Raw genomic sequence first — 57,671 nt, forward strand, 5'->3', positions numbered from 1 at the left:
CCTCGTCAAGGGCGTTGACGAGGAAATTAAGGAGCTGGTCTTCGTGGAGTCTACCGTCTGCTTGCCGGGTATTAGACACACCTTCTGCAAGCAGACCTCTCAACTAACCGGCTTCGTGAAGTACTGATAGTTGGCGCCGGTACGACCGGACGTCGCAGGCATCGCGGAAGGGACAGTTTGAACACCCGGCGTCGTCGGGGTCGTTGATTGTCGGATGGAACGTTCCGGCTTCGATGCCGGAGACGATATCGCTGAGTCGTTGCGGAACGACGTCATCGAGGAACTCCCGGAAGCCTGCTCGAGTCTCGATGCTAGGTTTGTCCGAACTCTGGTAGACCATCGGTGTTCCGCCGTATCCGTCACGATATGAGTTACCGAGCCAGCTCGCGTTCTTCGGGTCATCACCGACGAACCCGATTTGACCAGCGGTGCTGCTCACCTTCCCGGGTTCCTTGAGCCGGTAGTATCCACCTCCGACGGCCTCGGTAACCTCGTCGACGTTCGCCTCCAGCATCTTCGCGTAAATCGGGAGTTGGAAGCTGAGTCCATCCAGCGTGTCGCGTTCGGAAGAAGTGTACCCGGTCTTGTAGTCACGGACAATAGCTCTCCCATCGGACGTCATTTCGCCGCGGTCGAGAACACCGCGGATCGTGGTTCCGTCCACCTCGAAGGAGAGCTTGGTCTCGAACCAGGCCGGCGCTGCCGTCAGTGGACCGTTCTGAAGCCGATTGTCCGGGTCGACGTACAATGCGAGCTCTTCTTCGAGGAACCGCACGAGGATACCCGCAGGTCGCCCATCGACGGCGGTCCGGTTGTAGTACTCGTTTTGATCAGCATCACCGAGACCGGCCAGTAGTTCGAAGAGCCAGCGGTCGTCGAACTCGTCGTCGACGGCTTGGAGTTCGTCGACCGCGACACGGAGAAGTCGCGTCTCCAGATCATCTTGATCGAACCCTGCGAGCGAAACCGGAGACCCAACCTCGTCTCGGAGTTCCGTGTAGAACCGCTCCAGAATCTCGTGAACGTAGTGCCCACGATTGATTGGTTCCTCGTCTCGGTCCTCTTCCTCTAGCCCGAGGACTTCCTTTGCGTAGAAGCGGAACGGGCAACTGGCGTATCGCTCTACCTGCGTCGGCGAGAGTCGGTCAAGGTGGAACGAGAGGTCCTGCGCCGTCCCCGAAGTGAGCCAGCCCGTATTCTCTGATGGACGCGCCAACCCACGGTCGGCGGCCGTACGAATGCCATCAATCGCTGTCTCTCCTGGTGTTGCCTCTGTATCGAGTCGATCACTGCTGCCCGCCGTGTCTACGAACAGTCCCGTCGCCGACGCGGTAGTCGCGTACTCGCCGAGTGTGTCTAGACTGACTCGAGCGCCAGCAGTTGCGAACGCTCGCTGTGCGTCAGCTCGCGCACCGATTTTATCCCGCCGACCGGTCGGGGTCTGCCCGACGAGGTGGCCGAACTCATCCCGTCGCTGTGGCACCGTTTCGGTGATTCGACGGAACTCGGCCAGGATTCCAGCATCGATGTACGCTGTCCCGTCGAGTTGTTGTTTCGGCCGCGAGAGCGTGACGGTCTCAGCGGCGGCGACGAGACTTGCGATGCGGTACTCGGCCCGTCGAGCTTGGTCGGCTTCGGCAAAGTCGGGATGTGCATCTGTTACGGCGTTCACAAGTGCGAGTCGATTCGCTGAACTCGGGAAGTGAGACGCTGTCAGACCGAGGACGAACACGTGGTCGAACGTTCGCATCCCGAGTTCCGCCGCTCCGAGGACTTCGACTCTCCCATCGCGAATTGTTGGATCATCGGTGATGGAGACGGCACCGAGTGCATGCCGAGCGCGTTCGAGGTCGTCTCCGTCTCCCGTCCGTTTGACTGCGTCAAGGACTCGCTCGGCACTGCGGTAGACGACCCGTTGCGACCCAGTCGTCGTTCGATCTTCTACCGTGTCCTCGATTCCGAGGCACTCAACGAAGTGGCGATAGGCTTCGATGCTCCCGTCATCTGCCACGGTTTTTGCTTCGACGAGAAGCTCGTCGATAGCCGCTCGGTACGGCTCTTCGACGTCGCTGAATTCTTCCACGTCCGCGATCGCATCGTGTGCCTGTTCGCTATCGACGTTCTCCCAACTCGGCAGCACCGGCTCTACGAGTGGGTTATCGAGGAGGCTGCGAAGGTCATCAGTGATCTCTGTCTCATCAAGTAGCTCCAGCGCGGTCAGGAGAGCAGCTCCGACCGACGTTCCATCCAGATCGTAGTCCCGGGCGACAGCATATGGAACGGATCGCGCAGAGAACTCACTGGCGAGACGATGGGCGTACGCCGATGGCGCGGTCACGATAACGCCGATGTCGTTCGGGTCAACGCCGTCACCCAGGAGTTCCTGTACCTGCCGTCCCGTATACCGTACTTCTCCTGGACGCGATGACGGGACGACAGTCTCGACGGTCGTCTCGTCAAGCGAGAGTGTGGTGGCATCAGGACGGAAGGGTGCCGACGCTAACCGTCGATTCGCGGGTGGGCGAGACTCACGGGCTGTGATTGCATCTGTTTCGAATTCGAGGTCGTTGATGAAGAACTCCCATGCAGGGGCCGTTGCGACGTCGACACCGCCCGGAGAGTCCGTTCCGGTCAATCGGGAGAAGGTCGCGACTGTCGGCCAAGTTTCCGTGATCGTCTCGACTACACGCGATGCGAGGACAGAGAACGTGTCGAACCCACCGATGATGACGGCGTCAGTGTGTGGGAAGCACTGAGCAGGATTGGAATTCGCCACCCGTCGGTACCGCTCGGCCCAGAGGGTCGTAGCTGAACCATCGGGGAGTCCCTCGCGTCCATCGTAGAACCGCTTGGTGATGGCCTCGAGCTCGGCGCTCAGATTGACCAGCCCTTCGTCACTCAGGCGGTCGCGGACGGCTTCTGGTGAGAGCAGTCCGGCGAATTCGACGAGGCTCAGGAGGTCCTCCATCTGCTCGATGAGACCGGTTGGAGGCAGTCCGTCCCCCTCCATGAGCGACCACTTGGCGGGTGAGTCTGAGAGAGACTGTTCGACGAGTCGGAGGCGGGTTGGCTGGTCCATCCGCGAAGCAATACCGCCGATCGCTTCGCGGTCGTAACACCGGTCGACGAACTCGTCGAGTGTGAGCGCAGTGAGTTCGAGCGGGCGGCCGATGTCTTCCCACTGCGTTTCGATTTCTGGGAGGCGATGAGGTTGATTCGCGATGTAGAGGACGCTTTCGGGATTTTCTCCCGATTGAGTCGTGGCCCAGTTGAGCGCTGCCCGATCGACCGCAACAGCATCCGGGCCACAGAGAAGCCGAGACATTCCTTCTGAGGAGTGTGTCGGCTTTACCACATAATGCTACCTGAAGATATCATGATGGAAGCGGCCCTCTCATCAAATCATAACCGGATCGTGTTCATTCCACACGCGAGAGCGACGCAGGCACGTTGATGAAGAGTAGTCAATCATTCAATTTCTCCTGATTGTAAGATATAACGGCAAGACGGCGGCGTTACACATCGATGACGGGGGGTGTGGTCGAGCACGATTTACACTTCGATGACGGGACGTCAGACGCATGGCTTACACATCGATGACGGGGGGTGTACCAGACAGGTTAGTGAAATCAGAAGCAAATCCGAACTCAGAGTAGCGAAAACCGGTTACACATCGACGACGGGGGGATCTCCGACGATGGGCTGCTGAATAGTACTTCGTCGTCGGTTCGGAGTGGGTAAGACCGAAGACGTTGAATGTGAGGAATAGACTCGTCGTATCGCCAGGATAGACATCGACGGTGGTGAATCTTTTTATGCCTCCAGAATGCAGCAAGCGTATGGCCGGTAGCGATCAGGGTGGGACGGATCAATCTACCCTTGGAGAAGAAGAAACACGTTCTCAGGCGGCAGAAACTGAAACCGACGCCGCCGAAGCGGATGCCGCCGGTAACTCCGCTTCAGCACGCGATGAAGTAGATTCCGCGGAGAACTCGCAACGCTCCATCCGCGATATGCTCGATGAGGAGGGTGGTGCGTCGGTTTTCGACAACAGAGATCTCGTCGAGCCCGATACGATCATCGACGAGGAACGGATCGTTGGTCGCGATGACCAGCTCGAGTCCGTTGTCTCGTTCCTGAAACCCACCCTGCAAGGGAATCGGCCGCCGAACATGCTGTTGTATGGTCCAGCAGGCACGGGAAAATCACTCATCGTTGGAGCTGTTACGGAGCAAATCATCGAACTCTGTAAGTCGAAGGGAGAGCGCTTCGGCGTCGTCTCGATCAATTGCCAACCGATCAATACGCTCGACCAAGCGGTCTACGAACTCGTTCAAACCGTCGCGAAGAACGTGGGCGCAGAGGTCGGTGTTCCTGAGACAGGAGTGTCGACCAAACGCAAGTACCGTCGACTGTACGAACTCATCAACGAGAACTATGACTCGGTCATTTTCATCCTCGACGAGATTGACCTCCTGGTCGGCCGACGCGCAAATGACGAGCCGGCTTATTCGAAACTTCTCTACCAGCTCTCCCGTGCGAGCAATACGAACGAAATCGAGGGACGGGTCTCAGTTGCGGCGTTGACGAACGATCCGAAGTTCATGGAGAACATCGACGGGCGTGCAGAGAGCTCATTCAATCCACGAGACGTCTACTTCCCCGATTACGACGCCAATCAGTTGCGCCAGATTCTCAAAAATCGGCGAGACGCCTTCCGGCCTGATGCACTGGAAGATGACGTGATTCCACTGGTTGCGGCGTTCGCAGCGCAAAGCCACGGTGACGCTCGGAAGGCCATCGATCTGTTCCGCGGTGCTGGTGATCTCGCTGACGAACGCGGGGAAGAGGAAGTTCGCGAGGAACACGTCCGTGAATCGCAGGAGGAGATCGACAAGGACCGATCACTGAAACTCGTTGAGGGGTTGACGACCCAGAAGAAGATATCCCTGTATGCGACAGCAGCGGTCGCCCGATACTCCAGGCGGTCGGGAAGTTCAGTTCCGAGTCCAGTCGGGTTCAAAGTCTATCAGTGGGTCACGGACGAACTCGATGCCGATCAAATGACTCGAGAAACCTACGTCAAGTACGTGAAAGAGCTCTCCACGTATGGATTGATCTCGACGTCGAGGAAAAGCCGAGGACGTGGTGGTGGGATGTACATGGAGTTCACGTTCACGGGAGATCCAACAGCGATTATGGATCGAATCGTCGAGGACACGAGGCTAGAAACCATCGGTGGCCAAGATGAGCTCCTTCAGTCGGTCGTCAATGCTCAGTTGAACGAATTCCACGAGAAGTAAGAGCACCTCCGATGTCGTGACGCCGTTTCTATGGAGACGTCACCCCCCGTCATCGAAGTGTAACCGATTCTTTTCCCGGAGTTGCACGTTGATAGCGTTCGAATCCCCACAGAGCCAATCAAACTGGACGAGATTGTTCTCGGGTGGTCGATCCACGGAGGAACTTCGATTACGGGTAGGACGTGAACCCCCTCCCCCCGTCATCGAAGTGTAAATCCTCACCAGAGGGAGGGTACAGAGGACGAGGAGCAAGACGCGGATCGGCCAGAGAGGCCACGAGAGCCGCAGTCTCACGGGAAAGAGACACTAGAACAAACACGATGAGGAAGTTGTTCCCCGCTCGGTACGTCGGAGTTCCACTCCTCCGAACCTTCGCGGTAAGCGCTATTGCGGTTACGGTACTGATGGGTGGTATATAAAACTTCGTCAGACTAGTGATAATCGTGGAATATGTGATAATTCTCCTGTCTCGGCGTCTCTTCGTCCTATTCGTCGCGCTTCCGGCCTCTTTCGGCTGTTCTCGTCTCTGCCCCCCTCCCGCCCTCGAGAGTTTACACATCGATGACGGGGGGGGAGGGTTCCGAGTAATCGGCAAGGGATCGTGTCCGCCCCCTTCGTGATCGCTCGCTACTCTCGTGGACTCACGGGGGCGATATACTCGTTCTTCCAAGAATCACCCTCTCGCCACTGCCAGTAGAAGTAGTGATAACCGGGCTTCGTCTCCTTCACTGTGATGTACGCGCCACTCGTCGGGACGTCTTCATAATCGTCTGGATCCGTCGAGATATCGCGCTCGTCCAGTTCCTCGAGGTCCTCCTTATCGACCTCTTCCTCGGCTCGTCGACGCTCGAGTTCTTCTTGTCGCTGTCGACGTTTCCATTCCGCCAGATCAGCCGCGTACGTCGCGACCGCTTCTAGCCGTTCCGGGGATTGGTTCTCGAGTGGTTCGCGAAGATACTTCGGCAACTCTGGTGCGGGCGGTTTCTCCGCGATGTCCTCGGTCATAGTTACCCCACGAACGGCGTGTCACATCAATCTGTGGGGTAACTTTGAGGTTTAACGATGCTCACCCCCCGTCATCGAAGTGTAAGACTGCTCGATACGCCTTGTTAGGGCTGAATACTCGACATTCGATCTTCGACGACGACAGACAGAATACTGATAGTTCCAGAAAGCACTTCATTCCGCCTCGTCGAACGGGACTGTTGGATCGACTGACGGGTAACACCCGTCTGGAACGGGGAGTATGGACATCTCACGAACGACATTCAAGTGCGCTGGACAACTGGTCGGCTACTTCGTGCTGGGTCTCGTCGGCACGGGGGCTATCGTCCTCGGATTACTATACGTATTTCAGCCGATTCAGCGCTCGTAACTGAACGTACATCTGTTCTGAACCGCCTCGTTCTCGCGAGAAATTCGGCGCGGACGAATCAGCGGCCTATTCGATGATATCGCTCGGCGTGAACAACGAGAGATCGTCTCGTTCGGCAGCAGTACTGCGGAGCCCGTCGGAGAACCCGGAGCGACAGAAACAGCAGTAGTGATACGTCAGCTCTTCACCGCCGTCCCGCGACCACTGGACCTCTTGGGCGGTCCGTTCGAGATCAGCGAGATCGCCTTCGGTCATTTCCCGTGTCGTGTATTTGCACTCGCCGGCGACGAGCGTTCCGTCACTCCCGAGGCCGACGACGTCGAGTTCGTGGTTGCGATGCCACCAGTAGCCGATCCCTTGGTAGGTGTTCGGAAGTAGCGATGGGAGGGCGTTCTGACAGACGATCTCGAACATCGGTCCCATGTAGTCCGTGAACGTCGGCTCGACGAGTTCCTCGTAGGCCGCGTCACCGAGCTGGACGAGCTTCCCGGTCTGTCCATAGACGTAGCGGAACCAGAATCGGAAGAGCGGCTCCTTCAATCGATACCGGCTCTTGCGCGTCGCGTTCGGATTCGCCGTGACTGGGATGTCCCGCTCGACGAGCCGTAGCCGACGGAGCTTCGAGAGGTACGATCCGAGGCTGTTCGAGTCGACACCGGCGAAGTTGGCGATCTCGCTGGTTTCGTGGTTCCCGGTGGCGATGGCCCGGAGGATCGTGTAGTAGGTCTGTGGCTCGCGGATGCCGAACTCGGTCCGCAACAGGAACTCCGGCTCGTTGTGCAGGACGCCGTGTTCCGAGAGGATGCGCGCCTGGATGTTCTCAGCGAGCGTCGCGGACGGATCGAGCGCACGGAGGTAGTACGGCGTCCCCCCGAAGACGCCCCACGACTGGACCGTCGTGTCCGGGTCGTCTCCCGGATAGAACTGCCTCGCGTCGTCGATCGACAGTGGCGGGAGATCGATCGCGCCCGTTCGTCGCCCGTACAGCGGACTGCCGCCACCGAGGACCTTCTCCTCCATGACGCTGATCGACGATCCGACAAGGACGAGCGTCATGTTGGTGTCTTCGAGCTGGGTGTCCCAGACGCGCTGGATCTTCGAGGGCAGTGCCTCGTCGGATTGGACGAGGTACGGGAACTCGTCGAGGACGACGACCGCGTCCTGTCGGCCCAGCGCTCGCAGGAGTGCCTCCCAGTCGCGCTGGATGTCCTCGAGGAGGGGAAACGTCTCGCTGGCGGTCGTGACGAAATCGGCGAGTTGTACCTCGGGGGTTTCCTCGGTCGCCTGCCAGTAGACGGCATCGTCGATGTCGGTCGTCGCCTCACGAACGAGGGCGCTCTTCCCGAGCCGGCGGCGACCGTAGATGACGAGCAGCTCGGCTTGCTCGCTGTGGAATGCTGTCCGAAGTGTCTCGAGTTCGTCCGCTCGATTGACGAACCGGCGCTGTGTCATACCTCCGATTCTGGGCGCGGAAGAATAATACTGGCGATTATCTAAATCACGATTTTGTTAATCGTGATTTTGCTCTTGTCTGTTCCGATAGTGACCTTCAGCAGCATCGAGAGCCGATACAGAGGTGCTCAGTCGGTTCAAGTAATTCGGTTTTCGGCGAAACGCTTACCACCGAATTGGATAGTTCGTCTATCATGGGTGGAACGGATTCGCGGAATGGTGCTCTCGACACTGTTCGCGAGCGACTCAACGTCGTCACTCAGGAGACGCGATTTTCGCTCATCCAGGACATTCTCGGGCATCCGTCGGGGCTGCCGACGCTGAAGGAGTTGGACTACGTCAATCCGAGCCGGAGTCAAACGACGATTCGCCAGCATCTACAGCGCCTCGTCGAGACGGGCATCGTCGAGAAAGTCGAACTCCCTGAGGACCGTCGGCAGAACGATCTCCCGTACACGTTCTACGGAACCAGCGAGGAGGGGCGTCGATTCCTCGAGGAGCACAAGCTTTTGCGCGCAGAGGAGACCCTACGGAAGATCTACGACCGGGTCGAGAAGACCGCCGAGATCGAGCGCTACGAGTCAGCCCCGCGTCCCGAGCGGTGAATGATTCAGCGATTCGATGTTGACGCCATGGCGAGTTACCCCACACTGTTCGGCCAGTTCTACTCCGTGGGGTAACTTCGGGCAAACTCCACTTCAGAGCCTGGCTACCGACACTTACTGGAATCCGACAGTAGAGTCATCGTCGAACGCGTTCTCTGAGGCGGAACCATCGATGTCGGATAGATCGACGTCGGCAGTCGATTCGGGATGGGTGTCTTTCGTCATCGTATCGAGTTCCTCGGGAGTGGGGAAATCCTCGACGGAGACTGTCTGTGCATCCCGTAGTGCAGCTCGGCGCTTGGCATCTGTAACGAGTTCCTCAATGTCAGCTCCGCTGAGACCGGCAGTGTGGCTCGCGAGCTGTGCCAGTTGTGCCCCAGTGAGGTCGTGTGGAACCCCCCGCAATTTCGACTGGAAAATCGCGTGACGGCTCTCCTCTCCCGGAAGACCGATCTCGACGTGCGTTGCGAGTCGTCCAGGGCGAAGAATCGCGGGGTCGATGTCCTCGGGCCGATTCGTTGCTCCGACGACGATGGCCGTTCGATCCTCGGCGGTGAGATGAACGAGTAACTCGCTGGTGATCTTTCTGTCCTCGGCGTGCGCTCCACCAGCGCCGACGTCGCGACCGCCGAAGAGGTGCTCGGCCTCGTCGAGGAAGATGACGCAGGGGCCGACTGCCTCGGCTTCCTCGAAGAGCTGTCGGATCCGCTGAGGTCCTTCGTTAATCCACTTGCTAGTCACGTCCGCCGGGCCCAGCTCAAGGAACGAAATATTGAGTTCGCCAGCGAGCGCTCTCGCGAACAGGGTCTTACCGGTGCCTGGTGGGCCGTAGAAGAGAATTCCACGTGACGGTTCGATCCCGAATCGATCGTATCGGTCGTCACCGCGTGCCGCTGCTTGGACAGGCTGGAGGACCTCTTCAGCGAGTCGTTCTTTCACATCATAGTAGCCAGCGACGTCGTCGAAGCTGATGTCCGACCGAGTCCAGTTGTATTCGAATTCTTGATCACCCGGTGTCATTGCCGGTGCTCGTGAGGTTCCTGGATGGTGGCCATCAGGAGTCTCGATTTTCGACGTAGACGTATCTACTCCTTGCCCAGACGATCTATTCGTTCTATGTTGATTCTCTTGAACCATCTCCTTGATTCCTTCAGAATCTATGGACGGACTGGGTAGGTGACGTCCAGTGGCGTAGTAGTAACCGTTCTCACCCTGTGGATCGTAGTAAAGTATGGCGATGAGGGAGGCAGCAATCCCTAATCCGAGTGCTGCTTGTATCTGCGGATCACTCGGGCCAATCCCTGAGAGGAAGTTCAGTTGGGAGATCGTGATGAGGGTGGCGACAAATGTGATTCCCTCAGCGACCAACAACAGTATAACAAAGAATTGGTAGACCAACGCGAATGGATATAGACCGATCACACCGACGGTTTTCAGAATAGGGATTCGCAAATCCCCTCCGATGTGTATCGCTAGGATTCCAAGGCCCAGTCCAACGACTACAGTCGGCGGTAAATTCAGTAGGGGTGCGACTACCCACATGTGGAGGAGGGCCAATGTCGTCCAACCGAGCATGAAGAACAGTCGGTAGATACCACGCTTCTCGTGCTTGCACTCCATGACTCGGTAGGTCACGTACTCGACGCTCGCGAAGAGACCGAGAAAAACGATGACGCTAATAGCAGTTTCGAGAATGCTCATCGGATCACGTGATCGGTATCAGGAGACCTGTGATGGGCGGGCGCTGCGATCTGCGCGATTATCTCGCGCCAGGGTTCGGGGCTCATATGGGCCGCGGTGTGTCCGTACGGCCACTGGGAACGGCATCAACAGATGCGTTCACAATGGTCTATATTCCTTTCAAGCCGGTCCTACGCTATAACTTCTCGCTTCAGAAGGGTTCATCAAGGGGGCATTCACATCGTCTCGGATGGCTCACCACTGGTATCATCGTCCCAGGGTGGAGCAGAAGCCTGTCCTGGTCCCTCTTCCTGCCGGGCTGTCCAGTCGATATCGGACTCGTCGGCCGTGTCGGCGAGTTCGTCGTTGGCTCCAGGACCGATGAGGTGTTTTCCACCGCGTGTTCCCATATTGTACGCCGCGTAAGGACTACGCGTCATCGCACCAGCAAAGACGATCCCACTCGCCTTCCCAGCTTGGACACCGGTCTTTCTTGCTTGCTTGCCAGCTCGGCCGGCCGAAGCCGCAGCTCGTCCGGGAACCTTCGCAGCAGATTGTGCAGCTTTGATTCGCTTCACGCTACGGGCCGACCTCGATGCATCCATCCTGAGTGCTGCTGCTCTTTGCCCTAAGCTCTGAGCTCTGTCGTTGAGATCGACTGTTGTCTCTCCGCCCGCGGCAGTCGGGAAGGTCGCCTTCCCTTCGGCATCGGGTGTTATCGTCGTTACACCCTCTGCGGGTTCCTCTGCCCCCGTGAGGATCCCGCGGTCAGCCGCTTCTGTGACGTCGAATTCACCATCCTGATACGCTTCAGTTAGGAAATTGCGATTCGAATCGGCTTCGTCGGCGGCTTTTGTATTCTGAGCGATTGTTTCTCGATGAGCGTCTATACTCTGGGACCCGACTGCCATTCGTGCCCCGGCCGTTCCGGTGCTCTTGGTTTTAGCACCCAATCTCCTCGTCGTGGCTTTTGCTCTACTAGCCTGTGATCGCGCCGTCTGTACTGCGGGCGCTCCAGCGAGTTTATCTCGAGCGTAGCTAACCTTCTTGGAGAGCAGTCCTGAGGCAGGATCGATCTTATCTTCTACTGGCGGTTCCCGCGTTCCGATCGCCTCTGAAACGCTGCTGCGCATCGTCCCGCCAATCGTCGAGTTCCCGGTGGCCGCAGATGGATCTGCAGCAGTGCCGCCGGATGTTCCACCAGAGGATCCGCCTGACGATCCCCCACTCCCGCCTCCACTTGTCCCGCCAGAACTCGACTTCGAAGCACTACTCACGGCTCCCGAACCTGCACCAGCGCCGACGGCGACTGCTCCGACCCCCGTGGCGGCGATTGCGGCGGCGACGGTCATCGTGAACGCCGCGTCGACGCCGAGCGGTTGCCCAGCCCACCCAATCGTCTTCCAGATGACGACGAACAGGATGATCGGGAAGATCAGTGCCAGCGCTGCTGAGACGTAGAAGCTAGCGACGTCACCGCTCGCAGAGATCCCACCGGTCGCGATCACGTTGAATACGCGCATCACGAGGGCGATTATCGGGCCGACGAGCAGCGCATATACACCCATCCGGAGCCACGTCGCGGCGAAATTACTGATCGATTTCATCGGTCCCCAGTTCGCGTACCACAGGACCGCGAAGAAGGGAGCTCCGACGGCAACCGTGACGACGATGAACTGCCGGAGGACCAGCAGTACCGACGCAATGATCGTCGCGATGAACATCAGTGGCACCGCGACGAGGAGCGCGATGACTTCGACGCCCAGCCCGAGTGTCGAGCCCCAGCTCCCGCCGAGGTCGGCATTGAACGTGAGGACGAACGTCGGCGGGGCGAGTGCGTTGGTCACCGCGTTCGACGCCTCGATGAGGAACCCGAACAGCGGCTGGGAGATCGCGATGAAGAAGATTACTGCGACCACGCGGGCAACCATGTTCCACAGCGAGGTCTCGCGGTCCTGACTGAACGGCATCGCGATCAGTCCGCCGGCGATTAGGATGGGCAACAGCGCGATCGAGAGCCGGAAGACGTCGTCCCATGCGCCCGTGACCTGCGCGCTCGTCATAATCGAGGGCTCGATGGTCAGCAGCGGCTTCAGCCCGACATTGAACATGAAGTTGATCGCACTGACCAGAATCGAGCGGAGGAACTCGAAGATAGCCCGGACGATCGCGTCGGGCAGCCAGCCGAGGTCCAGGAGGTCAGCCATCGGTCTGTCCCTCGAGTGTGGTCACGAGCGTTCCGCTACCCGGGCGGGAGTGAGCCGTCGAGACGCCCGGCCGTTGCTTCACGGTTCCTCCGTCGTGTGGCCGTTCGTGACTGCGTCCGATCCCCCGTCAGGATCGATCTCCGGGTCGGCGTCGACGACGTCGTTGAGGTCGGCCGCGTGGACATCCTCGTGATCGGCCTCCATCGCCATCTGGAGGTCCATATCGCGGTTCATCACGTGCGGGAGGTCGGTCATCTCGAGGTCCTCGTGGAATGCCGCGTCTCTGGATGTTCCGTCACCCTCGGCGAGATCGATCCCCTCGACGCCGGCGAGCCAGTCCCACGGATCGAGCGCGTCGTCCAAGACGGTGTGCTCGAACGGCCCGCTCCGGATTTCGAGGCGGCGCCGCCCGTGGACGCTAGTCGCCAGTAAACACTCCGAGTAGTCCGAATCCTGTCCGCGGGCTGCCGTCTGGATGAATCGAATCTCGTCGGTCGAGAAGCCGTAGTACTCTGCCGTCTGCTCCGAGACCGATTCGGCGTAGAACAGGCACTTCACGTCACAGTTCTCGTAGACCTCGCGGCGCTCGTTCGTCCGGACGAACTCGTGGGCGGTTTGGCTCATCAGCGTCAGTCCAGCCTCGTAGTGACGCGCGTGGCGGATGTACAGGTTGATCAGGTCCCGGGCAGCGGGTCGGCCCAGTAGGTAGTGGGCTTCGTCGAACGTGACATCCACCTTGTAGGGCGACTGCTTGGCCTCCAGGTAGGCCCACGAGAGCATCGCATGGAGGATGAGCGGCATCTCGCCGGTGTCGGCGAACGAACTCATGTCCATCACGACGAGTCGTGAGGAGAGATCGAGGTTCGTCTGGCCGTTCAGGTTGTGGTTGATACCTCCCGGTTTGAACGACTCGAACTTCGGCTGGAGGCTCCGAGCGAGTTCCTGATGATGGTCGGTCGGCGTGACAATCGTATCCGAGATCGAGATTACCCCTCCGTGGAGAGGTCCCACCTCGTCGCCGAGCTCCGCCTCTTCGGCGTTCGGAACGCCGTAGGACTGGAACTGTCCGAGTTCGACTCCGTCGATGACACCCGCCTCGTGGGCGGCTTCGAGGCCGCCGGCAGCGATCACGTTGACACCGCGGATGAGGTCGTCGAGCGTGGGTGACTCCCGCCCGTAGGTGTCGAACTCGCCGAGGATGATTCCCTTCGAGATGTAGGCGTAATGGGCGGCCTGAATGAGAATGCCCTCCTCGCCGGCGGACATGCCGTCACGCTGGTCGAAGTGAGTGTGGAGCATCTCGATGACCGACCGAATCGTCAGCGCGTAGGTGTCGTCGCCGTTCTCCTGTTCGGCATCCGCCGGCGGCGAGATGTCCATCGGATTGACGGTGTAGTTCCCGCCGAAGCGGATCACTTCGCCGCCGAGGGACTGTGCGAACCGCGGGTAGTCGTCACCCGCCGGGTCAAACAGGATGCACTGGACGTTCGGGTCTGCGAGCAGTCGCCGGTAGATCTCCAGCTTCCGGAAGTAGCTCTTTCCCGACCCCGTCTTCCCCGAGATCGCCATCGAGTGGCCCGACAGCGCGTAGCGGTCGAGGATCACAGGCCGCTTCGTATCGTCGAACCCGAACAGGACGCCCTCGGGGTCGTAGATGGAGGGTTCGACGAGGTTGAAGAACGTCCCCAGCGCCTCGAGCTGAATCGGGTGCGTGTTGTCGATGGTGTCGCTCGCTAGTGGGGCGACCGATCCAATGGCCTCGAGTTGCTGGTGTTTCACCGGGCTGAGGTCGACGTCCTGTTCGGCGAGGATGGCCTCCACCCGGTCGAGCATCTCGTCGAGGCCCTCCTGCGTGTCGGCGACCAGTTCGAGGTAAATCGCGACATCGTAGAGCTTGGTCGTCCCGCGGATGGTGTTCCGCAGGAGCCGTTCGAGGTCCTGCCGTTCGAGTTCGTCCTGGTAGGTGTCGGTACGGCCGCGTTTCTGTTTGACCGACAGCGAGGTGACGGCCTGCGTGTAGCGCTTCTGGAGCTGGCGACGGACGTCTTTCGCGGCCCGCGGCTGGACGTGGAGCGACAGCCGCAGATCGACATCCGATAGGGTCAGCGGCACCAGCCAACCGAGGCCCACCTTCCGGGGGAACGAGGTCACCGTGAGAACCTGCGAGATGCGGTCGTCACGGACCTGGAACTTCGGGTAGTCCTGGACGACTCGGGGAGCGATGAGCCGCTTGTCGAGCTCGCCGCGCTCTTTCAGGGTTTCCATCGGGGTGGCGAGGTCGACGTCGTCAGCTTGGAGCTGGTACGCCGCCCACTCGATGTTCTCGGTGGTGGTCTCGCGGTCGAGCAGCGCGAGGTAGTCCAGCGCGTGGCGCGTCTCATCGCCCGAGAGTTCGTCGATCGGACGCCGCTCGACCGACTCCTCTGTTGTCTCGTTACTGAACGCCTGGGTGAATCGTTTGATCATCTCTTGGTCTCTGCGTGTACGGTCGGGGTGATCGGTCGGCGGTACAACTCCTGAAATCGCTCAAACATCGGTTCCCTCCGGTGGATCTGCCCCACCGTGATCCTCGTCGACCGCGTCGGCAAGCTGCTCGACATCACCCTCGATTACGTCGAGAGCGCTGCGACGGGCCCGGAGCGCAAGTGCGACGCCGACGACCAGCAGAAACAGCCCCGCGGCGTACACCTCGACGACGAGGGCCGTGGTCCCGGTCGGCGTGCTGGTCCACTGCGTCGGATACGCCTGCTCGAACAGCCCCACAGCGACGGCCGTCACACCGACGCCGGCGAGGCCGATGGCTGTCGATCGCCGTCCCGACGGGAGCAGGATGACCAGACTCAGCAGGAACGTCGGAAGGCTTCCGGCTGCGAGCCCGAACGACGCCTCTCGCACGAGCAAGTACGGCACATCTCCAACCTGACCGCTTCCGAGGAACGCACTGAGGGCCGTGGCCGCGAACAGGAGCGCTGTCGCGAACAGCGTCACGCCGGCATATACCGACAGTGGCGAGTGGTAGTGCTTTCCGCGTCCGATTGGGCCGACCGTTCGAGCGTACCACGCGAGGATACGGGAGTTGTCGACCTGGTCGATGTATTCCTCTTGGACGCGCCCGCCGTACGGCAGATCACCTGTCGACTCGGGACGAGGCTCGGGATCGGATTCCGGGTTGGCGAGTTCAGCTTCCCGGTCGGCCTGCTCGAAGGCCGTCGCGAGGTCGAGCGATTCGCCGGTCGTGGAGTCCGTCAGCGTGTCTTCATCCGGCTGTGTGAAGACGCCGTGTTCGAATCTAATCGGGGCTTCTTGGCCTCGGTATACCTGATAGAGAATGTCGAGGACGTCGGCGCGGTCATCGAGGATAGTCGTCTCGACCTGCGTGCGCGGCAACTGCGAGGCGACCCGCTGAACGCGGGCCCAGACCTCGTCGAGATATGGATCTTCGTCGTCGACAGTCGCCGCGCGACCCCCGAAGGGGAGTGCATTGGTGATGGCGTCGAAGCGGCCACCCTCTTCGTCCTCTCCTTTCTTGACTGCGACGGCGACGAAGAAACGCCGGTCGCGAACGTTCGCAAGCGCAATCGTCCGGTCCAGCCACTCGGCGTGGGCGATCCGGCCGTACTCGAGGAGTGGCGAGTCGGTCACTCGGTCGCTGTCCGTCCCGACCACCGCACCGCCGTCCGTAGCTGGTTCATCTGCAATCTCTTGATCGTCGACGGTCGCGGTCGGCTGGCCGGTCGGTGTGCCGGGAGCGTCAACCCCGACGAACTTCTCGATGTACTGGTCGCCGTTGAACCGAGTCGTGAGCGTTAAGAACTGCGTTGGGAATTGCAGGCCCCGCAGGAACGTCATGTACGAGACGTACAGGCTATTCCGGCGTTCTTCTGAAAGCGTGAGCCACTCGCGAGGCTCGATCTCGATCAACATCGTGTACGCCGTCGGTGTCTCGATGACCCCACCGTCGCGAACGTTTTCGAAGCCGAGGAGGTCGAGTGTCGACCCTCCAGCGCCCGCCCCGTTCTCGGGGGTCACGGTCTGTCCTCCGGCGTCGACCCGTCGATATTCGGCCGGGTGCGTTCGAGGCCACTGGGGTAGGCGAGGTCGACGCCTTCGGAATCTGGTGACTGACCAGCAGTTGTCACCGGGGGTTTCGTAATCCACTCGTCTTGGGTGACGCCGGCAGCGAGATCTCCATCCTCGGGGTCAGGATGTCGCCAGATGTAGACGTTCGACCCGGTCTTGTACTGGAAGACGGCATGCGCATACCGCAGGGGACGCTGGCCGGGCGGCGTCTTCAGGAAGATCAGCCCGCCGACACCGATTCCGAGGGCGAAAAGCGGGAAGGTGAACAGCAGTGGAAAGCCGATGGTGTAGAGGACGGCACACGGCGCGAGTGGAATGGCGAGCGACTCGGCGAGACGCTTCACGGAGAAGCCAAGGAACTTCGACTCTAGCAGGTTACTCGCAACCGGGACGGGGTCGGGCATCTACTCGCCCTCCTCGTGGCACTCGTCCCCGGACGGGAGAATACCGCCGGCTTCCAGCTGCTCGGCTCCCTTGATCAGCATCCCCCGCCAGTTGACACCGTGGCGTTCGCGGACGGCCTCGAGCCGCTCGAATTGCTGGTCGTCCTTGATGACGATACGGGTCGAGGTCATCGCTCGGCCCTCTCTGCAGTGAATTCGACAGCGCCGCCGTCCCCGTGGTTTGTCTCGGACTCGACTGTTCGGAGCGTGCCGTTCGCGTCGAACAGGCGCGAATCGAGTCGATGATCGGTGGTGGACGTATCCGTGTTGGCTGGTGTTTCGTGCGTCTCGGTATCGATGGCTGACTCGGCGGGTTGCTCACTGGGGTCGGTACTGTCCTGTTCCGACTGGCGACGTTCACGTTCGGGGTCGTCCGGTGTAAGCGCGAACCTTAGCTCTCGGCCCTCGAGACGCTTGGCGCCTTGGATAAGCATCCCCCGCCACTGGACGCCGTACTTGTCCCGGATCGCCCGGAGTCGGCGGTACTCCGCCTCGCTTCTGAATTGAATCTCGATTTCAGGCATTCTGGCTCACCGGTTTCAGCTGGCACTCTCGTCGAGAACTACGGCGGGACGCGGCAGATTGAAATCTGGAGTCACCGAGAGCAGGGTTCCGAACGGCGCCACCAGTACGACGTCCGTCCGGAGGATGGACTGTGATTGCATCACACCCCAGTGGTCCGTGGGACGAGCATTTGTTTATTTCAAGAATGCGTAACGCGTAACACTGCGTCGGGCGCACGGTTGCGTCAGCCGCAAACCTGCGATTTCCGCATTCTGAGCGAACTTTTGAGCCGGTTCTGCGTCGCTCCAGACCACAGTATCATGTCACCGCTCCCCCTGCTCCTCACCATCCCGGCGTTCGCCACTCGGTTCGTCGCGACTACCCAGGATCTCCTTCTCCCGGTCGCGGGGCCGCTCACTCTCCCGATAGGGCGTTGGATTCCCCTCAATGAGCACCCCTTCTCTGCGTTCGTCCTCGCTGCGGTTGATTTCGGCTCAATGCTGGACTTTCCGGCGTGGACGAATACCGTGTTCTCCATGGCTGGCCTCGTCCTGCTGGTTCTCGGAGTGATGGCGTGGCTGGGAAGCCATAGCGGATATCGTCGGGCGTGGGGGCGACGGATGGCTTTCTCCGGAGGTGGCTTGTTCGTCGTCGGAACCGCGTTCGGGACCTTCGTCGACCTCCTGCAGTATGTCCTCGGATAGGCGTCGCGGTCGAGTGCGTGATGCGTCTCCATCGACGATAGCTTCGCTGTGGCCGTGTCTTCGCGACCGAATTCAGGCTGTCGTCGATCCGATTCGAGGCCACCTGATTACTCTTCCCGTAGCAGTTCTCGGGATGGTACTCATCATCGTCTCGAGCGCGGTCATCGGTGCTGCTGCGGGTGCGCTCGTCATTCCCAATCCCGAGCCAGGTGTCGAGAAACACTACGACGACACGTTCCGGGTCCTCGCGAGCAACGATCGCGATCCCGGACGCAGTTCTCAGACCGTCGGCGTCTACGAGTACGCAGACAACGGAAGCATCACGGCCGTCAACAGGACGGTCGTCACCCAGCCAGTCCAGCTGTGGGACTCGAATATTCAGTCGCGAGATGCTTTGGTCATCGCGAACGAGTCCGATATGTACCAGAGCGGACTGCACGGTTTCGTTCAGATCCCCTATCGTGACCGCTGGACGCCGCTAACGGACTGGTGGAACACCGAGTTCCGAATCCTCCCGCTCTACTCGGCTGACCCCTCCCGAGCGACGAGTACCGACGGTCACTATACAGTCGAGGTCCGCCACCCGAACGGCTGGTGGAATCCGGTGTACAACGCCGAGGTTGAACGCGTCGACGGCAACCTCACCGTCACCAACCCGGACGAGGCGCTCGTCCTCTCGTCGTACTACAGCACGGTGATCGACCGGAAAATCCAGATCGTCGAAGGTCTCCTCCAGCACTCTGCGATGGCACCCAGTCCGGCAGCCGCTCGAAGTACATCCTCGGTCCCGACCCGCAATGGGAGCGAAGTATTCCCCACGACCGACGGTGCAAGTGTCGGCCTCCAGTGGCGCCCCGGCTCCCACGAACTGGTCCGGGATGCCTACGTGGGGAACATTGACGTCGCCCCCGGGGTGTGGTATCGCGGTCGATACATCACCCCGAGCTGGCAGCTGTCCACCTACGTTCCGTGGGACTACCGGGTCGACGTGCCGTCGGACTACAGCGAAAGCGGGTCCTGTACCATCGGGAACAACACCTACTCGCTTACTCGATGGGCCGACTACCGGCTGCTCGATTCGGATGCAGAGGTTGTGAACGTCACCGCCGGGAACATCAGTCTCGACTATGCTCGCCCGGGAATGTGGACGACGGTCAACCTCACCAGCTCGGCCCCACGTCGGCTCCCGCCGGGACGGTACGACCTCACGGCGACGCTCCGCATCGAAACCGAACTGGAGACACACTACGGCGTGTCGAGCGCCCGCTGCTCAGAGTGGGACTCGATCCGGACGACCAACCGGACGGTCGAACTCCAGTACACCGTGCCCATCGAGACGGTCAACAGCGACGACCTCTCGGTGGACGTCCAGGTGTACGACCGGCCCGGTCGAGACGTGGTCTCGGTCAACTGGACCGGCGAGCAAGGCCTCGCTGCCGGCGCCGCGGCGTGGGAGGATGTCGAGGTACAGATCGGCGAGAAGACGATGTACGTGACCGCTCCGTGGCGGTTCTACTCGGTTTCGCGGAACACCCACGTCGAAGAGCGGACGAGCGGCGGCACGACCGCTGTCGAGGCGTCGCACTCCTATCGGGGCACGTATCCGGCGATGCTCCACTACCGAATGAGTCCGGCGAACGTGAGCGTCCTCGCCGACCAGCCTGCCGATCAGCACATCTGGTGGAACCGAACGTACGTCGCCCGGAATCGGTCCGTTCCGGCAACGCCGCTCCCAAGTTCGATCATCGCGACGCAGAACACGAAACCGACGTACCTCTACGACCAGTTCGCCGGGGTCCTGAAGAGCACCGACCAGGTGACCGGCGAGTCCGTCACGGCAGAGGCGAGTGACGTGTGGGGGCTTCCTGTGGATACGTCGGTGAGTGTGACCCGCTATCGGGAATCCGAGCTCACCGTCACTGTCAACCAGTCTGCGGGGACAGCCGTGGTGTTCCTCACGAGTGCGACCGGCCTCCCGCTTCCCGGGCGTACCATCACTTTCGACGGGGCAGCCGTAGACAGCGTCACAACTGGCGCGGATGGTCGGGCGACCGTCGACGTGACAGGGACGATCGTCCGAGCGCATTTCGCTGGTGACTACTGGCGCGATTCGCGTCCGACCTACTATCTCGACGCCCACGGATATGGCGTGTCACAGACGGCGTTCGTTGGTGGGGCGACCGGGGTACTCGGCTACCTGAGCGCGGCTATCTCGAACGCAGCCATATTCGCGGAGTGGCTGGTCTTCGGGATCTTCGCGTTGCTGTGGATGCGATTCATGCGGGAGCGACCGGCGAGCAGGCGGTAGTGCGAACCTCAGAGTATCGCCGGGAAGTAAAACCAGCACAATGCGAGTACTTGACCGACGATTCCCCCGACTAAGAACCCTGCATTCCATACCCTCGAGTCGGCCCTAAACAGTCCGAACCGAAGCGGAAGCGGGGACACTGGTCGGAAGGGACGAACTGTGTGATCACCGCGACCGACGGTCAGCGCATCCGCCAGCAAATGTGAGATGACCCCGAGGAACACCGTCGTCCCGGCGAGTACCGCAATCGGCCAAGCAGGGAGGACGACCGGCGCTGCCAGCAGGCCGACGTAGAGCCCTGCGCAGGCGACCGCGCCGACACCCAGCGCGAACCAGACGGTGTGCGTCGGCCCGCGGTGGGGGAGCCAATCGTAGTCGTGGTCGAGATCTGGAAGGCGACAGACCGCTACTGCGACCACCGTCATGGCGAAGCCGACGATCCCAAACAGCCCTGTCAGTGGGAGCATCAACAGGAGCGCGATTCCTCGGTGTCCATCCCTGTGCATAGTCCGGTCGGTGCCACTCCTAATCGGGGCACCCTCATTCCCAGATTGGGTGACTCCGATATAGTCGTTCTCGGTGTCTGAGGGGCTGTCCCCACGAAAATCCCACATCGGCCGTAGCTCTGTGGTGATTGGGCCTATTGGGATTAGTGCGAGTCTTCGGACTTTCGGATGTAACTAGTAGCAGACATGTCGAAATCGGCGTGACCGATACAGAGTATGAGCCTTGTTTAGACGCTCCTGAAGACGTCGGTCAGCGATTCTATTGGCTGAACAGAATCCATCCATGAGTGCTTCTCTTCCCGATTTCGTTCTTTGAGCAACGACCGTAGCGGACGATCTACACCGCGTCTAAACAAGGCCCAGAGTATGTATTCAGTGTCTCGTCCGTGTTGGTCTCACACCACAATCGGTCGACTCACTCCTCACGAAGGTATGCGGACGCCTCACGGCGTCCCGCGCCTAACAGGAGGACGCCGAGAGCGACGAACCAGACGATCTGGGTAAGCCCGAAGATGCCCCCGCCGATCTCACCGAGTGCTGGAATCGCCGAGATGATACCTGCAGTCCCGACCACGAGCCCGAAGTAGTTCACCAGTCGGTGGAGCGCCCGCGTCCGTAGCGCCACCACGCTCACGAGTAGCGTCCAGAGGCCGCCGATAATCTCGTTACCGCCGCCCAACCCGTCGATGACCGGACTAACTGCCAGCCAGACCGTCGTCGCCTGCGTCGGGTCGGTACTGTAGAGGTCAACGACGACGCCCGTCGCGAGGCTGGCAATCATCCCGCTGGCGATGACGAGGCCGGCCCAGATGAGCCCGAAAGCGGTCGTCGCGCGCATCAGCATCGGTGCGTCGGCTTTGAGATGCTCGTGAAGCGCCAGAACGAGCGCCACCAGTACGATACCGAAGACCACGTAGATGAGCAGGTACATCGCGTACAGACTCGTCTCGTTCGCGACGAACAGTTCGACCTGTTGGAGCGCCCCGGTGACGCTCGCAAAATCGAGGATGACGAGGAAGTACGCGATACCGGCCACGTAGATGGCCGCCTCGGTGAGCGCGGCCAGACCTCCTACACGAAGATAGTTCCACCGACTCACACCGGTCGGCCGCTCAATACTTTCGACTGCTTGGTTAGTAGACGACGCCATTTTTATCGCTGATGTTACAGTAGTCGTCTGAGAAGATAGTCGTGTCGAGGGTTTTTCATCCGACAGTCAGACTGCTCTTCGTTCGCACGACTGCCGCAGGATACGCTCGTCGTCGTACTCAACGGTCGGCAAAAAAGCGTCACGACAAACTGAGCGCAACTGGGCAGCGGACTACCTGAGCGGATTTCGACCGAGCAATGTCCCAATCCTGGCGAGCGCACTCAGGAGGGGGAGCTGAAGCCACCACGGAATCCCTGCAAGACGCACGTCCTCCCGGTAGTGAGAGAGCACCGCCGCCACCGCGAATAGATCCGGTCGGCCCCCTGCCCCGGCCTCGTAGAGCGCTCGAATCGCGGATTCGAACTCGCCGGGCGGGCGGAGCGTCGTCCGAACGACGAGGATGTCGTCGTCGCGGTTTCGGATACTGTGGGCCTCTCCGGGTGCGATGGTCAGCGATTCGCCGGGAAGCAGGACGTGAGAGTCACCGCGAACCGTCACGTTGGCCCGACCCGCCATCACCTTCGAGCGTACCTCCGACTGTGGGTGCAGACGGGCGGGTCCGCTATCGGTTCCCGGCGGAAGAACGCCGTCCATCATCAAGTACGCCCCCTGTTCATCGACACCGCGTTCGAGGAACGTGATACGTGCTCCCGTCGACAGATCCTCGGCTGTGCTTGGATATCCGACTGAATCGTTCTCTGAGGGATCACCTGGTACCATCGACTGATGTTCGTTCGAAAATCGGCTCATCCGGTTCAATAGTGCTCCAGCGGTCGTAACCATTCCGTACGTGCTGTTCGCTGGCTGGATGTGGCCTTCCTCCTACGGACCCTCGTCCCGTTGAGTCTATTCCCGGTAGCGACTCTTCGAGCGTTCCCCCAGTAGCGGCCTAGGAGATACAGAGGCCGAAGTGGGAAATGGGATTCATTGTGGACCTCCGATCCGTGAAGATCAGAATAGTAGCCCCACGGAGAGCGTCAGTGACAGGGTGTTCGCCCACGAGAGGCTGCAGCTAGTATTTGACTGTTGTCGACGTTACTACATGCATGGCCCACATCCTTACTGTGTTCGGAACCGGCGAGGGACAGACCGAAAAGATAGCCGACAGCATCACGGAGGAATTCAGAGCCCGTGGCCACGAGGCAACGACGGTAAACGTCGCGGAGATCGATTCCGAACTCGATATCGACGAGTTCGACGCTGTCTTGATCGGTGCGTCGGTCCACTATGGAAGACAACAGAAGTCGGTGAGGCAGTGGGTTAAAACGAACCGCGACGTGCTGGTGCGAACGCCGAACGGGTTCTTTCAAGTCTCCGGTGCGTCCGGGGCGAAAAACGACGAGGGGCTCGCAGAGGCGACGGGATACCTCGACAAGTTTATCGACGCCACGAACTGGCAGCCCGACAGAATCGCCCTCTTCGGCGGCGCGCTACGCTTCTCAGAGTACGGGTTCCTCAAGCGAGCGCTGCTGAAGTTCATCGTGAGAAACCAGGAATTCGAGACGGACGAGTCGGGAGACGCCGAGCTCACCGACTGGGAATCGGTCGTATCGTTTGCCGGCGAGTTCGCCGTGTTCGTCGAGGAACGACTGGGCGAAGCGGTCGAAGCAGACTGAGGACCGACAGTAAGCGACCGGTTGTCGTTCACGAACTGACACCAGGCGGCCACTGCTTCGGCTGAGACCAACTGAATAGGGAGAGGGCAGAAGTGCGACACATCTTGGGCCGACGAACCCAGTATCGGCTCAGTGGATGAACCATAGAGAGTGAGCGACTTGCCCTCCCTATGCAACAGTGCTTGTCTGAAACATCGAGGTTATAATCGGTATGCGAGATACAGACGCTATAGACAGCACGACACAGCCCTGTTTCCAGCTCCCCGGCGTCTCTCCGAATTTCCCTGATTAACCGATTACCCTGGTGGTCGCGACTGCATGCTTGGTGCCCCCCTCGAGAAACTGCAGGAAAGGTTATCTCCTCTGACACCCTTCCTATTTAGCAGTCCTTTCAGACGGTCCCTTGTGACCCGAGTACCATTCGACGGCGCTCCACCGCTCGGAGTCGTTCGGACAGGATATCCGGAGGCGTATCAATGGCAACCACGACAACCGAATCCGTCGAGACGCATCGACCACGTCGCATACGGCCCGTCTCGACTAAGACAACTGCACGAATCGCGGGACTGCTCTACATCCTGATTTTCGTTACTGCAGGCTTCAGCGAGGGGTTCGTCCGCGCCACGCTGATCGTCCCAGGCGATGCGGCCGCAACAGCCGCGAACATCCTCGCCTCGGAGGGGCTGTTCCGGCTCGGGGTGGTCAGCGACCTGATCGCCTTCTCGGCCGACGCCATCGTGGCCGTCCTGCTGTACGTCCTCCTCCGCCCGGTGAACAGGACCCTCGCGCTGGTGGCCGCGGCACTTCGGCTGGTCGCCCACCCCGCAATTGCGAGCATCAATATGCTCAACCAGTTCATGGCACTGCAACTCCTCACTGGTCCGGAGTACACGACTGTCTTCAGCCCCGAGCAACTGAACGCGCTCGCGCTGCTGTTGCTGACCGCTCACGGGTACGGCTATCTCATCGGTGGGATCTTCTTCGGATTCCACCTGATCGTGTTAGGGTACCTGCTCTATCAGTCCGAACTGTTCCCCGCGATCCTCGGCATTCTCGTCGTCCTCGCGGCGTTCGGCTACCTGACCGAGAGCTTCACGTTCCTGCTCGTGCCCGCCTACGAATCGTTCGCGTCGACGGTCGTCCTCGTGACGGCCGTCGTCGGGGAGATCGCCCTCGCACTGTATCTGGTCGTGCGGGGCGTCAGGCCACAACAACCGACGACGCCGGAGGCAGCCTGATGACCGCAGTGACACCCCAGGAGAGTTCAGCGGCGATCACGACCGACGTGGAAGCCACCACCATGCATGCAATCGTTCAGTCGGAATACGGTGGCCCCGAGGTACTGGAATTCGCCGACGTTGAGCGGCCCACGCCGAATCCGGACGAAGTCTTGGTACGCGTGGTTGCTGCCTCCGTTGGTGCAGGCGACTGGCACCTCATGCGTGGTGAACCGTTCCTCATCCGTCTCATCTACGGTGGCTACCGCCGACCGAAGTTCCCGACCCCCGGTGTCGACATCGCAGGGCAGGTCGAAGCAATCGGCCGAGACGTCACCGACTTCGAGCCGGGCGACGAGGTCCTCGCTGACCTCTCCGAACACGGATTCGGTGGCTTCGCAGAGTACGTGTGCGTCCCAGCGAACGCGGTCGTCTCGAAACCCGAGACTGTCTCCTTCAGGACCGCAGCGGCGATTCCGACGTCGGCCGTCGCCGCCCTTCAGGCGCTTCGTGATGCCGGCGAACTCCAGTCCGGCGAGCACGCCCTCATCAACGGCGCGTCCGGTGGCGTGGGGACATTCGCGGTGCAGATCGCCAAGTACCTCGGCGCCGAGGTAACGGCGGTGTGCAGCACCGCGAAGATGGAACTGGTCCGCTCGATTGGTGCGGACCACGTCGTCGACTACACCGCGGAAGACGTCACCACCACCGGGAACCAGTACGACCTCATCCTCGACACGGCGGGATCGCATTCGATGCGGTCCTACGGACGTATCCTCACGCCGATGGGACGGTACGTCATGGTTGGCGGTCCCACGAGACGATTTGTCGCGGCGATGGCGCTCGGGCCAGTGCTGTCGGCACTCGGGCGGCGACGGTACTGTGGGTTCTCTCTGAAGCCCAACCCCGACGACCTGCGATTCCTCAGTGGACTCCTCGAATCAGGCGATCTCACGCCCGTCATCGATCAACGGTATCCGCTGAAACAGGTCCCCGACGCGATCCGCGATCTCGAAGCAGGCCGTGCGACAGGGAAACTCGTAATCACCGTCGAATGACACTCGCATCCCATGGGTCTGCTCAACCGGTGGTCTGTATTGGGTGATTCTACTGAGTTGTTTTAATCGCAACTACGTGCGAGATGTGCGTGCTGTATCTCGCACAGTGTTTCTGACAGCGAGCATAGAATACACAGAGAAATACGGATTATATCGCTAATCCCTATAGCTCGCTCTTATCGGCCTGTCTCACGCCGCAACTGTGCGCATCGCGCACTCTGTGAGAGTACTTGCGTTCAGTCCGCCTTCTTCGCTTAGATGCCGTCGGTTGCCGACCTCATCGACCCCGCGTTCAGGCTGTTCACGGTTGCCGAGCTGACGGCCCGGTACCTCTCACTGACCTTGCTGGTCATCGGGCTCATCGGCTATTTCACCGCGAGGACGAACTCCCGCAGGGCGGTTCGATATCGTGGGATGATCACTGGCTCGGCTGCGGCGCTGGTCGCGATTATCGGCCTCTCTGCGTTCTACGATCTCGTCGCGTTCGTGATGGGTGGCTCCGGATTTCTCCCGCCTGGCTGGCCCTACGGGTCGGCCGGTAGCGCTGGGTTGCTCCCGATCGCTCAGGCCGCTTCGGGGATGTTGTCGTACATTGGCCTCGCGTGCTTCTCGCTCGGGGCCGCGCTATGGGCGGCGGGGACACCTCGAGGACGGACGTGGACCCGCGGCTATCACGGGATCACGTGGGGGCTCGCGATGATCGGCGTTTCGATGGGGGGGCTCCTGTTCACAGTCATCGCTGGTGTCTTTGGGATTTGACCACCCCCGCTCGTCATTAAACGTCAGAACTGGATTTGAACTCGATCTGATCACCAGCAGAAGGAATCTCGTGGTCGGATATCGGTTAGATCCGACCCCGCTCGACTGGTCTGTACTCAGCGTTGAGTTCCTCTGCGGTTGCGAACTCGACTTGGTCGAGAAGCTCGTTCACCGCCTCGTCGTAGGACTGCCGATCAAGCAGATTTCGATTACTGAACGCACGGAGTCGGTCGCGCGTGTTCTCTTTCACGGGGATTGAGTACCGGCTCATCGCGAGCACTCCCCGGGGTTGTTCGTCGTCCCAGATGTGTCTGGTCGTGTCATGGCGGTCACTATCGGTCGGCTACAAGTCGGGACCGCAACTACTTGCTCGTCTCTATGCGAGAGGGTAACAAGCATAACTGTTTCCCTCAACCCCACATAGAACCCACCAAACACTGATATACGCGCACCTGTGCGTCCGACGCAACCGTGCGCGAGGCGTAAGATTGCGACTTACGCATTCTTGAAACAAACATTACAGCACCAGTCGAACGGCCGGTGTGCAATGACGAGCACTATGACCGACTCCGACCTCGACATGTACCGCCGCCGGCTTCGTCGGCTTCGCCGCGCCCTCGACTTCGAGACCGTCTTCATCACGGCATTCCTGTCGCTACTGGTGTTCGTCGGTCCTGCCGCCGCTCAGGCTAGTGGCCCTACGGGTGGGGGTGGCGGCTCGGTCGCCGGCTGGGAAACCATCCTCACCAACCTGTACGACGTCGTCTACACGACGCTCCAGTACGCCGGTCTGACCGTGCTAGTGCTCGGACTCATCGTTTGGCTCACCGCACGTCGGAATTCCCAGCGATCCGAGACTGGGATGAAACTCACGATGGGCGGTGGCGCGATGGTGATCGCCTACTTCGGGCTCGGAGCGCTCGTCTCCCTGCTCGAGTTCATCGCCGGGTGATCGTTCCGCGGCGTAGTCCCCGCATTTGGTACCCAAGGACAACAGTCCGATTACCATCCAACCCCCCATCATCGAAGTGTAAACGGCGTTCGACCCACCCCCCGTCGTCGGAGTGTAAACCCCGTCCGATCACACCCCCCGTCATCGATGTGTAACTCGTGTCCGAGGGCCACTTGGTCGCCCGCTATCCTCGCCGATGGTGAGCGCAAGGCAACCGGACGCGACCCACGCCTCGACGGGCTTCATTCGTCTCGAGCCATGTACCCCATTCACGCCAACCAGTCGTATTGTCCGTCGAGCCATCGATCTGCCCTTCTTGGGTGCTGGTCGTCTCGCCGCTCACCGACAGGAGACCGGACTCGATGACCGGTCGCTCAACCAGTGACCGGCCGGGTGCGAGTGAATCATCTCGCGACCCGCGGTTCCCGAGCATCGACGAGGCTGATATTCAGCGAGCGCTTTCGACACGGCTCGGTGGCGAACCCTCCGACGATACAGAGCCGCGGGCGGGACAGCCCGAGGAAGATTCACACCAGGGGCCCGAGACGGACAACGCCGATGAACCGGCCTATCCAGAGGGGCCGTCAGAGTCGGAGGAACACCCAGGAGACAACTCGGACGGTGAGGGTCCACGTCCGTACATCAAGATCACCCCTGCTCGTGAACAGGTCACTCCAGACCACGTCATCAAAGGACTCTATGGACTCTACCGCGCGGGAAGTGGCCGCACACTCCCGTTCCATGTCGAGCGACGCCTCTCGTTCGTGAGTACGCACCACTCCTTCGAATTCCTGATCCACAAGCCGGAGGCCACACAGCGGTTCGACTTCTATCTCGGCGTTCATCCCTACGAGGTCGAGGCAGTCGAACATCTCGCTGCGAACGTCCGGGCGATGTATCCCGAACGCTTCCGCTTCGAGATCGTCCCCTTCGCGACCAGTGCTGTGTTCGTCGACGACGCCGAGCCCGATCGAGCTACCCTCGCCGATCTCGAGTCGTTCGAGGGACTAGATGAGCTCGCGAATCTGGAGGGATTTGACCCGGGACTCTTGGATGGTGCGAACGATCCAGACGCGCGAGTTTCCGGTCCCGATGACGGCGATGATCCGACACCTCCGGCGATGGTTCGCTGGGGCGGCGTCGAGACGAAGAACAACGACTGGATGACGTTGCTCTCGCAGTTCAGCGAAGTATCCGTCGACATCGAGGAGGCGTTCCGCTCGCCGCTGAGTGTCCTGCTCGAACAGGCCACCGAGACGAACGAGCCGTTCCTGTTCCAGGCGGTGTTCACTCCCCGGCGCGACTGGACGAAAGAGGCGGAGGCCCACAAGCGAAACCTGAAGATGGGCACGACGGGGATGTGGAGTGCGTTCAGGCAGGAAGCGGGCGCGATGCTGTTCGGCACCTCCGAAGAGGAACGTCGACAGCGTCACCGTCCCGACACGCCCGAGCAAATCGGTGGAACCCTCTCGGGCGGCGGTGACGGCCCTTCGACCCGGCATAGCCGGATGGGGCAGATCGATCTGAAACAGCCGACCGTCACGTTCGACCTCTCGTTGCGGGCTGGTGGCGAGCCCAGCGTCATCAACGGTGTGACGGGCGCATTCACTGCCCTTAGCGGACCATACTATGGCGTCGAGGGGGAGGCCGTCGATGCGGTGGATCGCGAGTTCGAGGACCTCTGTGGCGCACGTCTCGGCCGGACAGGGATCCGCGAGCGTTTCGGAAACACCAATCCGATTATCGTCACCAGCCCCGACGAACTCGCCAACTTCGTGACTGTCCCGAATACGGGGGCCCTTCCGAAGGCCAGTCGTGGCGCGTCCGGCGGGTCTCCCGACGCCCGGTCACCGCTCACCGCGACGGACGAGGAACTGCTCGCGAAGTTCGACACCGGAATGTGTATCGGGGAGGCCGAGACCGCCACGCCGGACCGGCCGAACATTCCAATCAGTCTGACTGCCGAGCAGCTCACCCACCACGTTCTCCGGGCATCGACGACGGGGAGCGGGAAGACGACCGCGATGGTCAACGACGGGTTGAGTGCCTACGAGGAGCTCAATGGACCGATCTTCATTTTCGACAAGAAGGGCGGTAGTATGGCGACGGAGTACAAGCGAGCGCACTTCCGCCGATTCGGCGATCTCGACGAGGTGATCCATCTCCCGGTACCGGGCCCGAACGGTGAGCTTCCAGCCTTCCCGTTCTTCGACATCCGACCGCAGGTGGCGGCCGGGATGAGCCGCGAGGCGGCGGTCCAGGAGAAGGTCGACCGCTACAACGAACTTCTCGAGTACGTCCTCGGCGAGGAACAGCACAACCAGGCGTTCGTCGCTCAGGAAATCCTCTCGAATCTCATCGTCGCTCTCTTCGACCCGGTGTACGGGGACGAGGCCTTCGCGATCAGCGACCTGCTCGGGGCGGCCACGCGGATGCAGACCGAACAGGTCATTCCGGACGTGAGCGACCCCGAGCTTCACGCCACACTCAGGCGGCACTTCAGCGGGGACGAACGTCGTTTTGCCACCTCTATCGATGCGGTACTGAACCGGATTACCAAGCTCAAAGAGCGGGACTTCATCTGGCGGATGCTCAATTTCGCCCCCGAGTGGGACGACGACACTCGCCAGTATGCCGACGAGCAGATGTTACTCGACCTGGATCGGCTACTGGACTCGTCGAAGGTCATCCTCGTCGATACGGGCGAGTTCCGTCCGGCCTCGAGCAACGTCTTCACCGTGTTGATGCTGGATTACCTCTGGTCGTGGGTCCGGCTTCGCGAGCGCTGGAACAGGGGGGTTCCCGACCCCGACGAGGGGTACTGCGTGAACCTGATCATCGATGAGGCGGCGCCGATCATGCAGGCGAGCCTGGTTCGCGATGAGATGATTCCCGATGCTCGCGAGTTCGCCCTCGCGTTCGAACTGATCGTTCACTTCCCCGAACAGGTGAAACGCGACGCACTGGATACGCGAGCCTACAAGGAGATTCTCCGGAACATCAACACCAAGCTGATCGGGAAACTCGCCATCGACGACGAGCTCGCGACGACGCTGTTCCACGAGGAACTCGACGCGATCGAACTGTCGAACCGGATCGCCTCCCTCCCCCGGGGTGAGTGGCTGGCCCAACTCCCGGACACCGGATTCATGACCGACACGCCAGAGCTGGTGACGCTCAAGCCGCTCCCGATTCCGTCGGGACACAGCGACGGCGAGGAACCGATCGACGCCGGGACATACAGCCCTGACGCGGGGACGACCTACCAAGAGGCGGATGAACTCCAGTGGTCGCGAACCCGGTTCAGCTACTGTCTCGTGCCGGGCGTGAACAGCCCGCCGGACGCCGCACAGCGAGCCGCGCGATACGGAACTGGACCGTTGAACAGTGAGGCTATCCGTTCGGAATCTCCGTCGGATTCGTCGACGATCCCGCCGACGGCCAACTCCTCTCATTCAGATCGTGAGAGGTCCTCGAATACGACCGAGCGGGATTCAGAACCCGATTCGACGATATCCGGAGACGACTCTGCGGACCGCCGTGATGACTCCTCCAACGAGGGTCGAGCGGATGGTCAGGTCGGTGGTGCCTCGAACGAGTTTGGCACCGTTCTTGGAACCGGGAGCGCCCCACGCGGTCCATCTCCGGCTGCATCCGATTCGACTGCCGGGATTTCCGATGACTCCGCTGCAGGTCCCCCGACAGACGATGGCCGTGCCGCTGCGGATGCGTCCTCGGGGAGTCCCCCGGCCAATGGAGAATCATATTCGCTGACTCCAGCAGAGCAACAGTTTCTCCGAGACGTCATCGCAGGAATCAACGGGGAACTGGAGGGGTACGACCTCACCCAGTCGATGACGACGATCCGGAACGGTGTCGACGGCGAGATCGACGAGGACCGGCTCGTCGAGATGGGCCACCTCGAACTCCAGTCGGTCAACACGCGGAAGTACTACTATGTCACTCCGGCAGGGCAGGACGCGGTCGATCGGACGATCTATTCGGGCCGCAACGACGGTGACCCGTTCGAGAAGACCGTCCACAAGGTGTACGTCGAGTACACCGCTCGCCACCTCCGAAATCAGGGCTTGCTGGTGGAGACGTACTACGAGCCGATGGCCGGCGGGATGATCTTCGATGTCGCTGCGTTCCTCCCGGGCGACGGTGACGGGCGGACGCTGGCGGTTATCGCCGAGGTGGTGACGAACATCCGTCCCGACCTGATGATCAAACACTACGACGACCTCGCGAGCTTCGACGGCGTCCGGAAGATGTGGGTGGTGCCTCACACCGACGTTGCGCACGAAATTATCAGAGTTCTGGCCGATGATGGACGGCTTCAGACGGTGCCACATCGAGACATCGAGAACTATACACGTCTCTCCGAGCAGGCATTCGAGAATCCCCGAGAGTGGCGGTTCGTCGGGGGGCGGAATCTCGTCCGAATGGTTGACCGGACGGACGGGGAGGTCGACCGGTGACGATCTGGGTTAGTTGTTGGGCGCACGGTGCGCTCGATAGCTGCTCTCGGCCGCGCTCCATCCGTGCTGGGCCAGTTGACTCGACACCTATACTAGTAGTTTGGGAGGGGAGAACTCGCTCAACTGTACCGGAGGCGCACGGGCTTGCGATTTCGAGCGCACGGACACGCACCCACCGCCCGCTCCGGCGCACAGCGATGCACGGCGATTTATCGACGCCTCGAATCGGGCGTGATCGGCACAGGTTCACCAACCAGAGACGAACATCATGAGTAGCGATATCGACGTCAGTCTGATTCCCGAGAGGTTAGCCGATCTTGAGCAGTGGATCTGCTGGCAAGAGACAGAACGTGACGGGAAAGCGACGAAAGTTCCGATCAAGCCCTACCATACCAACGGCACGCCGAACGCCAGCGCGACAGAGGCCGGCCACTGGCGAGACCTAGAGAGCGCACTCGCGTTTCACGAGAGTGACCGCGTCCGGACCGACGGGATCGGCTTCGTGTTCGCGCCCGCGACGCCCATCGTCGGTGTGGATTTGGATGACTGCCGGGATTCCACAACGGGCGAACTCGCATCGTGGGCCCTGGACATCGTCGACCGGCTGGATTCCTACAGCGAGGTGTCGCCCTCGGGGCGGGGCGTTCACGTCATCGTTGAGGGCGAACTCCCGCCCGGCCGGAATCGGCGCGGTGACGTCGAGATGTATGACGAGGCTCGCTTTTTCACCGTCACGACCGACCACATCGAGGGGACACCCACGTCCCTCGAGCGACGGCAGGATGCGCTGCTCGGTGTCCACTACGAGTACGTCCAGTCACCCTCCGATGGGGAGACGGCGCCGGTCGATCTCGAGGCGGCCGCCGAGGATACCCGTCGTTCCGACTCGTCAGCGGACGAGCGCGGACTGCAGGCTGGCGAGCCGGCAGCTGGAAAGGAAGCCGACGAGACGGAGACCTCGGAGACAGCCACGGCACTCGGATCGGACTCGGGACTGTACGCCCGCTACGGACTGGACTACCCGGATATCGAAGACCCCGGTCTCGAGGCCGCCCTGCACGGACTGAGTCCGTCGGCGCTTCCCTCACCGCTGCCGACCTCGATGGACGACATCGCGGGCCCGGGTGTGGATCTCGACGACGAAACGGTACTGGAGCGTGCGATGGACTCGAAGAGTGGTGATGTCATCGAGGCGCTCTACGACGGCCGCTCGGAACTCTGGAGCGGGCGGGATAGCCGGTATCCCTCGCAGTCGGAGGCCGATATGGGCCTGTGCTTCTATCTGGCGTTCTGGACTGGCGGCGATCCCGACCGGATAGATCGTCTGTTCCGCGATTCAGGGCTCATGCGAGGGAAGTGGGAAAAGGTTCACTTCGCCAACGGGGCGACCTATGGCACGGTTTGTATCGCCCGGACGCTCCTGACCGTCGACGACTACTACACGCCACCGTCAAAGTCCCCATCGTCCTCATCGAACGACAGCCGCCGGCCATCAGGCGAAGCCGGCACCTCTCCTGAGTCGGCCCACAACCCTGAGCCGGCACCAATCGACGCCGGGGCGGTCGAGGACGCCCGGCGGCTGGCCGCGAAGGTCCAGCGCCAGCAGCGCGAACTGGACGCGAAGCGCGAGCGAATCGCGGAACTCGAAGCTCGGCTTCGACAGTACCGGGCCGTACTCGGAATCGACCAGCCCGACGATAGCGCTCGTTCGAGGGAAGACGGGGTCGTCGACGCTGTTGCAGGAAACGGGGATCAGGGTGATTCCCGATCCTGGAACGAGAGGTCTATCGGACACGTTGTCAAGGGGTCCTCCGGGGCAGTCTCGAACGGACAGGGGAACAGCGAATGCGAGCCGACATCCACCGACGGAAACGAGGACACTCGTGATGCCGATGCGGAGTCATCCGGACCAGACACGAGATCTTCTACCGGGTTGTCTCGTCGGCTTCGTCGATGGTTTTCCTGACGCACCCGGTTGTACCGAGACCGCAGCCGTGGCTGTTCCAGCCCTTCCGTCTGTATTTATCCTCCTGAAGGGGGTGAGGAGATCGCGAGAGCGGGCGACGTGTCCGTTGTCCTGACGACGACTGGCTGCAACAGCGAGCCGCACTCGTGAATCCTCGGAGTTTCGAAATGTCCAGTGCAACCACTCTCGACCTGCAAGACCGTGTACAGACCATCACCGACGCGTTCGTCGCCTTCGACGAGGACCGAACCGAACCCGCGTTCGCCCTCGACACCGAGGACGTGACCGCCCAGCTGGAGCGCCTGTGTGCCTACCGAGTCCCGATGGACGAGGCCGTCCGGACGCTTGTTCGCAAGGCATGTGGCGACGCCGACCTCGAGCGAGCCGATCTCTCGGATGACATCGCCCGGCTAGCTGGCTACAGTGGGCGCTCCCGCGGATTCTCGCGAACGATGTTCGCCGACGTCGACGAGGCCGACCAGTGGATCGACGTCGTCGCCGAGGTCGTCGAACTCTGGGAGCCCCGGAGCGAGAAGATCGCCCAGGTCGGGCTGCTCGGCGACGAGTCCGGCCGCCTCAAGTTCGTCAAGTGGGCGAGTGCCGACCTCCCCGAACTGGAGGAGGGCGAGGCCTACCGCTTCGAGAGCGTCGTGACCGACGAGTACCAGGGCCGGTTCTCGGTGAGCTGTAACTCCGCGACGGCGATCAGTCCTTCCGACGATGTCGTCGCGGCAAGCGACGGGAGCGTCGCGGTCGTCGGAAGCATCATCGACATCCAGGAAGGTTCGGGCCTGATCAAGCGATGCGGGGCCGACGACTGCACGCGCGTCCTCCGGAACGGCCGGTGTGCGGAGCACGGACAGCGCGACGGCGAGTTCGACCTCCGCATCAAGGCGATCCTCGACGACGGCAAGCGATCGCTGAGTGCCCTGTTCGACGCCGCTGCCACCGAAACGGTGACCGGCATCTCGCTGAGTGATGCGACTGACATGGCGATGGACGCACTCTCGACGGACGTGGTCGCCGAGGAGATCAGCGCGCAGCTGCTCGGTCGGCGGTATCGGCTGACCGGGAGCGTCGTTGGGACGTACTTCCTGGTGAACGATTCCGAGGATACGACCGACGCCCCGGATGGGTTCGACACCGACGCGATTGAGCCGGCGCTCACGGCCCGCCAGCCGGCTCGGCGGCTGTTCGCCGAGGAACTCAACGGGACCACGGAGACGTTCCAGGAGTCCGACGAGGAGCGGGCGCCTGTTTACGGCCTGACCCCGACCGGCGTGGACGTCAACCGCGTGTTCGTCGTCGGGACCCTTGCAGAAACCGCCGACATCGGCTCCGACGCCGAGTACTGGCAGGGCAAGGTGTTCGCTGCTGACTCGCCCGTGTACGTGTACGCCGGGCAATACCAGCCCGAGGCGATGGGGGTGCTGCGAGCAGCGGTGCCGCCGGCGTACGTCGCGGTCGTCGGGAAGCTGCGGACCTACGAGCGGGGTGACCGGACGAACGTGGCCATCGAACCGGAGTCAATCACCGAGGTCGACGAGGCGACCCGAGACGCGTGGGTCGCCGAGACGGCCAGCCAGACCCGTGAGCGGCTCGAGGCATTCGAAACCGGCGACACCCCGTTCAGCGAGGAGGCGACGGAGGCCTACGGCGAGGACGTGAGTGGGGTCGAAGCGGCGGTTGCGGCTGTCGCTCTGGAAGACGTCGCCTGAGCGATTCTAGTCCTCCCCCCGGATTGTGACGGGTTTGCTGATTCTCTAATCACCTGACAGAATCGACCTGCCGAATAGAGAGCGCGTATCGGTCACGCCACCTACGGAATGAGGACTGATGCAATCTTCAACTACTTCAGATCCCTCCTCAAGAGTTTCTTTAATCTCGGTGGCTGCCGCTCAGCTCCGGCATATGTCCAAGAAATCGACTCAGAAGTATGATCACAGCTCTCCCGCTCGACAGCGGGACGCAGTGAATAGTGTAGACTGAAAGGCCTCTTTCTACTTTTCGGCTTTGAAAGAGGTCTGGTTGATTGGTGTCGGTGGCAACTCTGGGTAAAAGTAGTCCATCTACTTGACAGCAAGCCGAAACAACTTTATAAGAATCTTGGAAAGTACGCTGTATGGATGGACTTGGCCGTGAGACAGTTGATTCGCTCGGAACCACGGTTGACGACTTGGTGGCTATTGGCCGGCTTCTTGACTCTCCTCGGTTAGCGCATATTTGGTTCACTCTCCATGTAGAGGGGAACGTCGTGGTTGAAGAATCGGATAGCAACCCGTTCTTGTGGGATGGGATCACCGTCTCTGAGTTACTGGAGTATCTTGACGGAGATATCCCTCAGTCGACGCTGTATAACGACATGGATGAACTGGAGGAAGTCGGTGCGGTAGAGATTGCATCGGAGGGCCAGCCTATGGGGTACAAGGCGAATTTCTTCCAGGCCGAGGCAGAGAACGTGGACAAGGTGGGTGATGGCAGCTTGATTGGGCTGCAGATTATCGCTCTAGTCGGAGAGGCGTACACTGATGAAGCGGTTCAAGAGTTCCTTGATGAATACGGTCACAGTCTTCTGAACGATGTACTCCAGATCTACGTCGCTTCTGTGCAGGGAAGGCTTGAGAGGAGTTTTGTCGAGATGTTTCCCGAGGCTGACGAGGAGGATGTGGAGGCGGTTGTTCCTGCTATTGAGCGGGTTCTGTTTGAGATGAGCCGTGATCCGCTCTGGGGGTATGATTACCGGGATGAACTGTCGACACTGAGCGGAGAGTAGCCCTCAGCATTTGATCTACCATCGATCGGCGGGGGAGACTTCCATCAGCATCCAGGCGAACAAGATCAGTAGTAGGCCGCTGGGCGGAGAGTACAACAGTATCAATCCTCCCAGCAGTGCCAGGCCGAATGATGCGACGGCGGGGAGGCCTCCGCTTTCTCCCATCACAGTGAATCCGTACAGTAGTCCGAACACGGTTTCCATGGTGAGAAGGGCCTTGATCCACTCCGGGTATTGTGTCGGAACTACTTCGAAGAGTTGGGCCAGTTCTTCGGCAAAGGTGCCCAGCGGTGATACGCCGATGGAGATCATTAGGCCGCTTGCGATGGCGATCCCGGTTACGGTGCGTTGCTGATTGTTTGTCTGGAATGTCTCGATAAGTCGTACTATGACTGCGAACAGGAGGAAGGCCGCTATTCCGCCGCCTATCCAGTGGAGGGCGATTTCGGGTTCGACGGTGGGATCTGAGTGAACGCTGGCCATTTCTTAGTATGGGTTGTTGACTCCGCAGTCGGGGCATTGTTCGTACCAGAACCCGTGTTCGTGGCTTCGGTTCTGGCATTGACGGGGATCTGCTTCGAGCTCCATCAGGTTCCAGTCGGGATCCGGTTTTTCGGTGAAGAGGATGTCTGTGCGTTCGTCCGGGTATCCGCGTTGATCTGTGAATAGGTGGACCGGGCAGTGTTGGCAGGAACGGAGTTCTACGTCGGCGGCTCCGCCCCAGAATGATTCCGGGTTTCCTTGCCATTCGTGGAATCCTTTCGGGCCAGGACATTCCCCGATTTCTGGCCTGTCTGCCAGTGCTTTTTCGAGGACGGCGTCGTGGTATCTTTGCTTCAGTGATTCTTCGAAACTGGTGATGGTGGATACACCGACTAACGTGTTTTTCAGGACTTTTAGCGGGAGGTCAGGTTGTGCGACGTCAGGATGGTAGGCGTATTCCTCCCGATCTTCGTCGTATTGGCGGCGTAGTATGCAGGGGCGGCTGGTGCAGATCTGGTAGTCTTCTTCGCAGGTAAGGACGTATCCTGGTACGGTCCCCCAGTTGTGTTCTCCACCGTAGTAGTAGCTCTCACAGTCGATGAACCGTATAGCTGAGTAGTCGCGTACGCTGTATCCGGCCCCGTCTTCCTTGGCGAAGGCTTGGTCGACAACTGAGTAATCCAGTTCTTCTTCTCCGAAGTCACTGGAAGAGAGCCAGGCAACGGAGTAACCAGTGTAGAGGTAATCGTGGGTCGTGGATTTGGTATCTTTCTCATGGTGCCGGTGCTGTACTTCGATGATGAGACCTTTGCCGAAGAACGGGTTCTCTTCGGTGAACTCGAGTAGTGCGTCGGCCTGTCGTGTCTTGTTTCCGCTGCCGCTGTCGGAGGCGTCTAACGTGATTTCTGCTCCGTACCGCTTGGCCTGGGGTTTGAATTTGTTTTTGAGTGCTGCGACGGCGAGTGCTACACACCGTGCGTGGGTAGCTGATTCTCCGGTCGACTCGGTGGTGGGGCAATTGTTTCCGGAGGAGTTGTTGACGTGGTAGAAGTGGCGTGCCTTTTGATCACCGCCTCGGGCGTACATGGTGTCGCCGCACTCGGGACAGGTTACAGGTTCCTGATTGAGGACGTTGGCGGGTACAACGATTTCTCCGTCCCGCAGACCTCGGAACGGCATCTTTCACTTGACACGACTCTCCGGGATTTCATGTAGTTGCCGGTCAATGAGGACGGCCTCAGCTATTGCCTGAGAATTTGTCGACTACTGATATTGCCCGGGCCGAGATTCTTTTACGGATAATTGTGCTTGCAGTACTGCTTGAGACAGCGGGGATAGATGAGGAGAAGGGCCGTGAAATCTTGGACGATGAGTACAGCGGTGTCGACCGGATTATCGAGCTCTCATAGACTCAGTATGCCACCTATAGTTCCAGCTGTTCTTCGAAGAATCTGATTGCGTAGATGAGTGCTGCGTCAGGGAATCCGACCTCGTTGAAAATTCGGCGGGCCAGGTTCTGGCCTTTCGGTGCCTGGCAGCTGGGACGTCTTTTGTCGTACTGGAGATGGGTCATGGTGGTACAGCCGGGTATGTCAGGAGAGATTTTTGGTGCTTGGTAGGCAGGAGTCTTTTCTACCTCTACGGTTTCCATGGATTCTGTTTCCAGAGGCATCGTGATTTCTTCTCTCCGGCGTACTTCGTCGATCTTGCTGTGTAGGCCTTGAATGTAGTCCTCGCTGCTGGAGCTGGATATTACGGCGTTCTCTGCGTTGTGGAACTGGGTTAGATTGATCTGGTCGACGACGTCAGGATCTTTGATCAGGACCTGTCTCCGGGAGTTGCTTTTGAACCTGTAGATCTGTGGGTCGTAGAGGAGTAGTATCCTGTTCTGGTCGATGGGGCAGTAGATTTGAAGCCCTCTGTTGCCGATCCCTGCCGGTACTGCTCCGTACCGTGGTTTGTAGCGAGGATTGTCAAGGACCATCGGTGTGTCGGAGATGATGAACTCTCTTTCGGTGACGTTGCACAGCATTTCAGCTTCGAGATCCTGGATCCCTGTGTAGCCGAAGATTCCCTGGGTGATGATGTAGTGGTGTGTTCCGAGAAGGGAGGCGTCAACCATCGTGTCCTCCATTTCTTCCTCGGTAAGGTCAGAGTCCCAGATGACACTGCCTTCGTACCGGTCGTGTTCCATATCGTCTTTGACCGCGTCACGCATGAACTCTTCCGCACTCCGGATATCTTCTCGCTCGGCTTCGGTCCTCGAGCGCTGAGTCGTGATGAAAGAGAGAAGCAGCTTGACCTCCTGGCCGGAGAGATCTCCAATGTCGGCCCCGTTACGCAGCTTTTTGATAGGGCTGTGCTGATGTCCTTCTAATTTGCCGAGTTCGGTTTCGACCCTTGGAGGATTCCCGTAGAAGTAGTCGCGTGAACAGACCTTCCTGATGCTGTTGGGGAAGATTTCGCCCTCAGAGAGAGGTAGGACGTTAACCACGTTGTCCGTGGCCCACCCCTTCAGGAAGTGCTGGGGTACGTAGTGCTGGTTCTTCCGCTCAGGCATTTCGTCTTCTTACGCAGGACTGGAATTCCAGTGTCTAAAGGCCTTGCTACGCTGTAGTCGATAGAATTGGTTCAGAACATTTCTAAGACTTCTTCTTGGCATTGTTCATGGACATCATCGGATATCCGGGGTTCTCCTCCAGGTTCAATCTCTTCATCGCAGAGTCTACAGGTGTTACTGTGTATTTCCTTGACTCTGTCCTTGGATCCGCACCAGACCACATCCTTCGTCAGCACCGTTGTATCGCAGGCCGCAATCACCGCATTTCAACAGGTGGTCAACATTCATCTCAACGTCCTGTGCTGGAATTACTGTAGTGACTACTCTCTCGCCTCTATCTTTCTTGGTCAGGAAAATGGTTCCCGTTGGCAACTTCATGAGGTCCAATAAATCTTGACACCGAATAGTGATCTGGGAGTGTTTCTGCTGAACTCACCCTCTGTGTCTTGCACGCCACCAGTGTCAACTGATGAGGGTTTCCACTCGACGGATTTTCTTCGGAAAGAGGGGTTCTAGGGTTCTGAGTCTCGGATGGAGACTCGCTGTGCTACAGGTCGCTACTGTTCGGGGGTCACCTTCCTACCAGTCGTCATTGACACTTCAGACCGATCCTGTTCGACAGTCTCGACGTTCTCCTGCGCCAGCCACCAGTCGGGGGTCCAGTCCGTGATCGGGAACACCCATCGTTCGCTCCCTCGCCAGTAGGCGATCGGGTTCTTCGGGACGGGTGCGCCGGTCGTCTTCGGACCAGTCCACCGACGTTGTCTGGGTCGTCGTTCGTGGGTCGTCGCAGTCTCGGACGTGGCCGTGTCGTCCTTCGAGTCGTCGGCAGCTCGCTCCAGGATCGTGAGCTCGCTGTCTCGGCGGGTCTCGAAGGTCGCCTCGTCCCCGTACCAACCTTTCACGACATTTTCAGCGCGCACGAGATCTCCGATCGCCAGTTCGGGGAACCGGTAGGATCGGATGAGCGTGCGGCCGCCAACGTCGGTCGGGTCGGGCGTGGGGCGGGTCTCGTCCCATTCGGACTTACGCCAAATCGCAAAGCGGATCGACCCGGTGTCGTCCTGGAGCACGCCGGCCTGCTTGATTCCGGGATGCGTGTTCTCGAAGAGGATCGCCACGCGACCCTGTGTCGAGAATCGGCCCTTCGTCTGGCGGGTCGACATGTATCGGACGTTACCAATCGTCTGGATGTTCCGGGGATCGTTCGCCTCGGCTTCGGCCTGTCTGAGGACTGCACTCGCTGGCTCGACACCTCGGGAGACACGCTTTGCAAGCGCGATCGCGAGGGTGAGCGGTTGTTTGCGCACCTCGTGGACCTTCTCGAAGTCCTCACTCAGGAGCCGATTCGCCATCTTACAGACCTCGTCGTGCGTGTCCGAGTCCAACTCGAGGAGTGGACGCAGACGCTCTTCGCGGGCCTGTGTGGCAGCTTCAGCGCGAGCTGCGGCGATCTCTGTCGTCGTCGGGCGCTGCGCGGCGAGTTCGTCGAACCGGTTGTTCAGCCACTTCGCGTGTCCGACCAGTTCGATCTCGTCGCTGAGTTCGCCCGGGCGGCAGATACCGTCCGTGACGCGCTGCTTCTCGGCTTCCAGTGCGAGCGAGCGCTCGATGGATTCCAGTGACGTGCCGGCGAACTGCTCGGGTTCGGCGAGCAGGTCACCGAGACGGACGTACTCACCACCGGGCGTCAGGACCTCCAGATCGGCGGTCTCGATGCCGGTTGTGGTGTCGTCGTCCTCGGTTTCCTCCGGTCGGTCGTACGCCTGCAGATCGTCGACAGCCGCGGAAACGGTCGTCTCCGGTGCAGCCGTTCGGGTCGCGGATTCATCGAGGCCACTGGCGACGCCAACGATCTGTTCGCCGGTCGGATCGACGAAGTTCGAGCTGGCGTTGCCGGGTGTCCAGGTCGCGAGGTCACCGGCCGCATCGGGCTCTAAGAGCGCGTCAGCGGGCTGGCCGTTCGCGTTGGTCCGGGCTCTCATGAGCTGTCCTCGCTCGGGAACGACGGGGTCACCGTCGGGAGTGTAGCCGTACAGTCCGTCGACGGGTTCCGCTCGCGTTCCGAAGTCGGTCTTCGAAGCCGTCCGCTCCGTGAAGCGCGCTGGATCTGCATCCGGCTCCGTTGCGACGTCAGTGTCACGAACAGAGCTGTCTGCGGTCGCTTGATCGACGATGGCCCAGAGCAACCCTGCCAGTCTGGTGACCAGCGTGGTCGTCCCGGCCGTGTCGGTCGAGCGGTGACGCTCCTGTTCCTCCCGGTAGGTCCGGAAGTAGGGGGAGCGGCGGTCGTCGGTCCGCGAGTCTGCGGTCCCATTGGGGTCTTTGTGTGTCGTCGCCTCTACCGTCGCCGGTAGGTTCTTATCTGCGGTGTTGCTACTGTTCATTGCAATTCCCTAGATTGCAGGTGAGGCTTCTGGCCTCACTTCCAACACCGCGTAGCGACGCATAGGTGTATCGCCGCTAGGGGCCTCTATTCGCCCGAATTCGAGCTTTTCCCCACATTAATCCCACACCGACTACCGTCGACAAGCACGGCTCGTTGGTTCTCTCTCACTTACAGAAATATCATGGTCACCTGCCTGCTTCGTCGGATTCTACCAACTGGATCGCGTGTTCCACGAGAGGGCTGGACAAATACAGATTCGTATCTTGCTTGAGCGCTCGAAGCACTCGTTTTGCGGTTGCGTCAGAGAGTTCGCTGTGGCTGTATGCGTACAGGATGATACCTACTGACCCGTGAACTTCGATGCCCTCATCCTGTGCAGTCTTCCGAGCGTCCAAGTCGTCGGTCAACAGCACGGTATTTCGATCCGCACACAGCACCAGCGCGGCTGTCTCACCGGGATCGAGATACGGATACGTCGCGTCGTCATACTCGACTTGCTCGACGGTGAACTCCAATTCCGAGGTGTCTGTCGAGCCGCGTTCGAGTTCTGTGAGGACCGTCTCTGGGATACAAATTTCTCCGACCAACTCAAGCAAATGCAATACATCGGCTTGGACCAGATGAATCCGCGGCCCTGTATCGGTGATAACGAGTCTGTTCAAGCGTGGAGGCCCCACTCCACGTCTTCTTCGATCGCGTCGCGAGCGGAGTCGACTTGGTCGACAACATCTGCGCCGAGTTCGTCGACCGCCTCCTCGCGTGTGAGGTCGCCATCGAGGTATTGACTGATAATCATATCGCGGTAGAGCGTCTCGACGCCCGTCTCGACGGCCTGTTGAATCACCTCGGATTCATCGATGCCGAGGTGCTGGGCGAGTTCCCTCACCCGGTCGGAGACGCTATCGGTTGCCATACGCCCGTGTTAGGTCCCAACCGGTATAACTGTCATAGCGATAGTAACGGCCTATGTGGGGTAACACTCCCGTGATTAGAACCGAGTCCCCAGGAAAAGTCCATTAATGTGGCACCAGCCACCACGAGATGCCACGAGGTAGCTTCGATGACTGGCGACGAAGATACTCATACGAGTTCGCTCGAAGCGTTCTTGAGCGAGTCTGGTCTCTGCACAGAAACGCTCGGTGAGCCGCCGCTTCGGGATGGGGAACCCCGTTGCTTTCACGAGACTGTGTCGAATTCAAGCCTGGCGACGAGTAGACGGTACGGATACAGACTGGATGTTTTCAACTTGCCCTGAGGTCTGAAACGGTGACGCCGAGCGGTGGATTCACTGCTCACCTGGACGGGGCCGAGGCCGAGTTCATGGACAAGCCCGCTTCATGAATCATTACATGCAAACATCTTATGTTCCATGAGACGCTACATCCACACAACATCAGGAGGTCAGGATGAGTAGCAACGACACCAAACACGTTCAAACTGAATTGAACGAGGAGGAGTACGAGCGATTTCGAGAGTTCGCTGAGGAACACGGACTGTCGCTCAAAGAAGCCAGTCACGAGGCGTTGATTGAGTGGGTCGAACGCCAGCAACAGGCCAATCCGAATGATGCAGCCTTTACGGTTCTCGATGAACTCGATGATTCGTCGCTCCCACGGACGGCACAGACAGACGCCAGAGAAGAAGACGATCTCGTTGACGAGTGGCACGGCAATGATGAATCATTCGTTCTCGCTGAGGACCCCTCCTCGAACTCCTAACTCTGATGGCAGACCCAGTTGAGACACCGATTGGGACGGTAACCGCTGAACACTTTCGACCGGGTTCGATTCGTCATCAGGCCGTCTGTGGCCCGAAGTTCCTCTATGCGCTGTTCAATCCGGAGGATCAGATGCATCCCGTCTCACGTGCATTCATGGATTTTGTCCGCGACGGCGACCTCCCATATCGGCGACTGGTCGTGAACGACCATATCGTCGACGAAGCTGCTACCCGACTCAAAAAACAGGCATCGATGCGAAACGCTGCGACGTTTCTGACGACGCTCGATAAGAGTGATCTCTATCAACTCGAATCAGTTACTCCGGAGGTATTCAGTGATGCGACAGACACGTTCATCGAGTGGACCGACCTCGCTGCATCCTTGACTGACTTCATCGTCGCGTCACACATGGCTGAGCTAGAGGTTGATCACATCCTCACGTACGACCGGCATTATGACGCCTTCGACGTAACGACGCTCCCCTATCGGAGACACGAGTGAGAGCTATGACTGAATCAACGCCACCCTCACATCCGATGGAACGCGAGCAGCTTCGGGCTGCGTCGACGCTCGTCGTGACAGTCAAATCGTCCGACGAGTTCCACGACCACGTTACCGACGGCATCGGGTCGCTCGAACAGGGCGATGCGGTGGACGCTTCGCCGACGCTCTCGTTCACCAGCTACGACGATCTCATGGAGACGCTGACGCCGCGTGTCCTCAAGATCATTGAGGCCATTCGTCGGAACGAACCATCCAGCATCAACGAGGCTGCCCGGGTTGTTGACCGAGACGTAAAGAACGTCCACGAGGAACTCAGTCGGCTTGCCCACCTGGGTATCATCTTCTTCGAAGAAGATGGTCAGAGCAAGCGCCCGGTCGTCTGGTTCGACGAACTCGTCATCAACCTCCCGTTCGATCCCGACGCTGGAGATACAGCGGCTGCAGCACCGTAGCAGTTGTTGGAAATCTGATTTTCTTCATTCGAGCCGGAACACGTATTCTGGCGTTCCAGACTCGATTGATGTGGATTTACATTTAAACGGCTCTGTTGAAATCCTCGGAGAGTTACAGGTTCGCCCGATAGTCTGACCGGATGCAGGCCCTCCCAAAGTCGCAGTTGCTTCGGTTCGTTGAGCAGGCATATCACTTGGCTCGGCGAGCTGTTGCCCGCTACTCGTCGAAGTTCTCGAAACGACGGTACACACTCCACCAGCACATCGTCTTGCTCTGTCTCAAGGTGCGGAAGAATACGACGTACCGGACACTTCTTGACGAACTTATCGAGATGCCTCGGATTCGGAGCGCCCTCGATCTTGAGGAACTCCCGTCTCCTTCGACGTTGTGTAAGGCGTTTAACCGGCTCGATATGGCGGTTTGGCGTGTGCTGCTCAACCTCTCGATTACCCTCCTCCCGACCAACGGTGTCGTCGGTATCGATGCCTCTGGCTTTGACCGTAGTCACGCCTCGAAGCACTATACGAAGCGAACGAAGTTGACGATTCAGCAGTTGAAAGTCACGCTCCTCGTAGACACGAGGGCGAACGCAATTATCGACTTACATGTGACGACGACCAGAAAACACGACTCAAAAATCGCACCGTCACTCATCAAGCGAAACACCGGTAAGATGGCGATTCTCCTCGGTGACAAGGGATACGACGACCAGAAGATTCGGGCGTTAGCCCGTGAGGAGAATCTTCGTCCGCTCATCAAGCACCGAGAGTTCTCATCGCTTCACAAAGCGTGGAATGCTCGGCTGGATGATGATCTCTACGGTCAGCGCAGTCAGAACGAGACGGTTAACTCCCGCCTCAAACGGAAATACGGCGCATTCGTCCGCTCACAGCAGTGGTGGAAACAGTTTCGGGAACTCACCATCGCTTGTTTCACTCATAACATCGACCGATCACTCTAATTGGCAAATACAGAGAGCATCTGTGATAGAATGCTATCGCATTCAGTCCGAACAAGTCAGATTTGGATTGGAATCGGCGAACTGACCATTCGGGTTCTCGGTGAATAGCCAGACGTGGAGTCCATAGTGTCTGGGTTGATCTGAATAATGGCCCTCCATCGGTCCACGGAAAGTTCGCCGGTCATCGCCAGCAAAGAGTGCAGGAGGTTCCTCGACGTCACTCGCGGGGACGAACCATTCAGCTCCCCTCAGCTCGTACTGGTCGGTGTCTGTTTGTTCATAGAGGAGAACGTTTGGCATATCGTAGGACACCTGGGGCACATCCTCTTTCACGAATGGGGTACCCAGCCCATCGATACAGGTGCCGATGTTTCGATAGCCATCGTTCATCGCCTTCTCGTGGTCCTTGTATTTCTCCAGCTTGAGCTTCGCGTCGTTGACCCCCGCTCCCGAGCCGCTCTGTCCGGAGCCACCGTCAGTCGTGCCATCCAGTTGGCCGAGACACCCTGCCCCCAAAACGAGAAGTGGTGCCGACGCAGAGAGGAGGTCTCGTCTGTTCATAACTAGCTCTGTCCCGCGCTGGACATAAAGCTCCCCGAGAGTGAAAGAGACGTTTTAACGAAATACGACTCCCTAACTATGAGTGATCCCACGAAATAGCTCGATAGATGTGTAGAGCTATCTAATGGCTATTGCACTGCAGATGATATCAAGATAATAGGATTTCAACAAAGCCATTTAAACATTAATCATATTGCCAACCAATGGTAGGGGAACTCATGCTACTCGATGACGTAGTTGAGGAAGGACTTGCGACGTACGATCTGTCCCGAAGCATGGAAGCTGAAGACGCAGGCCGAATAGCTACGATGCTGGAAAACTGAACGACTGATGGTTGAATCATGCCTGACGACACACGCCATGTGAATGGAGCAACAGTCAGGGACCTCCTCTCAGTTGCGACTCTCCTCGAAGATCCACAGCTAGCGGGTCTGTACGCGCACCTCTATCGTGAAGAGCCTGCGACTGTTCGCGAGATCATGAACGCGCTCGACTTCTCTCGGGAGACCACTCAGACGTTACTGTCTCGGCTCGAAGAGATGGGCACAGTTGAGACACTTACTGATGACGAGCCACAGAAGTACCGAGCGATCAGCATCGAGCTCTCGTTGTCCGCGGATCAGGGCGATCGGACCTACACAGTGACGCCGGCGTTGATCGACGCTGTCGGCAGACGCTGTGCAGACGGCGACATCGATACATACATCGACCGTCACGGACTCGCTGGGCTTGCGACGGCGCTCATCTATGCTGTCGATCGGGAACGATCCAGAGTGACACATCGGCTGATGGCCCGTGATCTGGATATCGCCCCGCTGGAAGCCGAGATCATTCTTCAAGCACTTCGTCCAGTCGTCCACGACCACTTCGAGATCGAGGTCGCAGACAGTGGCGATGTATTTGAGTCCGAAAGCAACGCCCCGTGAGGGAAGCTCACACTTTTCCTCGATATCTGCATATCGACGTTGTAGTAGCTATTTTGACTGTTGCCGAATTACTGGTATCTATTGGATGTACGAATTGTTCGATGGGACGGCCGCTCGCGTGCTGCTCGCAATCGAGTCCGGAGATTCGATCCGACAGGTCGCCCAGCACATCCACACCCCCTACGAGACGGTCCGCCAGGCCGTCAACCGGCTTGAGGACGCGGGCTATCTCGCGTACGACGATGGGCTGTTCGTCGCCGACGATCGCGTTCGTGAGGCGGCACGCGACCTGTTGGTGGCGAGTGCCGGCGTGAGTCCGCCGTCTATCGAGGAGGCGTACGTCCTCCCGCAGTTCGGTGACTGGCCGTTCGCGTTCGCCCGGATCGATGCAGTCTACGTCTGGACGCAGGGTGGCTACCAGGTCGGTCGCGACCCTGATGACTATCCGCTGTTTCTCGCCGTTCGGGAGCAGGATGTCGAGGCGTGGCAGGAGTTTTTCCAGCAGTTTAGCCTCCCGACGGCGTTCGAGCGACAGCCGCGGGACGGACTCGATGGCCCGCTCCAGATCGTCCTTGATCCGCGACCGACGCTCGAAATCGACCACGTCGACGGCTACCCAGTCGTCCCGCGCGACGAGACCGTCGCCTACATGTGCGAACACTACGCGCAGTTCCAGTCGGCGCTGGCGATACTCGATCGCATGTACGACGACCTTGATCTCGACGTGGCCTATCGCGAATCGGAACAACCCGACTGATCGGCCTACGTCGAGGAGGTGAATTGGCGTACTCCGGTCTATACGAACAATTGCTCGATCGACTGCTGGACGATATTCGAATCGACACCGATGAGGCTCGCTGTTTGTTCATAGAGCCCTTCTGATACCGCTGCTCGAAACGTCTCCACGCCATCGTTCGAAACACGGTCACGAACAGCCGAGCGCATTTCTCCATACTCATCGACGTACCAGAGGAGGGCGTGGAGGTCGGCAAGATCTTTCAGTCGCTTGTGGCTCTTATCACGCTCTGGAAACGCTCGGATTTTCATCGCTGCCAGCGCTGTTGGAGGCGCAATCAGGGCTGTTTCCGGTGTCGTCCACGAGACATACTCTCCGAGCGGTTCTCCTTCGTCGTCTGCAAACACCGGTGCAAGAAGCGGTTCAGCAGGAGGCCGGAAGCCGAACGTCTCTTGGAACTCATCGAGCCTCGTCGTATCTGGGATGATATCGATATCGACCCGGAAGATATTGTGTGCTGGTTGGCTTCGGACGTCCTCATTAGAGAGTCGGTCACCGGTTTCGCGGTGAAACTGCTGGTAGAATCCGAATCGTCCACGGTTGTAGCCGAGATCAGCCTCAATCCGTTCGAGTGTCGTTGCAACTGGTGCTGCTTGGAGGTCTGTGACCGACCACTCGGGGTCGATATGGATGCCGAGATCGATATCTCGCGACCCAATGTATGGGCGTCCGTGTGCGTCCTGAAACCCGGTCGTCACGTGCAGATGGACCGCCCACCCACCGAGCAAACACGTCGGCGGCTCAGCGACAGCGATGACGTCTTGGAGCTCCTGTTCGGAGAGCCGTGTGACGGCCTCGGCATACTGGCTCCGGTCAGCGTTACTCATCGTCCTCTCCGTGATACCTGGCTATGAGTCGGTTTGCGGCTTCGGCGGCAGGCCCGTCTTCGTCGAGGAGATCGACGATCAACTGTGGGATCGAGACCGTCGTGACGTCATCAACGGTTTGGGTGTTGTAGAAGACGTGCTCGTCAGTCGCCCGGAACTCCGTATTGCCGCCACCGATGAGGCCATTTTCCTCGATGGTGGTGAGCCACATCGGGATATCGTCCTCCCTGACGTACAGGTCGGTCGAGGAACTGAAGAGAAACCCCTGGTGGACCTGTTCGGCTTCATAGGTAGTGAGTGCGTAGTCGAGATCAGCCTCACGGATCTGATTCAGCGGCTGTTGAAACGACACCCGGACTGCATTCGGTTCGATTCGCGTCTCGAGCCAGTGACGATACAGCCCGTCCGGATCCTGAACGGTTGCGTTGTGAATGTACCCTTCCGACTCGAGTTGCTCGAAGTACTCATAGGCCCACCCTTTCGAGACGTTGGCCCGCTGCGTAATCTCGTACCGGCTCAGCTCCCCGTCAGGATGATTGAGGAGGGTCCGGTGGAGACGCTCTTTCTTGAACCCGCGTTCACGGGCCGGCTTTTCGAGCAGCACACTATCTAGGTTACTGCCTATACTTATATATCTAACCGAACGTTCGGCTATCGAAGATAGTTATATACTGAACCGAACTACTTCTCTTCTCTTGACGTCTGGGGGTAGACAACGCGAGTTTATCTGCCCGAAGGGGGCGAGGAACGGCGATCATGCACATGCTCATACGCGTACTCGTCCCTGCAACCGACGCGACAGAGGCGGCCGGCACCGCACGATTCGCGCTCGACCGATTGATCGGGATCGGTGAGGGAGCGAGTACCGTTTTCGACTACTACAAGACGCTCGACGAATCGACCGCCCGGTATCGTGACCACCCACGCTATGGCGGGCTCGATCCCGCGCATCGGCTGTCGTCCGCGACTGGGAAACAACTCCTTGACGACGCGATCGAAGCTCAAGCAATGTGGTTCGTCGAGACAGTCGCGACGCTTCGTGAGAAGCTCGACACGCTTGAACCGGCCGAGGTAATGGACGATGTCGACCTCGTCCGGTACGACTGCTACCGGCTCGGACAGTTCGCAGGCCCATCAGTCTGGATCTACGATGAGCACGGCGCCGGGCTCCGTTCCCGTTGTGCAGTCGACCGCTACGTCGAGGACCGGGACTCCGATTCGCTCTGGGTGGTGCCCGCTGATGTCCACTACTGACCGGCCAGTGGCGAGCCTCGGCTCTGCCAGCCGTCCTCACCCGTTCGAAGTGGACGTGGGCCTCGACACTCGCGAGGACTCGTGGAGGGGGCTGTGAGCTTCTACGCGACGGTTGCCGGCTATATTCAGTACCGAACCCTCGCGTTTCTGGAGGCCGCCGTTGGCCGACTCCAGACTGGTGGCTGGCTCGATGACTGCCAGCACTGGCGGGTCGACGGACGCGTCATCGAGCACGGTAGGGTCGAGATGATCGATACCGACCAGCTGGTGCTCGTGATTCCACCAGGGTTGTATCGAAACCTCGCTCGGATTACGACGCGGCTGTTCGTCGGTGCGACCGACGGCGTCGTGGTGATCAGTTCAACGGACGGCTGTTTCGACGGCTGGATCGAGCGACCGTTACCCGCAGCAGCCGCACCGACGCCATCGACGGATGCCATCACGAGCATCGACGCGGTCGATCTCGAGGCCTTCGCTCGTGAGTCCGGCATCGGCGTGAAGCGATTCGAGCGGACGCCTTCCGACAAATACGCTGCCTGGCAGGATCAGGTCTGTCTGGCCTTCCACGAAACGTTCGACCCACCGTTCCCGCCGGATCTCGCCGACCAGAACCTCGACTGACCGACTGCAGATCGATCCTCGGCCCTCACCGGGCCGCTTTCCAAAATGTACCTCGATTCACCCAGCTACGCCGCCGTCCCGACCGACCAGTGTACCGTTTCCGACCAGCGTATCGACGTCGTCGACGAATCGCCTTCGAACGAGCGTGACTGCTGTCCCGAGTGCGATGATGTGCCGCTCGTCAGCGACGACACCGAGACGTACTGTCCCGATTGCGGTCTAATCGTGGAGGATGCCGGCCTCGACCACGGTCCGGAGTGGACGCCCTACGATGAAGCGGAGCGGCGACGGGTTGGCAGCCCGGTAACGCCGATGCGTCACGACTGGGGCGTCTCTGCCGAGATCGGCTTGTTCCGAGACGGACACGGTCGCGAGCTTTCGGCTGCGACTCGGGCCCGCCTGCATCGACTCCGCCGCTGGAATCGACGAGCACGCTTCGAGAGTAAAGCTGACCAGAATCTCGCGCACGGACTCGGTGAGATTCGTCGGATCGGCGGGGCGCTCGACCTCGCAGAGGGTATCCAGGAGGAGGCGAGTCAGCTGTTTCGCGAGGCACAGTCCGATGATCTGATTCGGGGTCGGTCCCTCGAATCGATGGCGAGTGCGGCGGTGTACGCAGTGTGTCGCCGCCGTCGACTGCCACGCTTTCTCGATGAAGTCGCTGAGGCGGCTCGGGTCGACCGCGGCAAGGTTCGGCTGGCGTATGGGGTGCTCAATCGCGAGCTGTCGCTACGGATTCCACCGGCTATGCCTGCGGACTTTCTCCCGCGACTTGCCAGTTCGGTCGAGGTGTCGGAGCAGGTTCGAGAGCGATCGGCGCAATTGTGCGATTCGGATGCAGTCATCGACCTCGCGAACGGACGCAAACCCGCCGGTGTCGCTGCTGGCTGTCTCTACTTCGCCGGTCGTGAACTGGAGGGATTCGGCGCTGTAACGCAAGAGCAACTTGCCACGGCCGCTCGTATCTCAGAGGTCAGTCTCCAGCACGTCTGGCAGGCTCTCCAGGATCGAGAGTTACCGGTCTGGTCCGCTGAGTCCTCCAATTCTTCAACTGAGATCGAACGGGGGCTTCCATGACGACCGACGAGATCACTGGTCGAGAGGAACGCATCGAGGTTATGCTCGACCCGTCCACAGCCGGATGGCGTTCGGGCAAGCCCTGTCCAGAGTGTGGTCACTCGGTCGTTCACGCTATCGTCAGGGCAGGCGTCCGGTTCCGTTCGGATGGGTCGTGGGAGTTCGACGAAACACTCGGTGTGTACGATGCGTTCTGCCCGGAGTGCGATTGGCTTCCGGCAGTTTGCTCTCTATGAGCAGTAGCGAGGAGCGTGTGAACTACTTCAACAGATTGTAAACAAAATTCCGCAAACGTATTTATACGACCCAGTACTAAAGTTTACAACGATGCTCACCAAGGCCGGACTCGCTGTTCTGGACGCACTGAGTGCTGGCCGGACAGCAACTCCGTCTGAGCTCGCAGGAGAGACTGAGTATTCACAACCCCATCTCTATGAGATACTAGACGAGCTGCAGTCCGAGGGTTTGGTGACCGAAACCCGAGAATCTCACAATCAGCGTCGTGTTCGGGCGACTGACCACCCGGTCGTCGAAGCGTATCGAGATCTTCGGTCGAAGCTCGGCCACGTTGACTGGATTGAGGTTCTTTCGCCCGCTACGCTCCGGGTGTGCTGGTATCTCGACGAACCGCGCCGCGCCTCCGAAATTGCAGAACGACTCGGGATTACTCGCCAGGGCGTTCACAATGCATTGTCGCCACTCAAGCATCGAGCGATGCTGTCGCCGTCCGGTCCCGAGTACGCGTTGAGCGAAGACCTCTCGCCGCTGCTCGAGTTCGCTCGTGCCGTCGTACGCCACGACCACCGATCGCGGGTTCGGGAGATTGCCCCGAGTGCGACCGTTGAGTGGTGCGACCCGAAGCGGGCGCTCGTCCGTGTACAGACGCCCGATGATACGACCGCACTGCAGTCAGCCACTGAGTGGCAGTTGACTGGGCTCGCCAAATTTCAAGAATACGGCCTCCAATTCTTCCTCGTTGGCGAACCCGCGTTCTGGTATGCTCCCGAGGAAGAACTCACGCCCGCCGACGTGGTATGCCACACCCTCGTCCTCGACAGTGGTTCGCGCCGTGTCAGTTATTCCATGCTATTGATCGAGAAGCTGGATATCGACCAAGAGACGCTCACAGAAACCGCACGATGGTACGACCTGGAGACAACGGTGACTGCATTGTACCGGCCGCTTCGTGGAGAGTTCGATGCCTCGAACAACTTCCCTGTCTTCCTCCCGAGTGAATCAGAATTTATGGCCCTCAAAGAGCAGTACGAGGTATCATGACCGTGTTCAAAGGAGGTGAGGCGATCAGAGCGTTTCTCGAAGAGTTCGACAGCTGGCTCTCGGAGCCCGTTACCGTCTCCTCGTCCCGAAGAGACGGTTGAGGAGCAAGGATTCATACCACCGGGAACGCTACGTACGGGTAGAGAATGGGACAGTCAGCCAGCGATTTGCCATCGGGGGTTCGCGAGGCCGTGATTACACGGCTCGAAGAGGCTCCTGTATCGCTTGCGCTGCTGTTCGGGTCGTATGCGACCGGTCATGCCACCACAGGGAGCGACGTCGACATCGCTGTCGAATACGACGAAACACTCGAAGACGTCACGGACACCCACCTCTCGCTCGTCGCCGATCTCACACGGATTCTCGGTCGAGATGACCTAGACGTGGTGCGACTCACATCCGTTGATCCCCGAGTCGCAGTCGAAGCTCTTGACTACGGGCAGCTGCTCGTTGGCACAGCCGAGGAGGCTACTCAGCTTCGTACTCGGCTCGAAGCCGCTCGCCAAACGCAAGACGAACTCGTTCAGAGTCGTATCGAGAACGCGGAACGCAAGATCGAGCGTCGTCTTCAGCGCCGCGAGCATGGTTGACGAGCGGGCTCGGCTCCGTGAAATGCTCGCGGAGCTTGAGGAGTACCTCGATGGACTTCGCGACAAGCAGGGTGTCCCAAAGGAGCGCTTCGAGACTGATGACGACCTCCAAGATATCGTCGAACGACGTCTTGAGAAAGCTACCCAGACATGCATTGACATCGCCCGGCTAATCGGTCGCCTCGAAGGACGCAATCTCAATGAAGTAACAAATGCAGGGGTATTCGTTGCGCTCGTCGACCTTGACGTGCTTCCACCGTCGCACCGTCAGGAATTCATCGATATCGGTGGCCTCCGGAATGTTCTCGCCCACCGCTACCGGCACATCGATACCGGAGAGATCTATGAGGTCTATCACGACCTCAATCGTCTCGAACGATTTTCCGAAGCGATCTATCGCTATCTACACGAAGATGCGGACTAACTCATGGCCAGTTGCTTCGGAGTTCACGTAGATTCACCCGGGACTATGGGTGACATCCTCCCACGCTGTGTTGTGTCCCTCGGCATCGTCGAATCCGTCTCCTTCAGATTTCTCAGCCCGTCGTTTGTCCGGTCGAGCAGGGACTACGGCGGGCCCAGCGCTCGATAGTTCTCGTCGATAGCTGAGGTTAACCAGGCATTGGCGATCGGACTCCCCCGACCAGCGTCGCCTCCTCGGGCAAATTCACTAGGTGATGCTAGAGTGCAGCACCGTAGGAGTCCCGGAGCGTCCCCTGGCTCATGTCTCGAGTAATCCGTGTTCCGTCTTGAAATCAGGCGCAATGTGACCTCCTGATGATTCTGCTGTACCTGCGAATTTACCACTACGAAGAGAGTGAGGGAGAGTTGGAGTCGACTTGGTACCGTTACAAATCGACTCTTATCTTTCACTCCTAGTGACTGCTCTTACCACCAGCTATGAGTACAGAACCAATCCTCGAGAGTGCTGACACCGACGATACTGATGACTCTACCGTCAATTCGTCGGCGACCAGTCAGCAAGACGATCCGACTACTGACCAGTCCTCGGATGATGAGACATCACCGGCATCCGAACAGGACGAGACGGACGAGCCGACGTCCACAGGTCCGCCGGAGACGTTCCGGGCGGCGATCCAGTCGGAGCCACTGAAGAACATTCTGCGAGCACTCAGGGCGACTGTCGACGAGGCTCGCGTGAATATCGACGAGTCGGGCATCCGCGTCCGAGCGGTCGACCCCGCGAACGTCGCGATGGACGACCTCGATCTCTCGGCGAGCGCCTTCGAGTCATTCGAAGCGACTCCCGGCGTCATCGGAATCGACCTCGACCGGCTCTGGGATGCGGTCTCGCTCGCAAACAAAGGTGACCTCGTCCAACTTCACCTCGACACGGAGAGCCGGAAGCTGGTCGTGGCCGTCACTGGCCTCGAGTTCCAGATGGCCTGTCTGGATCCGGCGACGATTCGGTCGGAACCGACGCTTCCCGAGCTGGAGCTACCAGCGAGCGTCACCGTCGACCGCGACACGCTCCGCCAGGGGGTGAAAGCGGCCGATCTGGTTGCTGACCACGTCGGCTTCCGAATGGACCCCGAGGAGGAAGTGTTCCGGATCGATGCCGAGGGCGACACGGATAGCGTCGACTTCGGGATCGATGCTGACGACTGGGAGGCGGTCACCCTCGCGGAGGCGTCCTCGCTGTTCAGCCTGGACTACATGAAGCGAATCGTGCGAACGATTCCAAAGGGAGAGAGCGTGACGGTAGACTTCGGGACTGAATTCCCCGCCATGCTCTCGCACGATATTGCCGATGGGAATGGATCGATAGTACGGATGCTCGCTCCGCGTATCGAGACGTGAATAGCTGTTAGATGCCTCGGATATCTGAGGGTACTCAATGTTATATATAATCCCGATACAGGCGGTCGCGTGCCACCAGTAAATGCGATTGGACAGGTTCCTCGATGGCTGTTTACCGCGATCTACGAGAGATAGTCATGGCGAGAATAACCATCACAACGAAATTTCACAACCCTTCTCGTGCCCGTCGAAGGGAGTGGCAACGGGCTACTCACCTCTACGCCGAGACCAAGCAGTCACTAATCGATGGCTGGGTTAACGGTGAGTTGGAGCAGTCGATAACAACGGCCAGTATCGAGAACGATCTGTACGCCGTGATCCAGTCTCAGGCAATCCGTGAAGCAAAAGCCGAGTATTCGAAGGATGGTGCTATCGAGTATAGCAGCAGTCTCCCGTTCGGGATCAACAACCAGAACTGGAAAATTGATGTGACCGAGAATGGCACAGTTGTCCTTGGATTCCCCTGTATTTCGCAGTGGTGGTACACACCGATCACCGTCTATGAGGAGATAGAGGATGTCGTCAATGGGCTGCTAGCTGGCGACATGAAGAAATCACTTCTACAGGTATATCGCCGCGGTGCTGAGTGGTTTTGTGCGTTCACTGTTCTTCACGAAGCTCCATCAGGAGGGAAAACACTCATCGGGGTCGATATCGGCGAGCGGCACATTCTCGCCGCCGCTGCCCCCGACAAAGGTGAGTCGCTGCTCGTCTCAGGGAAGGAAATGAAGTACATCCGGCGCAAATATCGGTCTCTCCGCGAGTCCCTACAGGAAGCGGGTGCGCTTCGCGCACTCAACCGTATGGGTAAGAAAGAACAGCGTCGGGTGACACATCTGAACCACACACTCTCTCGACGTCTCGTTGAGTTCGCTGACCAGTTTGATGAGCCACTGATTCGAATTGAGGACCTCGGTGAAATCCGTGAACGGTGTCCGTGGTCCGGTGTCCACTCCTGGCCCTTCGGGCAACTCCAGCGGTTCATCATCTACAAGGCTGCCAAGCAGGGCATCACGGTCGAGAAGGTTGATCCCTCCTATACCAGCCAACGGTGTTCGGTCTGTGGAGCGTCCGGTACCCGGTCGGGTGACCATTTTAGGTGTCCGGACTGTGGTCGCGGTCGCCACGCCGATCTGAACGCCGCAGAAAACATCGCGACTCGAGAGGGCGAACCATGCACGACGTAACAGTTCGGCTGATGCGAATCGTGCTACCTCGCGGGCTGAAAACCCCGCCAACGATTGTCTGCTGGACGCAGAGAGGAAGGCCGTGTTGACACGGCTGCACGCACTGGAACGCTCACCGTCGGTCACAATTCGGTGGCAACCAATGACGGCCCACGCGAAGGCGTCTCTGTGGCCCGAGGAAACGTGCAACCTCAAACTCCCCTTCGGGGAATCCCTGCCGCTTGAGCAGGGAGGATGTCAAATGAAAAAGATAGTTCGCTCTTAGCGGACGAAGTTCAAAAGCTTCGCTCAACTCCTGTACTACGGGGGGTCTGACAGCTCATGAGTCTATGTTCGTCTCGTTCATAGACTCCTTCAGCACAGTATTCGTAGCCCTTCTCATTCTCCTCAATGTAGGTATTTCTAGTTCGTCTTGATCCAGCAACCCCTCTATGTTCTCTCCCTTGTCAGGGTGCTTGATCCTGTTCACCATCTTACGCCATGCAGAAGCGTCATCCACGCTGAGGATTGTCCTGTCTGCGATG

Annotated in this window: 51 protein-coding genes and 2 pseudogenes (1 of these 53 running past the window's edge); 29 read left to right on the forward strand and 24 right to left on the reverse strand. The window is 59.6% G+C overall.

Features of this window, described 5'->3' with window-relative positions; translation table 11 throughout:
* Positions 1–103: 103 nt before the first annotated feature.
* Positions 104–3,325: a PD-(D/E)XK nuclease family protein gene (locus tag NDI79_RS22630; RefSeq protein ID WP_310930879.1), complete on the reverse strand. Its 3,222-nt coding sequence runs from the start codon at positions 3,323–3,325 to the stop codon at positions 104–106.
* A 514-nt stretch (positions 3,326–3,839) separates the two neighbouring features.
* Between NDI79_RS22630 and NDI79_RS22635 the strand changes: the two genes are divergently transcribed.
* Positions 3,840–5,303 (forward strand): orc1/cdc6 family replication initiation protein, encoded by a 1,464-nt coding sequence (locus NDI79_RS22635; RefSeq protein ID WP_425499661.1) that lies wholly within the window; start codon positions 3,840–3,842, stop codon positions 5,301–5,303.
* A gap of 627 nt (positions 5,304–5,930) precedes the next feature.
* Here the strand turns inward: NDI79_RS22635 and NDI79_RS22640 are convergent.
* Together NDI79_RS22640 and NDI79_RS22645 are read right to left on the reverse strand one after the other, a co-directional pair.
* Positions 5,931–6,308: a hypothetical protein gene (locus NDI79_RS22640; protein WP_310930881.1), complete on the reverse strand. Its 378-nt coding sequence runs from the start codon at positions 6,306–6,308 to the stop codon at positions 5,931–5,933.
* Positions 6,309–6,744: 436 nt separating this feature from the next.
* A complete protein-coding gene (locus NDI79_RS22645) occupies positions 6,745–8,130 on the reverse strand; it encodes an ATP-binding protein (protein WP_310930882.1) in 1,386 nt (461 codons plus the stop codon).
* 194 nt (positions 8,131–8,324) lie between these two features.
* Here NDI79_RS22645 and NDI79_RS22650 point away from each other — a divergent pair, with 194 nt between their 5' ends.
* On the forward strand, positions 8,325–8,735 hold the full coding sequence (locus NDI79_RS22650) for a helix-turn-helix domain-containing protein (protein ID WP_310930883.1): 411 nt from the start codon (positions 8,325–8,327) through the stop codon (positions 8,733–8,735).
* A gap of 114 nt (positions 8,736–8,849) precedes the next feature.
* On the opposite strand, the gene NDI79_RS22655 is transcribed toward NDI79_RS22650, so the two are convergent.
* The 7 genes from NDI79_RS22655 to NDI79_RS22685 form a co-directional block, all read right to left on the reverse strand.
* Positions 8,850–10,436: an ATP-binding protein gene (locus NDI79_RS22655; RefSeq protein WP_310930884.1), complete on the reverse strand. Its 1,587-nt coding sequence runs from the start codon at positions 10,434–10,436 to the stop codon at positions 8,850–8,852.
* Positions 10,437–10,651: 215 nt separating this feature from the next.
* The gene (locus NDI79_RS22660) at positions 10,652–12,622 is read right to left on the reverse strand and encodes a TrbL/VirB6 family protein (RefSeq protein ID WP_310930885.1); all 1,971 of its coding nucleotides are present in this window, start codon (positions 12,620–12,622) and stop codon (positions 10,652–10,654) included.
* 78 nt (positions 12,623–12,700) lie between these two features.
* On the reverse strand, positions 12,701–15,088 hold the full coding sequence (locus NDI79_RS22665) for a VirB4 family type IV secretion system protein (protein ID WP_310930886.1): 2,388 nt from the start codon (positions 15,086–15,088) through the stop codon (positions 12,701–12,703).
* Positions 15,089–15,148: 60 nt separating this feature from the next.
* Positions 15,149–16,651: a cell division protein CdpA domain-containing protein gene (locus NDI79_RS22670; RefSeq protein ID WP_310930887.1), complete on the reverse strand. Its 1,503-nt coding sequence runs from the start codon at positions 16,649–16,651 to the stop codon at positions 15,149–15,151.
* Entirely contained in the window at positions 16,648–17,106 is a 459-nt protein-coding gene (locus NDI79_RS22675; RefSeq protein WP_310930888.1) for a hypothetical protein, read from the reverse strand. The genes NDI79_RS22670 and NDI79_RS22675 overlap by 4 nt, the downstream gene beginning before the upstream one ends.
* Positions 17,107–17,277: a hypothetical protein gene (locus NDI79_RS22680; RefSeq protein WP_310930890.1), complete on the reverse strand. Its 171-nt coding sequence runs from the start codon at positions 17,275–17,277 to the stop codon at positions 17,107–17,109.
* Positions 17,274–17,669, reverse strand: coding sequence for a hypothetical protein (locus tag NDI79_RS22685; RefSeq protein ID WP_310930891.1), 396 nt, complete (start codon positions 17,667–17,669; stop codon positions 17,274–17,276). Before NDI79_RS22685 ends, NDI79_RS22680 begins: the two co-directional genes overlap by 4 nt.
* Positions 17,670–17,969: 300 nt before the next feature.
* Here NDI79_RS22685 and NDI79_RS22690 point away from each other — a divergent pair, with 300 nt between their 5' ends.
* Positions 17,970–18,353 (forward strand): hypothetical protein, encoded by a 384-nt coding sequence (locus NDI79_RS22690; RefSeq protein ID WP_310930892.1) that lies wholly within the window; start codon positions 17,970–17,972, stop codon positions 18,351–18,353.
* Between the two features lie 133 nt (positions 18,354–18,486).
* Positions 18,487–20,661 (forward strand): Ig-like domain-containing protein, encoded by a 2,175-nt coding sequence (locus tag NDI79_RS22695; RefSeq protein WP_310930893.1) that lies wholly within the window; start codon positions 18,487–18,489, stop codon positions 20,659–20,661.
* A gap of 8 nt (positions 20,662–20,669) precedes the next feature.
* On the opposite strand, the gene NDI79_RS22700 is transcribed toward NDI79_RS22695, so the two are convergent.
* From NDI79_RS22700 to NDI79_RS22710, 3 genes are all read right to left on the reverse strand, one after another.
* Positions 20,670–21,275: a metal-dependent hydrolase gene (locus tag NDI79_RS22700; protein WP_310930895.1), complete on the reverse strand. Its 606-nt coding sequence runs from the start codon at positions 21,273–21,275 to the stop codon at positions 20,670–20,672.
* A 307-nt stretch (positions 21,276–21,582) separates the two neighbouring features.
* Positions 21,583–22,266, reverse strand: a complete 684-nt coding sequence (locus tag NDI79_RS22705) for a hypothetical protein (RefSeq protein WP_310930896.1) — start codon at positions 22,264–22,266, stop codon at positions 21,583–21,585.
* Positions 22,267–22,488: 222 nt separating this feature from the next.
* Positions 22,489–23,100 carry a cupin domain-containing protein gene (locus NDI79_RS22710; RefSeq protein WP_310930897.1) on the reverse strand — a complete coding sequence of 204 codons (612 nt, stop codon included), beginning with the start codon at positions 23,098–23,100 and terminating at the stop codon, positions 22,489–22,491.
* Between the two features lie 263 nt (positions 23,101–23,363).
* Here NDI79_RS22710 and NDI79_RS22715 point away from each other — a divergent pair, with 263 nt between their 5' ends.
* The 4 genes from NDI79_RS22715 (at position 23,364) to NDI79_RS22730 (ending at position 26,967) form a co-directional block, all read left to right on the forward strand.
* Positions 23,364–23,933 (forward strand): flavodoxin domain-containing protein, encoded by a 570-nt coding sequence (locus tag NDI79_RS22715; protein ID WP_310930898.1) that lies wholly within the window; start codon positions 23,364–23,366, stop codon positions 23,931–23,933.
* Between the two features lie 476 nt (positions 23,934–24,409).
* Positions 24,410–25,171, forward strand: coding sequence for a DUF4386 domain-containing protein (locus NDI79_RS22720; RefSeq protein WP_310930899.1), 762 nt, complete (start codon positions 24,410–24,412; stop codon positions 25,169–25,171).
* Positions 25,171–26,208 carry an NAD(P)-dependent alcohol dehydrogenase gene (locus NDI79_RS22725; RefSeq protein ID WP_310930900.1) on the forward strand — a complete coding sequence of 346 codons (1,038 nt, stop codon included), beginning with the start codon at positions 25,171–25,173 and terminating at the stop codon, positions 26,206–26,208. The genes NDI79_RS22720 and NDI79_RS22725 overlap by 1 nt, the downstream gene beginning before the upstream one ends.
* A 258-nt stretch (positions 26,209–26,466) precedes the next feature.
* Entirely contained in the window at positions 26,467–26,967 is a 501-nt protein-coding gene (locus tag NDI79_RS22730; RefSeq protein ID WP_310930901.1) for a hypothetical protein, read from the forward strand.
* Between the two features lie 85 nt (positions 26,968–27,052).
* Here the strand turns inward: NDI79_RS22730 and NDI79_RS22735 are convergent, their stop codons facing one another.
* Complete coding sequence (locus NDI79_RS22735) at positions 27,053–27,238, reverse strand: hypothetical protein (RefSeq protein WP_114587353.1); 186 nt, start codon at positions 27,236–27,238, stop codon at positions 27,053–27,055.
* 276 nt (positions 27,239–27,514) lie between these two features.
* Here NDI79_RS22735 and NDI79_RS22740 point away from each other — a divergent pair, with 276 nt between their 5' ends.
* The 5 genes and pseudogenes from NDI79_RS22740 (at position 27,515) to NDI79_RS22760 (ending at position 37,139) form a co-directional block, all read left to right on the forward strand.
* The gene (locus NDI79_RS22740) at positions 27,515–27,919 is read left to right on the forward strand and encodes a hypothetical protein (RefSeq protein ID WP_310930902.1); all 405 of its coding nucleotides are present in this window, start codon (positions 27,515–27,517) and stop codon (positions 27,917–27,919) included.
* A gap of 362 nt (positions 27,920–28,281) precedes the next feature.
* On the forward strand, positions 28,282–32,400 hold the full coding sequence (locus NDI79_RS22745) for an ATP-binding protein (protein ID WP_310930903.1): 4,119 nt from the start codon (positions 28,282–28,284) through the stop codon (positions 32,398–32,400).
* A gap of 268 nt (positions 32,401–32,668) precedes the next feature.
* Positions 32,669–34,366, forward strand: a complete 1,698-nt coding sequence (locus NDI79_RS22750) for a phage NrS-1 polymerase family protein (protein ID WP_310930904.1) — start codon at positions 32,669–32,671, stop codon at positions 34,364–34,366.
* A 323-nt stretch (positions 34,367–34,689) separates the two neighbouring features.
* Positions 34,690–35,496 (forward strand): annotated as a pseudogene (locus NDI79_RS23730) (replication factor A); the annotation flags it as partial.
* Between the two features lie 992 nt (positions 35,497–36,488).
* On the forward strand, positions 36,489–37,139 hold the full coding sequence (locus NDI79_RS22760) for a hypothetical protein (RefSeq protein WP_310930905.1): 651 nt from the start codon (positions 36,489–36,491) through the stop codon (positions 37,137–37,139).
* 15 nt (positions 37,140–37,154) lie between these two features.
* Here NDI79_RS22760 and NDI79_RS22765 read toward each other — a convergent pair whose 3' ends face one another.
* From NDI79_RS22765 to NDI79_RS22790, 6 genes are all read right to left on the reverse strand, one after another.
* Positions 37,155–37,622 (reverse strand): hypothetical protein, encoded by a 468-nt coding sequence (locus NDI79_RS22765; protein ID WP_310930906.1) that lies wholly within the window; start codon positions 37,620–37,622, stop codon positions 37,155–37,157.
* Positions 37,623–37,625: 3 nt separating this feature from the next.
* Entirely contained in the window at positions 37,626–38,708 is a 1,083-nt protein-coding gene (locus NDI79_RS22770; protein WP_310930907.1) for a hypothetical protein, read from the reverse strand.
* Between the two features lie 337 nt (positions 38,709–39,045).
* Positions 39,046–40,182, reverse strand: coding sequence for a DUF4238 domain-containing protein (locus NDI79_RS22775; RefSeq protein WP_310930908.1), 1,137 nt, complete (start codon positions 40,180–40,182; stop codon positions 39,046–39,048).
* Positions 40,183–40,739: 557 nt separating this feature from the next.
* A complete protein-coding gene (locus NDI79_RS22780) occupies positions 40,740–42,569 on the reverse strand; it encodes a single stranded DNA-binding domain-containing protein (protein ID WP_310930910.1) in 1,830 nt (609 codons plus the stop codon).
* A gap of 187 nt (positions 42,570–42,756) precedes the next feature.
* Entirely contained in the window at positions 42,757–43,248 is a 492-nt protein-coding gene (locus tag NDI79_RS22785; protein WP_484494548.1) for a PIN domain-containing protein, read from the reverse strand.
* Positions 43,230–43,484, reverse strand: coding sequence for a hypothetical protein (locus tag NDI79_RS22790; RefSeq protein WP_310930912.1), 255 nt, complete (start codon positions 43,482–43,484; stop codon positions 43,230–43,232). Before NDI79_RS22790 ends, NDI79_RS22785 begins: the two co-directional genes overlap by 19 nt.
* Positions 43,485–43,798: 314 nt before the next feature.
* Here NDI79_RS22790 and NDI79_RS22795 point away from each other — a divergent pair.
* From NDI79_RS22795 to NDI79_RS22815, 5 genes and pseudogenes are all read left to right on the forward strand, one after another.
* Positions 43,799–43,912 (forward strand): annotated as a pseudogene (locus tag NDI79_RS22795) (zinc ribbon domain-containing protein); the annotation flags it as partial.
* Between the two features lie 65 nt (positions 43,913–43,977).
* Positions 43,978–44,289 (forward strand): hypothetical protein, encoded by a 312-nt coding sequence (locus tag NDI79_RS22800; protein WP_310930914.1) that lies wholly within the window; start codon positions 43,978–43,980, stop codon positions 44,287–44,289.
* 5 nt (positions 44,290–44,294) lie between these two features.
* On the forward strand, positions 44,295–44,792 hold the full coding sequence (locus NDI79_RS22805) for a type II toxin-antitoxin system VapC family toxin (protein WP_310930915.1): 498 nt from the start codon (positions 44,295–44,297) through the stop codon (positions 44,790–44,792).
* A 5-nt stretch (positions 44,793–44,797) separates the two neighbouring features.
* Entirely contained in the window at positions 44,798–45,247 is a 450-nt protein-coding gene (locus NDI79_RS22810) for an HVO_A0114 family putative DNA-binding protein (protein ID WP_425499662.1), read from the forward strand.
* A 140-nt stretch (positions 45,248–45,387) separates the two neighbouring features.
* Complete coding sequence (locus tag NDI79_RS22815) at positions 45,388–46,209, forward strand: IS5 family transposase (protein WP_310930917.1); 822 nt, start codon at positions 45,388–45,390, stop codon at positions 46,207–46,209.
* Positions 46,210–46,251: 42 nt separating this feature from the next.
* On the opposite strand, the gene NDI79_RS22820 is transcribed toward NDI79_RS22815, so the two are convergent.
* On the reverse strand, positions 46,252–46,770 hold the full coding sequence (locus NDI79_RS22820; RefSeq protein ID WP_310930918.1) for a hypothetical protein: 519 nt from the start codon (positions 46,768–46,770) through the stop codon (positions 46,252–46,254).
* Positions 46,771–47,111: 341 nt separating this feature from the next.
* Between NDI79_RS22820 and NDI79_RS22825 the strand changes: the two genes are divergently transcribed.
* Both NDI79_RS22825 and NDI79_RS22830 read left to right on the forward strand, forming a co-directional pair.
* Positions 47,112–47,696 carry a DUF7437 domain-containing protein gene (locus NDI79_RS22825; protein WP_310930919.1) on the forward strand — a complete coding sequence of 195 codons (585 nt, stop codon included), beginning with the start codon at positions 47,112–47,114 and terminating at the stop codon, positions 47,694–47,696.
* A gap of 85 nt (positions 47,697–47,781) precedes the next feature.
* Positions 47,782–48,453: a helix-turn-helix domain-containing protein gene (locus NDI79_RS22830; protein WP_310930920.1), complete on the forward strand. Its 672-nt coding sequence runs from the start codon at positions 47,782–47,784 to the stop codon at positions 48,451–48,453.
* Positions 48,454–48,491: 38 nt separating this feature from the next.
* Here NDI79_RS22830 and NDI79_RS22835 read toward each other — a convergent pair whose 3' ends face one another.
* Together NDI79_RS22835 and NDI79_RS22840 are read right to left on the reverse strand one after the other, a co-directional pair.
* Positions 48,492–49,319 carry a nucleotidyl transferase AbiEii/AbiGii toxin family protein gene (locus NDI79_RS22835; RefSeq protein ID WP_310930921.1) on the reverse strand — a complete coding sequence of 276 codons (828 nt, stop codon included), beginning with the start codon at positions 49,317–49,319 and terminating at the stop codon, positions 48,492–48,494.
* Positions 49,312–49,923 carry a hypothetical protein gene (locus NDI79_RS22840; RefSeq protein WP_310930922.1) on the reverse strand — a complete coding sequence of 204 codons (612 nt, stop codon included), beginning with the start codon at positions 49,921–49,923 and terminating at the stop codon, positions 49,312–49,314. Before NDI79_RS22840 ends, NDI79_RS22835 begins: the two co-directional genes overlap by 8 nt.
* Positions 49,924–50,075: 152 nt before the next feature.
* Between NDI79_RS22840 and NDI79_RS22845 the strand changes: the two genes are divergently transcribed.
* The 9 genes from NDI79_RS22845 (at position 50,076) to NDI79_RS22885 (ending at position 57,147) form a co-directional block, all read left to right on the forward strand.
* On the forward strand, positions 50,076–50,573 hold the full coding sequence (locus tag NDI79_RS22845; protein ID WP_310930923.1) for a DUF7995 family protein: 498 nt from the start codon (positions 50,076–50,078) through the stop codon (positions 50,571–50,573).
* Positions 50,574–50,666: 93 nt separating this feature from the next.
* Complete coding sequence (locus NDI79_RS22850) at positions 50,667–51,194, forward strand: hypothetical protein (RefSeq protein ID WP_310930924.1); 528 nt, start codon at positions 50,667–50,669, stop codon at positions 51,192–51,194.
* Positions 51,195–51,239: 45 nt separating this feature from the next.
* A complete protein-coding gene (locus NDI79_RS22855) occupies positions 51,240–52,271 on the forward strand; it encodes a transcription initiation factor IIB (protein WP_310930925.1) in 1,032 nt (343 codons plus the stop codon).
* Positions 52,268–52,507 (forward strand): hypothetical protein, encoded by a 240-nt coding sequence (locus NDI79_RS22860; RefSeq protein ID WP_310930926.1) that lies wholly within the window; start codon positions 52,268–52,270, stop codon positions 52,505–52,507. Before NDI79_RS22855 ends, NDI79_RS22860 begins: the two co-directional genes overlap by 4 nt.
* A gap of 91 nt (positions 52,508–52,598) precedes the next feature.
* Complete coding sequence (locus NDI79_RS22865) at positions 52,599–53,549, forward strand: winged helix-turn-helix domain-containing protein (protein ID WP_310930927.1); 951 nt, start codon at positions 52,599–52,601, stop codon at positions 53,547–53,549.
* Between the two features lie 146 nt (positions 53,550–53,695).
* Positions 53,696–54,139, forward strand: coding sequence for a type VII toxin-antitoxin system MntA family adenylyltransferase antitoxin (mntA, locus tag NDI79_RS22870; protein ID WP_310930928.1), 444 nt, complete (start codon positions 53,696–53,698; stop codon positions 54,137–54,139).
* Positions 54,132–54,563: a type VII toxin-antitoxin system HepT family RNase toxin gene (gene hepT / locus NDI79_RS22875; protein ID WP_310930929.1), complete on the forward strand. Its 432-nt coding sequence runs from the start codon at positions 54,132–54,134 to the stop codon at positions 54,561–54,563. The genes mntA and hepT overlap by 8 nt, the downstream gene beginning before the upstream one ends.
* A gap of 476 nt (positions 54,564–55,039) precedes the next feature.
* Entirely contained in the window at positions 55,040–55,960 is a 921-nt protein-coding gene (locus NDI79_RS22880) for a DNA polymerase sliding clamp (protein ID WP_310930930.1), read from the forward strand.
* A 137-nt stretch (positions 55,961–56,097) separates the two neighbouring features.
* Positions 56,098–57,147, forward strand: coding sequence for an RNA-guided endonuclease TnpB family protein (locus NDI79_RS22885; RefSeq protein ID WP_425499663.1), 1,050 nt, complete (start codon positions 56,098–56,100; stop codon positions 57,145–57,147).
* Positions 57,148–57,466: 319 nt separating this feature from the next.
* Here NDI79_RS22885 and NDI79_RS22890 read toward each other — a convergent pair whose 3' ends face one another.
* Positions 57,467–57,671, reverse strand: partial view of a hypothetical protein gene (locus NDI79_RS22890; protein ID WP_310930932.1) — the end only. It continues 704 nt past the right edge of the window; the window shows 205 of its 909 coding nt (coding positions 705–909); the start codon falls outside the window, past its right edge; it ends in the stop codon at positions 57,467–57,469.

Origin of the sequence: Halogeometricum sp. S3BR5-2, from assembly GCF_031624635.1 — an archaeon.
Taxonomy (GTDB): Archaea; Halobacteriota; Halobacteria; order Halobacteriales; family Haloferacaceae; genus Halogeometricum; species Halogeometricum luteum.

Bases quoted from the DNA above. Each gene is read 5' to 3' on its own strand.
- mntA (WP_310930928.1), top strand. From the start codon at position 53,696: ATGGGACAGTCAGCCAGCGATTTGCCATCGGGGGTTCGCGAGGCCGTG.
- NDI79_RS22710 (WP_310930897.1), bottom strand. From the start codon at position 23,100: ATGGTTACGACCGCTGGAGCACTATTGAACCGGATGAGCCGATTTTCG.
- NDI79_RS22820 (WP_310930918.1), bottom strand. From the start codon at position 46,770: ATGAACAGACGAGACCTCCTCTCTGCGTCGGCACCACTTCTCGTTTTG.
- NDI79_RS22800 (WP_310930914.1), top strand. From the start codon at position 43,978: ATGAGTAGCAACGACACCAAACACGTTCAAACTGAATTGAACGAGGAG.
- NDI79_RS22835 (WP_310930921.1), bottom strand. From the start codon at position 49,319: ATGAGTAACGCTGACCGGAGCCAGTATGCCGAGGCCGTCACACGGCTC.
- NDI79_RS22745 (WP_310930903.1), top strand. From the start codon at position 28,282: ATGACCGGTCGCTCAACCAGTGACCGGCCGGGTGCGAGTGAATCATCT.
- NDI79_RS22725 (WP_310930900.1), top strand. From the start codon at position 25,171: ATGACCGCAGTGACACCCCAGGAGAGTTCAGCGGCGATCACGACCGAC.
- NDI79_RS22865 (WP_310930927.1), top strand. From the start codon at position 52,599: ATGCTCACCAAGGCCGGACTCGCTGTTCTGGACGCACTGAGTGCTGGC.
- NDI79_RS22695 (WP_310930893.1), top strand. From the start codon at position 18,487: ATGGTACTCATCATCGTCTCGAGCGCGGTCATCGGTGCTGCTGCGGGT.
- NDI79_RS22735 (WP_114587353.1), bottom strand. From the start codon at position 27,238: ATGAGCCGGTACTCAATCCCCGTGAAAGAGAACACGCGCGACCGACTC.
- NDI79_RS22655 (WP_310930884.1), bottom strand. From the start codon at position 10,436: ATGAGCATTCTCGAAACTGCTATTAGCGTCATCGTTTTTCTCGGTCTC.
- NDI79_RS22810 (WP_425499662.1), top strand. From the start codon at position 44,798: ATGACTGAATCAACGCCACCCTCACATCCGATGGAACGCGAGCAGCTT.
- NDI79_RS22815 (WP_310930917.1), top strand. From the start codon at position 45,388: ATGCAGGCCCTCCCAAAGTCGCAGTTGCTTCGGTTCGTTGAGCAGGCA.
- NDI79_RS22880 (WP_310930930.1), top strand. From the start codon at position 55,040: ATGAGTACAGAACCAATCCTCGAGAGTGCTGACACCGACGATACTGAT.
- NDI79_RS22730 (WP_310930901.1), top strand. From the start codon at position 26,467: ATGCCGTCGGTTGCCGACCTCATCGACCCCGCGTTCAGGCTGTTCACG.
- NDI79_RS22720 (WP_310930899.1), top strand. From the start codon at position 24,410: ATGGCAACCACGACAACCGAATCCGTCGAGACGCATCGACCACGTCGC.
- NDI79_RS22765 (WP_310930906.1), bottom strand. From the start codon at position 37,622: ATGGCCAGCGTTCACTCAGATCCCACCGTCGAACCCGAAATCGCCCTC.
- NDI79_RS22790 (WP_310930912.1), bottom strand. From the start codon at position 43,484: ATGGCAACCGATAGCGTCTCCGACCGGGTGAGGGAACTCGCCCAGCAC.
- NDI79_RS22770 (WP_310930907.1), bottom strand. From the start codon at position 38,708: ATGTACGCCCGAGGCGGTGATCAAAAGGCACGCCACTTCTACCACGTC.
- NDI79_RS22650 (WP_310930883.1), top strand. From the start codon at position 8,325: ATGGGTGGAACGGATTCGCGGAATGGTGCTCTCGACACTGTTCGCGAG.
- NDI79_RS22685 (WP_310930891.1), bottom strand. From the start codon at position 17,669: ATGCCTGAAATCGAGATTCAATTCAGAAGCGAGGCGGAGTACCGCCGA.
- NDI79_RS22805 (WP_310930915.1), top strand. From the start codon at position 44,295: ATGGCAGACCCAGTTGAGACACCGATTGGGACGGTAACCGCTGAACAC.
- NDI79_RS22675 (WP_310930888.1), bottom strand. From the start codon at position 17,106: ATGCCCGACCCCGTCCCGGTTGCGAGTAACCTGCTAGAGTCGAAGTTC.
- NDI79_RS22885 (WP_425499663.1), top strand. From the start codon at position 56,098: ATGGCGAGAATAACCATCACAACGAAATTTCACAACCCTTCTCGTGCC.
- NDI79_RS22630 (WP_310930879.1), bottom strand. From the start codon at position 3,325: ATGTCTCGGCTTCTCTGTGGCCCGGATGCTGTTGCGGTCGATCGGGCA.
- NDI79_RS22740 (WP_310930902.1), top strand. From the start codon at position 27,515: ATGACGAGCACTATGACCGACTCCGACCTCGACATGTACCGCCGCCGG.
- hepT (WP_310930929.1), top strand. From the start codon at position 54,132: ATGGTTGACGAGCGGGCTCGGCTCCGTGAAATGCTCGCGGAGCTTGAG.
- NDI79_RS22680 (WP_310930890.1), bottom strand. From the start codon at position 17,277: ATGACCTCGACCCGTATCGTCATCAAGGACGACCAGCAATTCGAGCGG.
- NDI79_RS22660 (WP_310930885.1), bottom strand. From the start codon at position 12,622: ATGGCTGACCTCCTGGACCTCGGCTGGCTGCCCGACGCGATCGTCCGG.
- NDI79_RS22855 (WP_310930925.1), top strand. From the start codon at position 51,240: ATGTACCTCGATTCACCCAGCTACGCCGCCGTCCCGACCGACCAGTGT.
- NDI79_RS22640 (WP_310930881.1), bottom strand. From the start codon at position 6,308: ATGACCGAGGACATCGCGGAGAAACCGCCCGCACCAGAGTTGCCGAAG.
- NDI79_RS22750 (WP_310930904.1), top strand. From the start codon at position 32,669: ATGAGTAGCGATATCGACGTCAGTCTGATTCCCGAGAGGTTAGCCGAT.
- NDI79_RS22825 (WP_310930919.1), top strand. From the start codon at position 47,112: ATGCCTGACGACACACGCCATGTGAATGGAGCAACAGTCAGGGACCTC.
- NDI79_RS22715 (WP_310930898.1), top strand. From the start codon at position 23,364: ATGGCCCACATCCTTACTGTGTTCGGAACCGGCGAGGGACAGACCGAA.
- NDI79_RS22775 (WP_310930908.1), bottom strand. From the start codon at position 40,182: ATGCCTGAGCGGAAGAACCAGCACTACGTACCCCAGCACTTCCTGAAG.
- NDI79_RS22645 (WP_310930882.1), bottom strand. From the start codon at position 8,130: ATGACACAGCGCCGGTTCGTCAATCGAGCGGACGAACTCGAGACACTT.
- NDI79_RS22635 (WP_425499661.1), top strand. From the start codon at position 3,840: ATGGCCGGTAGCGATCAGGGTGGGACGGATCAATCTACCCTTGGAGAA.
- NDI79_RS22700 (WP_310930895.1), bottom strand. From the start codon at position 21,275: ATGTGGGATTTTCGTGGGGACAGCCCCTCAGACACCGAGAACGACTAT.
- NDI79_RS22845 (WP_310930923.1), top strand. From the start codon at position 50,076: ATGCACATGCTCATACGCGTACTCGTCCCTGCAACCGACGCGACAGAG.
- NDI79_RS22665 (WP_310930886.1), bottom strand. From the start codon at position 15,088: ATGATCAAACGATTCACCCAGGCGTTCAGTAACGAGACAACAGAGGAG.
- NDI79_RS22780 (WP_310930910.1), bottom strand. From the start codon at position 42,569: ATGAACAGTAGCAACACCGCAGATAAGAACCTACCGGCGACGGTAGAG.
- NDI79_RS22830 (WP_310930920.1), top strand. From the start codon at position 47,782: ATGTACGAATTGTTCGATGGGACGGCCGCTCGCGTGCTGCTCGCAATC.
- NDI79_RS22760 (WP_310930905.1), top strand. From the start codon at position 36,489: ATGGATGGACTTGGCCGTGAGACAGTTGATTCGCTCGGAACCACGGTT.
- NDI79_RS22860 (WP_310930926.1), top strand. From the start codon at position 52,268: ATGACGACCGACGAGATCACTGGTCGAGAGGAACGCATCGAGGTTATG.
- NDI79_RS22690 (WP_310930892.1), top strand. From the start codon at position 17,970: ATGTCACCGCTCCCCCTGCTCCTCACCATCCCGGCGTTCGCCACTCGG.